Origin of the sequence: Empedobacter sp. UBA5528 (assembly GCF_002426075.1) — a bacterium.
In the GTDB taxonomy this organism is placed as follows: Bacteria; Bacteroidota; Bacteroidia; order Flavobacteriales; family Weeksellaceae; genus Empedobacter; species Empedobacter falsenii_B.
This window is the reverse complement of sequence record NZ_DINY01000047.1, coordinates 21,197-64,359: the sequence shown is the minus strand read 5'-3', so window position 1 is coordinate 64,359 and position 43,163 is coordinate 21,197. Positions and strand designations below refer to the sequence as shown.

51 protein-coding genes and 1 pseudogene are annotated in these 43,163 nt (G+C 30.9%); 25 read left to right on the top strand and 27 right to left on the bottom strand.

Going from position 1 to position 43,163, the window contains the following annotated elements:
• From B4L98_RS10930 to B4L98_RS10910, 5 genes are all read left to right on the top strand, one after another.
• Positions 1–1,294, top strand: a 1,294-nt coding sequence (locus B4L98_RS10930; protein ID WP_291047508.1) for a hypothetical protein, incomplete at its 5' end; no start/stop codon positions are given.
• Positions 1,287–3,125, top strand: coding sequence for a T9SS type B sorting domain-containing protein (locus B4L98_RS10925; protein ID WP_219035208.1), 1,839 nt, complete (start codon positions 1,287–1,289; stop codon positions 3,123–3,125). The genes B4L98_RS10930 and B4L98_RS10925, both read left to right, overlap by 8 nt.
• A 17-nt stretch (positions 3,126–3,142) precedes the next feature.
• Positions 3,143–3,907, top strand: a complete 765-nt coding sequence (locus tag B4L98_RS10920) for a PorP/SprF family type IX secretion system membrane protein (RefSeq protein ID WP_291078213.1) — start codon at positions 3,143–3,145, stop codon at positions 3,905–3,907.
• Positions 3,908–3,917: 10 nt separating this feature from the next.
• The gene (locus B4L98_RS10915) at positions 3,918–4,103 is read left to right on the top strand and encodes a hypothetical protein (protein WP_291078212.1); all 186 of its coding nucleotides are present in this window, start codon (positions 3,918–3,920) and stop codon (positions 4,101–4,103) included.
• A gap of 11 nt (positions 4,104–4,114) precedes the next feature.
• Positions 4,115–4,759: a hypothetical protein gene (locus B4L98_RS10910; protein ID WP_219035206.1), complete on the top strand. Its 645-nt coding sequence runs from the start codon at positions 4,115–4,117 to the stop codon at positions 4,757–4,759.
• Here B4L98_RS10910 and B4L98_RS10905 read toward each other — a convergent pair.
• The 3 genes from B4L98_RS10905 to B4L98_RS10895 all read right to left on the bottom strand — a co-directional run bounded on the left by B4L98_RS10905 (position 4,730) and on the right by B4L98_RS10895 (position 7,085).
• Positions 4,730–5,731: a PstS family phosphate ABC transporter substrate-binding protein gene (locus B4L98_RS10905; protein ID WP_291078211.1), complete on the bottom strand. Its 1,002-nt coding sequence runs from the start codon at positions 5,729–5,731 to the stop codon at positions 4,730–4,732. The genes B4L98_RS10910 and B4L98_RS10905 overlap by 30 nt on opposite strands.
• Positions 5,715–5,909 (bottom strand): C4-dicarboxylate ABC transporter, encoded by a 195-nt coding sequence (locus tag B4L98_RS10900; protein WP_135834486.1) that lies wholly within the window; start codon positions 5,907–5,909, stop codon positions 5,715–5,717. Before B4L98_RS10900 ends, B4L98_RS10905 begins: the two co-directional genes overlap by 17 nt.
• A 177-nt stretch (positions 5,910–6,086) precedes the next feature.
• Positions 6,087–7,085, bottom strand: a complete 999-nt coding sequence (locus tag B4L98_RS10895; RefSeq protein WP_291047510.1) for an energy transducer TonB — start codon at positions 7,083–7,085, stop codon at positions 6,087–6,089.
• A gap of 64 nt (positions 7,086–7,149) precedes the next feature.
• Here B4L98_RS10895 and B4L98_RS10890 point away from each other — a divergent pair, with 64 nt between their 5' ends.
• From B4L98_RS10890 to B4L98_RS10850, 9 genes are all read left to right on the top strand, one after another.
• Entirely contained in the window at positions 7,150–7,806 is a 657-nt protein-coding gene (locus tag B4L98_RS10890; protein ID WP_286495869.1) for a hypothetical protein, read from the top strand.
• Between the two features lie 111 nt (positions 7,807–7,917).
• Entirely contained in the window at positions 7,918–8,889 is a 972-nt protein-coding gene (gene trpS / locus B4L98_RS10885) for a tryptophan--tRNA ligase (RefSeq protein WP_286495867.1), read from the top strand.
• Positions 8,890–9,008: 119 nt separating this feature from the next.
• Positions 9,009–9,338 carry a HesB/IscA family protein gene (locus B4L98_RS10880; protein ID WP_180906272.1) on the top strand — a complete coding sequence of 110 codons (330 nt, stop codon included), beginning with the start codon at positions 9,009–9,011 and terminating at the stop codon, positions 9,336–9,338.
• Between the two features lies 1 nt (position 9,339).
• A complete protein-coding gene (locus B4L98_RS10875) occupies positions 9,340–10,194 on the top strand; it encodes a hypothetical protein (RefSeq protein WP_221854567.1) in 855 nt (284 codons plus the stop codon).
• A 4-nt stretch (positions 10,195–10,198) separates the two neighbouring features.
• Positions 10,199–11,656, top strand: coding sequence for a Fe-S cluster assembly protein SufB (gene sufB / locus B4L98_RS10870; RefSeq protein WP_114999857.1), 1,458 nt, complete (start codon positions 10,199–10,201; stop codon positions 11,654–11,656).
• A gap of 44 nt (positions 11,657–11,700) precedes the next feature.
• Positions 11,701–12,045, top strand: a complete 345-nt coding sequence (locus tag B4L98_RS10865) for a four helix bundle protein (protein ID WP_219035200.1) — start codon at positions 11,701–11,703, stop codon at positions 12,043–12,045.
• A 39-nt stretch (positions 12,046–12,084) separates the two neighbouring features.
• Positions 12,085–12,840, top strand: a complete 756-nt coding sequence (gene sufC, locus B4L98_RS10860) for a Fe-S cluster assembly ATPase SufC (protein ID WP_219035199.1) — start codon at positions 12,085–12,087, stop codon at positions 12,838–12,840.
• A 78-nt stretch (positions 12,841–12,918) separates the two neighbouring features.
• Positions 12,919–14,238: a Fe-S cluster assembly protein SufD gene (gene sufD, locus B4L98_RS10855; RefSeq protein WP_219035198.1), complete on the top strand. Its 1,320-nt coding sequence runs from the start codon at positions 12,919–12,921 to the stop codon at positions 14,236–14,238.
• 136 nt (positions 14,239–14,374) lie between these two features.
• On the top strand, positions 14,375–15,598 hold the full coding sequence (locus B4L98_RS10850) for an aminotransferase class V-fold PLP-dependent enzyme (protein ID WP_257468255.1): 1,224 nt from the start codon (positions 14,375–14,377) through the stop codon (positions 15,596–15,598).
• Between the two features lie 77 nt (positions 15,599–15,675).
• Here the strand turns inward: B4L98_RS10850 and B4L98_RS10845 are convergent, their stop codons facing one another.
• From B4L98_RS10845 to B4L98_RS10835, 3 genes are all read right to left on the bottom strand, one after another.
• Positions 15,676–16,002, bottom strand: coding sequence for a single-stranded DNA-binding protein (locus B4L98_RS10845; RefSeq protein ID WP_125349072.1), 327 nt, complete (start codon positions 16,000–16,002; stop codon positions 15,676–15,678).
• A gap of 80 nt (positions 16,003–16,082) precedes the next feature.
• On the bottom strand, positions 16,083–16,466 hold the full coding sequence (locus tag B4L98_RS10840; RefSeq protein WP_125349073.1) for a DUF3037 domain-containing protein: 384 nt from the start codon (positions 16,464–16,466) through the stop codon (positions 16,083–16,085).
• On the bottom strand, positions 16,444–17,235 hold the full coding sequence (locus tag B4L98_RS10835) for a HipA family kinase (protein ID WP_219035197.1): 792 nt from the start codon (positions 17,233–17,235) through the stop codon (positions 16,444–16,446). The genes B4L98_RS10840 and B4L98_RS10835 overlap by 23 nt, the downstream gene beginning before the upstream one ends.
• A 109-nt stretch (positions 17,236–17,344) precedes the next feature.
• Between B4L98_RS10835 and B4L98_RS10830 the strand changes: the two genes are divergently transcribed.
• Complete coding sequence (locus B4L98_RS10830; RefSeq protein ID WP_286495865.1) at positions 17,345–17,992, top strand: SanA/YdcF family protein; 648 nt, start codon at positions 17,345–17,347, stop codon at positions 17,990–17,992.
• Between the two features lie 38 nt (positions 17,993–18,030).
• Here B4L98_RS10830 and B4L98_RS10825 read toward each other — a convergent pair whose 3' ends face one another.
• The 3 genes from B4L98_RS10825 to B4L98_RS10815 form a co-directional block, all read right to left on the bottom strand.
• Positions 18,031–18,561 (bottom strand): adenine phosphoribosyltransferase, encoded by a 531-nt coding sequence (locus B4L98_RS10825; protein WP_219035195.1) that lies wholly within the window; start codon positions 18,559–18,561, stop codon positions 18,031–18,033.
• A gap of 93 nt (positions 18,562–18,654) precedes the next feature.
• Entirely contained in the window at positions 18,655–19,083 is a 429-nt protein-coding gene (locus tag B4L98_RS10820) for an acyl-CoA thioesterase (RefSeq protein WP_125349076.1), read from the bottom strand.
• Between the two features lie 84 nt (positions 19,084–19,167).
• Entirely contained in the window at positions 19,168–19,428 is a 261-nt protein-coding gene (locus B4L98_RS10815; RefSeq protein ID WP_038333588.1) for a hypothetical protein, read from the bottom strand.
• Between the two features lie 255 nt (positions 19,429–19,683).
• Between B4L98_RS10815 and dnaA the strand changes: the two genes are divergently transcribed.
• From dnaA to B4L98_RS10800, 3 genes are read left to right on the top strand one after another with little or no spacing between them, the layout of a single operon-like run.
• Complete coding sequence (gene dnaA, locus B4L98_RS10810) at positions 19,684–21,111, top strand: chromosomal replication initiator protein DnaA (RefSeq protein WP_286495871.1); 1,428 nt, start codon at positions 19,684–19,686, stop codon at positions 21,109–21,111.
• Between the two features lie 18 nt (positions 21,112–21,129).
• A complete protein-coding gene (locus tag B4L98_RS10805; protein WP_291060038.1) occupies positions 21,130–21,576 on the top strand; it encodes a low molecular weight protein-tyrosine-phosphatase in 447 nt (148 codons plus the stop codon).
• 9 nt (positions 21,577–21,585) lie between these two features.
• Complete coding sequence (locus tag B4L98_RS10800; protein WP_286495863.1) at positions 21,586–22,293, top strand: SAM-dependent methyltransferase; 708 nt, start codon at positions 21,586–21,588, stop codon at positions 22,291–22,293.
• Positions 22,294–22,438: 145 nt separating this feature from the next.
• Here the strand turns inward: B4L98_RS10800 and B4L98_RS10795 are convergent, their stop codons facing one another.
• The 3 genes from B4L98_RS10795 to B4L98_RS10785 all read right to left on the bottom strand — a co-directional run bounded on the left by B4L98_RS10795 (position 22,439) and on the right by B4L98_RS10785 (position 23,552).
• Complete coding sequence (locus B4L98_RS10795; RefSeq protein WP_219034672.1) at positions 22,439–22,738, bottom strand: type II toxin-antitoxin system RelE/ParE family toxin; 300 nt, start codon at positions 22,736–22,738, stop codon at positions 22,439–22,441.
• Positions 22,731–22,982 (bottom strand): type II toxin-antitoxin system ParD family antitoxin, encoded by a 252-nt coding sequence (locus B4L98_RS10790; RefSeq protein WP_219034673.1) that lies wholly within the window; start codon positions 22,980–22,982, stop codon positions 22,731–22,733. The genes B4L98_RS10795 and B4L98_RS10790 overlap by 8 nt, the downstream gene beginning before the upstream one ends.
• An 81-nt stretch (positions 22,983–23,063) precedes the next feature.
• The gene (locus B4L98_RS10785) at positions 23,064–23,552 is read right to left on the bottom strand and encodes a hypothetical protein (RefSeq protein ID WP_286495862.1); all 489 of its coding nucleotides are present in this window, start codon (positions 23,550–23,552) and stop codon (positions 23,064–23,066) included.
• 114 nt (positions 23,553–23,666) lie between these two features.
• Here B4L98_RS10785 and B4L98_RS10780 point away from each other — a divergent pair, with 114 nt between their 5' ends.
• The gene (locus B4L98_RS10780; protein ID WP_286495861.1) at positions 23,667–24,041 is read left to right on the top strand and encodes a DUF962 domain-containing protein; all 375 of its coding nucleotides are present in this window, start codon (positions 23,667–23,669) and stop codon (positions 24,039–24,041) included.
• A 100-nt stretch (positions 24,042–24,141) separates the two neighbouring features.
• Here B4L98_RS10780 and B4L98_RS10775 read toward each other — a convergent pair whose 3' ends face one another.
• The 5 genes and pseudogenes from B4L98_RS10775 to B4L98_RS10755 form a co-directional block, all read right to left on the bottom strand.
• Positions 24,142–24,780: an SGNH/GDSL hydrolase family protein gene (locus tag B4L98_RS10775; RefSeq protein ID WP_286495860.1), complete on the bottom strand. Its 639-nt coding sequence runs from the start codon at positions 24,778–24,780 to the stop codon at positions 24,142–24,144.
• Positions 24,781–25,208, bottom strand: a pseudogene (locus B4L98_RS10770) (SGNH/GDSL hydrolase N-terminal domain-containing protein); the annotation flags it as partial. It lies immediately after the preceding gene.
• A gap of 88 nt (positions 25,209–25,296) precedes the next feature.
• The gene (gene purB / locus B4L98_RS10765; protein ID WP_125349080.1) at positions 25,297–26,724 is read right to left on the bottom strand and encodes an adenylosuccinate lyase; all 1,428 of its coding nucleotides are present in this window, start codon (positions 26,722–26,724) and stop codon (positions 25,297–25,299) included.
• A gap of 21 nt (positions 26,725–26,745) precedes the next feature.
• Complete coding sequence (locus B4L98_RS10760; RefSeq protein WP_286495858.1) at positions 26,746–27,600, bottom strand: fructosamine kinase family protein; 855 nt, start codon at positions 27,598–27,600, stop codon at positions 26,746–26,748.
• A 56-nt stretch (positions 27,601–27,656) separates the two neighbouring features.
• Positions 27,657–28,946: an adenylosuccinate synthase gene (locus tag B4L98_RS10755; RefSeq protein ID WP_219034680.1), complete on the bottom strand. Its 1,290-nt coding sequence runs from the start codon at positions 28,944–28,946 to the stop codon at positions 27,657–27,659.
• A gap of 230 nt (positions 28,947–29,176) precedes the next feature.
• Between B4L98_RS10755 and B4L98_RS10750 the strand changes: the two genes are divergently transcribed.
• Both B4L98_RS10750 and B4L98_RS10745 read left to right on the top strand, forming a co-directional pair.
• Positions 29,177–29,866 carry a DsbA family oxidoreductase gene (locus B4L98_RS10750; protein ID WP_286495857.1) on the top strand — a complete coding sequence of 230 codons (690 nt, stop codon included), beginning with the start codon at positions 29,177–29,179 and terminating at the stop codon, positions 29,864–29,866.
• Between the two features lie 60 nt (positions 29,867–29,926).
• Complete coding sequence (locus tag B4L98_RS10745; RefSeq protein ID WP_185144102.1) at positions 29,927–30,280, top strand: TonB-dependent receptor domain-containing protein; 354 nt, start codon at positions 29,927–29,929, stop codon at positions 30,278–30,280.
• Positions 30,281–30,329: 49 nt separating this feature from the next.
• Here B4L98_RS10745 and B4L98_RS10740 read toward each other — a convergent pair whose 3' ends face one another.
• The 6 genes from B4L98_RS10740 to B4L98_RS10715 all read right to left on the bottom strand — a co-directional run bounded on the left by B4L98_RS10740 (position 30,330) and on the right by B4L98_RS10715 (position 36,225).
• Positions 30,330–30,947 carry an N-acetylmuramoyl-L-alanine amidase gene (locus B4L98_RS10740; RefSeq protein WP_125349084.1) on the bottom strand — a complete coding sequence of 206 codons (618 nt, stop codon included), beginning with the start codon at positions 30,945–30,947 and terminating at the stop codon, positions 30,330–30,332.
• Between the two features lie 78 nt (positions 30,948–31,025).
• Complete coding sequence (locus B4L98_RS10735) at positions 31,026–32,354, bottom strand: DUF58 domain-containing protein (RefSeq protein WP_219034682.1); 1,329 nt, start codon at positions 32,352–32,354, stop codon at positions 31,026–31,028.
• Positions 32,354–33,340 (bottom strand): AAA family ATPase, encoded by a 987-nt coding sequence (locus B4L98_RS10730; RefSeq protein WP_286495856.1) that lies wholly within the window; start codon positions 33,338–33,340, stop codon positions 32,354–32,356. The genes B4L98_RS10735 and B4L98_RS10730 overlap by 1 nt, the downstream gene beginning before the upstream one ends.
• Positions 33,340–34,584 carry a hypothetical protein gene (locus B4L98_RS10725; RefSeq protein WP_286495855.1) on the bottom strand — a complete coding sequence of 415 codons (1,245 nt, stop codon included), beginning with the start codon at positions 34,582–34,584 and terminating at the stop codon, positions 33,340–33,342. The genes B4L98_RS10730 and B4L98_RS10725 overlap by 1 nt, the downstream gene beginning before the upstream one ends.
• The gene (locus B4L98_RS10720; RefSeq protein ID WP_280036848.1) at positions 34,581–35,243 is read right to left on the bottom strand and encodes a hypothetical protein; all 663 of its coding nucleotides are present in this window, start codon (positions 35,241–35,243) and stop codon (positions 34,581–34,583) included. The genes B4L98_RS10725 and B4L98_RS10720 overlap by 4 nt, the downstream gene beginning before the upstream one ends.
• Positions 35,230–36,225, bottom strand: coding sequence for a stage II sporulation protein M (locus B4L98_RS10715; protein ID WP_219034685.1), 996 nt, complete (start codon positions 36,223–36,225; stop codon positions 35,230–35,232). The genes B4L98_RS10720 and B4L98_RS10715 overlap by 14 nt, the downstream gene beginning before the upstream one ends.
• Positions 36,226–36,254: 29 nt before the next feature.
• Here B4L98_RS10715 and B4L98_RS10710 point away from each other — a divergent pair, with 29 nt between their 5' ends.
• Together B4L98_RS10710 and B4L98_RS10705 are read left to right on the top strand one after the other, a co-directional pair.
• Entirely contained in the window at positions 36,255–36,977 is a 723-nt protein-coding gene (locus B4L98_RS10710; RefSeq protein ID WP_219034686.1) for an RDD family protein, read from the top strand.
• A gap of 30 nt (positions 36,978–37,007) precedes the next feature.
• Complete coding sequence (locus B4L98_RS10705; RefSeq protein WP_219034687.1) at positions 37,008–37,379, top strand: YchJ family protein; 372 nt, start codon at positions 37,008–37,010, stop codon at positions 37,377–37,379.
• A 377-nt stretch (positions 37,380–37,756) separates the two neighbouring features.
• Here the strand turns inward: B4L98_RS10705 and B4L98_RS10700 are convergent, their stop codons facing one another.
• Genes B4L98_RS10700 through B4L98_RS10690 form a run of 3 tightly spaced genes read right to left on the bottom strand, consistent with a single transcriptional unit; the run spans position 37,757 to position 39,903 of the window.
• A complete protein-coding gene (locus tag B4L98_RS10700; protein ID WP_291072402.1) occupies positions 37,757–38,470 on the bottom strand; it encodes a nucleotidyltransferase family protein in 714 nt (237 codons plus the stop codon).
• A gap of 1 nt (position 38,471) precedes the next feature.
• A complete protein-coding gene (locus B4L98_RS10695) occupies positions 38,472–38,894 on the bottom strand; it encodes a RapZ C-terminal domain-containing protein (RefSeq protein ID WP_291062258.1) in 423 nt (140 codons plus the stop codon).
• Complete coding sequence (locus B4L98_RS10690; protein ID WP_291078210.1) at positions 38,887–39,903, bottom strand: aminoglycoside phosphotransferase family protein; 1,017 nt, start codon at positions 39,901–39,903, stop codon at positions 38,887–38,889. Before B4L98_RS10690 ends, B4L98_RS10695 begins: the two co-directional genes overlap by 8 nt.
• Before the next feature lie 105 nt (positions 39,904–40,008).
• On the opposite strand from B4L98_RS10690, the gene B4L98_RS10685 reads away from it, so the two are divergent.
• Positions 40,009–40,473 carry a hypothetical protein gene (locus tag B4L98_RS10685; protein WP_291078208.1) on the top strand — a complete coding sequence of 155 codons (465 nt, stop codon included), beginning with the start codon at positions 40,009–40,011 and terminating at the stop codon, positions 40,471–40,473.
• A 76-nt stretch (positions 40,474–40,549) separates the two neighbouring features.
• On the top strand, positions 40,550–41,185 hold the full coding sequence (locus tag B4L98_RS10680) for an NAD(P)H-dependent oxidoreductase (protein WP_291062254.1): 636 nt from the start codon (positions 40,550–40,552) through the stop codon (positions 41,183–41,185).
• 48 nt (positions 41,186–41,233) lie between these two features.
• On the opposite strand, the gene B4L98_RS10675 is transcribed toward B4L98_RS10680, so the two are convergent.
• Complete coding sequence (locus B4L98_RS10675; RefSeq protein WP_125349098.1) at positions 41,234–42,880, bottom strand: dipeptidyl-peptidase 3 family protein; 1,647 nt, start codon at positions 42,878–42,880, stop codon at positions 41,234–41,236.
• Positions 42,881–43,163 lie beyond the last annotated feature (283 nt).

Genomic DNA, 43,163 nt, shown 5'->3' with positions numbered 1-43,163 from the left:
TTTTTTAGGGAAGATTACACATCCTTTAATAAATAAAATTAATGATATAGTAACTTCTGGAATAACATTACCTAACGAAAGTGTAAATTCTTTTGTTCCACGTTTAATGAATTGTGAGTTCCATACAACTGGCTATTATAATTTTTATTATTACGTAGCACCGAATGATATGGATTTTGAATTTACATTGAAAGGAAATATTGATAAATTCCATTTTATGTTATGGAGACTTTCGAAAAATTCGAATCCTAATGATATTTTTGTAAGAACAGGTTCAAGTTCTAATGAATATACAACTATAAATCCAATTAGAGCTGTTTATAGTAACATAACAAAAGAGAAGGGTTTAAAGGGTGGTAAATTAAATGATTGTATATCAAATTCTACAGATGGTTTTGTAAGTGCTTTTGAAAATGGAAGTAAGTTAAAAGAAGGAGAAATTATTGTAATAGCAATTTATGGTACAGATAATCCAATTTTAGAGTTAACAATTAGTGGAGCTAAAACAGTAGATAATCTTGTTTTTGATAACCATTGTTATACAGATGATTATTTATTATCAGATGTGAAGACCAAAATTATAAATGATATTAGAGTTTCAGACCCAAGTATAAATGTTGGGAATATAGAATTTTATAAACCAGATAATACATCTACAAATGATAATATCAGCTATATTAACGGAATAGAACAAATTTTGTATGCCAGAGTTTATGATAATTCTAATAAATTAGTTTATATCTATAAATCTATAAAATTCAAATTTATTCCAGAGTTGATTTATACAGTTCAAAACAAAACAGAACAATATTGTGCTACGTCAATAACTTTTTTAAAAGAGGATTTAATTAGTAGAATATCTCCATCTATTAATTCCTCTAAATATGCAGATTATGAAGTATATGTTGATGACGCAATTGTTAATGGAAATATTCCTTTAAATAATTCTAATAATTATAGAATCAAATTAAAATATATTGGTGCTGAGTTCTGTTCTATAGATTTATTTTCAAGAGAAGTTGAATTTAAGCTAATTAACTCAAATCCTATTTTACCTTCTGGAAAATTTGCAGAAGTTTGTAATACTGAAATTTTATCAGAAGCTGAAATTTTAACTGCTTTAGGAGTTGACTCAACTATTTATCGTTTAGTGAATATGCCAACAACACCTTATAATTTTATTGGGAATGAAGCTAAGTTTAATGTTCAGATTGAAGATCGTTCTGATGCATCTTGTACAAGTAATATTGTAGAGTTTACAGTTAAGAAAAAAAACAAATGTAGATTTGGATAATTTGACTTTAACTTTTTGCCGAAGTGATTTTTCTTTTTCTGAATTTGAATTAATCATCAATAATGTAAAAAAGAATGATAATTTAGTTACTATAAATTTGGTTTATAATGGTACAAGTTATATTGAATCACAACTTCAAAATTTGTATAATGAGATTTACAACAATAGAACACAAACAAGTTTTAATTTATCAATTACAGGAAATAAAGCTGGTTTTTGTGAATCTACAGCTCCGTTGAAAATTACGTTAAATGATTCTTCTATTCCTACAAAACCTTTTGAAGTTTTATTCAATCCTGTTTGTTTAGGTGTGACACAAAATTATACTTTTGATATAGATGAAATAAAAGAACATATTAAAGATAAATTTGGAATTTCAAACATTACAGATTTTGATATTTTTAATTTAGATGGAACACCATTTTTACCAGTTAATGTTAATGCAAATTCTAATCAAACATTAAGTTTTAAAATAAAAAAAGTTGGTGAAAGCTGTTTTTCAGAAGATATGTATTTAATTGTAAAAACAGTTAATCAACCAAATGTTGTATCTGCAACATTTTCAGGTGTGTTTTGCGAAGGAGAAACATTAACAATTGATGATGATTTATTAAAAAATAATTTCGGACTAAATGTTTTTGATTACAAAATATTTATTGATGGAACAGAATATATTCAAGGAAATTCTATCCAAAGAATATTGAATTTTGGAGGAAATACTTCTTTGAATATTCCAATTGAATTTAAAAATACATTAAGAGAGATTTGTTTAACAGCTGTAGAATTAACGGTCAATAAAAAACAAGATTTAATTGTTGATGTTCCTTCATTAGAAAGTTATACAAAAGCGAATCCAATTGTTTTTTGTGAAGGTGAAAACGATGATGCGAAAACTCAAATTCAAGCAATTTTAGATTACATTCAAACTAATTATTCTTTAACAAGTTCTAAAACAAAAGATCAAATTTTTGATCAATTTAATTCTAATCAAGGTTCAGTAGATGTTGATTTTTATAATTTGGACTATTGTGGTGTGATTACCTTAAAATTAAACTACAAGAAAAATTCTTTACCTAATATCGAGGTTGAAAATCCAGATCCATTGTGTACAGGAGAAAAATATAAGTTAGATTTTACAACTCAAACAGATTACGATAAGTATTATTATGAGGTAGAAAAAGAAGATGGAACTAGAATTTTAGGAACATATATTTTTGAGCTTGATGCAGGTAATTATAAAATTACAATTGAAGATAAATTATCGGGTTGTTCTATTGTTAAAACGTTAGTTGTTTCTCTTTCAGTATTGCCTACAATTGATAAAATTACAATCAACGAAAAAAGTATAATTGTTTCTGCAAAAGGAAATGGAAAGTTAGAATATGCGTTGTTTGATTCTGATGGAAAAGTAATTGTAGATTGGCAAACAAAGAATGAATTAATTATTCCAGATAATATCAAAAATAATAATTTTACAGTAAGAGTAAGATTGAATAATTGTGGAGTTTCGGAGCGTAAAAATGTTATTTACCTTGCTTTACCAAATGTTGTAACACCAAATAATGATGGTTTTAATGATATTTGGCAACCAATGACAAAAGATGGTAAAGTTACCGATACATCAAATTCGTACAAATTGATTATTTTTGACCGTTACGGAAAACAGATATTGACACAAGAAGGAACAGATATTATAAAATGGGACGGAACGCTAAATGGTAAACCTGTTGCAGATGGGACATATTGGTATTTGTTAGAATTCTCGAAGCAATCAGATGATTTGCAAGTTTTATATTCTGGTAGTATATTAGTTAAACGAAAAATCAATTAATTGATTGAAACATATTTATGAAAAAAATAACACTATTCATATTAACTCTATTCTCACTTTATAAAGTAGAAGCACAACAAGGGTTACCGTTTTATAATCACTATTTGGTGAGTGATAAAATGTTAATTAATCCTTCGTACGCAGGACAAGACCCGAATGTGATTTCTATAACAGGAACGCATCGCAATCAGTGGGACGATTTACCTGAAAGTCCAAGTACACAAACGGTAAGTGCTCACGGAATTATTGTAGATCGTTTGGCGTTGGGAATGCAATTTTTCAACGATAGAAATGGGGCAGTTAAAATGACTGGTTTCGGAATTAATGCAGCATATCACATTCCTATTGATGATAGAAGTTATGATGGAGATGAAATCAATGTTTTCTCTTTCGGTGTTGGTGCTTCTAATGTTTCGCAACGTTTTGATTATTCAAAAATTATCGCAGAAGATCCGAATGACCCTGCTTTACAAGAAGATAAATATTCTACATATTTTGCGAATTTGGGATTATCTTTCAAATATGCTGGTTTCTCCGCTGGAGTGTCGGTTTTGGATATTCCGTTAAGCCAAAATGTGTATTATGTGAACAATGTAGAGCCTTTGCCAACGTGGTATTATTTCAATGTTGGATATAAATGGAACGTTTCCGAAGGAATTGCGTTAGAACCTTCTTTGGTGTATAATTTGAACTCGAATTCGGAGCGTCATTTGGATATAAACTTGATGTCGCATATTGGTTTTGGAGACAATAATCAAGGCGTTGATATTGGAGTAGGGTAACAAGCAAGGAATGGATTCTAAAAATAGCAATCCGTTGTTTGTTTCACCAATCCTAAAGTTTAAAGTTGGTTCTTTAAAAGCTGGAATTTCCTACGATATTGGTTTATCAGATTATCAAGTTGATGGTCGCAAGAACGGAATGTTATTTAGTTTAGGTTTCGATTTGCAAAACCCTTGGGGAGCAAGATTTGATTAATATTATGAATAATGAATAAAATTTTACTTTTAGTCCTATTTATTGTTGGTTGTTCATCTTTTAGTTTTTGTAAGTCAAGTCCAGAAACTAATTTTTGGAATTGGTTTAAAAAAAATGAAAAATACATTTATGATAATATAGATAGCAAAGAATTACAATTAGAATTGTATGATAAGATTAGAAATGAATTAGTAAAGGTTGATTCAAATTTAGCTTTTAATTCAAGTCCAATATTAGAAAATGGGAAAAGAGAATTTACGATTTCGGCTGATGGTTTAAAAGAGAGTTTTGTATCAGTTGAAAAACTAGTTAAACAATCTCCGAAATTCAAAAATTGGAATATTATTGCTTTTCGCCAAAGAATTGGTAATGATAATTTAGGGATTCGTTACAATGATTATGAAATATCTTATGATGATTTGTATTATAAATCGTCTATAAATGAAGGTTTATATGGAATAGATTTATACATCAAGAATTTTGATGGTAGTGGACAAATGCAAAATACAATTTATATTTTACTTGATGCTTTGTTAGGAGAATATGACACAACAATGCGTATAGATTGGATTGAATGGTATAGTTTGAATGAAGAAGATCTGTCTAATTTCAAACATATAATAGAATTAAGAAAAGAGATAGATAATAGAAAATAACCAAAAAAAACCTTCCATTTCGGAAGGTTTTCTGTTTTTATTGTAAGGNNCGTTATTAATTTGAACTTCACGTTTATAAATATAATAAGGTTGAAGACTTTCGCGTGTTACAATTTTTTGTCCACGTTGCGAACCTGCAAACCTTGTGAAACCAGCTCCAATTCCGAAACCAACTTCATTTTTCAAAATATAAATTTGACGATAAAAAGGATAAACACCATATTTCAAATTCGGAATAGTTGGCAATGCTAAATTTCCTTTATCATCTGCAATTGATAATATTTTTACCTTTTTAAGATATTCTTCAACTTTCGGATTTCCTTTATCACTTAAAATATTCAATCCAATAATTCCGATTGCAGTTTTATCTTTTTGTACAAAATCAATCACTTTTTCTGCATCGCCCATAGCTGTTACTTTTGCGCCATTTTCTACAGATAATTTTAATTTATCATTTATTGTATTGTAATTGGCAGAGTTTGGATGATCGTAAACAAATGTTATTTTCGGATCATTTTTATACAAATTATCCTTAATATCATTCATCGAGATAGAGTTGATTGAATTATCAACAGAGGTAATAAAAACTGTTGCGTCTAATGCAATTACAGAAGAAATATATTTTGTTGTTGTTTTATTGAATAAATGTTGTTGTTGAGCTTTTGTTAAAGGCTTACTTACCATCAAAATAGGAATCTTCCCTTCATAAAAATCTTTGATAGCTTTTTCTTCAATCTCTTCGTTAATCGTAATTTTTACATCTGGATAATCAACCATATACATATTTGCTAACGATTGCGCCAAATTCTTAAAGCTTGGATCTACCGTCATTGCCAAATCTCCGTATTCGTGTAAAGCGCGTTTTACAGCAGTTTTTTGTTCAGCTTTTGTCTGTTTTTCTTTGTCTTTACAACTAAAAGTGGAAAAAATAAGAAAGGCCGAAAGTGAAAGTAAACTAATTTTTTTGATCATTTTTATAAGATTTTATACCGCGATAAACACGAAAAGCGCCATAAACAATAAATAAAATACCCAATAACATCGCTTTTATTTCATCTAATTTGATGATGAAAAACTGATATTTCCAAGTAAAAATTCCGATCAAAAAATAACCGAAACCAATCAATCCGTAAACAATATTCTTATTCATAATTCGCAACGAAGTTACAATTTTATTGTGTTAAGATTGACTTAAAACTTAAATTTTATGCGACAAATATACATTTAAAAGAACTTTTTCTGAATAGATATTCAATTTCTTAAACAATAGAAACCATCACACTCAAAAAAATGAATGCAATGGTTTCAGAAAGAAAAGTATTATTAATTATTCGTTTGTTTGAAATCTAACAGGAATTGAAAAGATTAAATTTGCATCCGAACCATCTTCTAATTTTGCAGGCGTTATTTTTTTACCTTTTCTTAGAATTTGTTTATTGATACGCTCCAACGCAGATTTAGCTTCTTTGCCTAAATCTTGATTACTTCCACTTAACGGTTTTACTTGTGAAATTTCTCCATTTTTGTTTACAATAAATTGCATTTTTGCAACCGCTGAACCAATATTATTTCGAGAAGCAGTTTCGGCAAAATCACTTAATTCTCCACCTAACTCTTTCGAGATTTTATCACTCATACATTTTGTTAAAGCTGCATTTCCTTTTTTGCTCTCACTTTCACAACCAGGATAAATTGCCATTACTGCAGCATTTTTCGCTGAAATTGCAACATCAGGTTTTTTAGGTTCTGGAGTTTTTGGACCTTCTGGAATGTCCGTATTTTGTTTACCTACTTTATTTCCTTCGTCACTTACTTCTCCACCACCAACTTGTCCATTAGATTTATCACCATTTCTATTAAAAACGCCTAAATCTTTTCCTTTTAGTTCGTCAACAGATTTTATAGTTTCTTCAACTTTTGGACTTTCTGTTGGAGTTGGAATAATATGTTTCGCCTGATCTGTTTTTAATTGAATTGTTTTTTCTTCCATCGGTGGATCTTCTTTTGGAGGAGTTACTTCTTCTATTTTTTTATCAGGAGGAGTCACATTATCTAAAATAACAATTACACCATCATCTTTTTTTGTTATTTCATTATTCATTGTTTTATTATTTGCATAAATAGTTCCACCAGTAATTAATGCAACAATACCAATCCCAACAAAAAGAGATTTCATCAAATCGTGGTTTGCAACTTGTCTTAGTTGGTACGCACCATATTCTTTGTTTCGGTTTTCGAAAAGAATGTCTAAAAAAGCTTTGTTACTCATATCAATATAATTTAAGGTTAATGAATCTTTTTTCTTTATAGATTCATCTTTTTGCAAAAAGGTTGGTTGAGGTTTGAAAAATTTTCGAAAAAAGTTTAATTTTATTGAAAAGTAGATTTTTATGCAGCTACAAATTGATAAAAAATGCAATCAGAATTGGAACGAAATGAAGGATGCGGAGTCACAACAAAAGTTTTGTGATGTTTGTTCTAAATGTGTTCACAATTTGGACCATTATTCGTTCAAAGAATTAAAAACTTTTCTGAATGATAATCCTACCGCTTGTGTAAAAATTAAAACCAGAAATTTAGAACAATTTAATTCATACGAAGCTTCAAAATCTATTTCTAATCAATCCAAAAGATGGTTACAACTTTCTTCTTTAGTTGGATTTTTAAGCTTTTCAACTATCACAAAAGCACAAACAGAAAATGATTCGATTGTAGTGCAAGGAATTATTAATGATGGTAATGGTTTTCCAGAATATGATATTCCAGTAAATCTTAAAAATTCGAAAAATATTGTATATACAAATGAAAATGGTGAGTTTAAAATAAAGGTTCCGATTAATCAAGATTTTTATACTTTAGAATATGATAGCTATGGAATTAAAGAATTCACTTTTACAAATTCTTCTATATGTCAGAATATAAAAACTGAAACAGGAGATATTGTTTTAGGTGCTGCAGTTGTAAGTTATTATAAATCTCCAACTATTTTAAGAAAATTAAGTCGCACAATTTCTTGGCCATTTCGACAAATTGGAAAGCTTTTTTAGTGCATCCATATGTTTTTCGTCATTCTTGTCAATTAATTCAAATAAACTTCTCGTTACAATTGGTGCATTTCGTTGATTAAGTTTATCTTTGCTTCTTAAATTTTAAAACAAATGCCAAGAATACTTACAGGAGTTCAAGCTACTGGAACTCCGCACTTAGGAAATATTTTAGGAGCAATTTCTCCAGCAATCGAATTAACGGAGAAAGAAGGAAATGACTCTTTCATTTTTATTGCTGATTTACACGCTTTAACGCAAATTAAAGATGCGGAAGTGTTAAAACAAAATACGTACGAAGTGGCTGCAACTTGGCTGGCATTAGGTTTAGATCCTTCGAAAGTAGTTTTTTACCGTCAATCTGATGTGACTGAAACAACAGAATTAACATGGTATTTATTGAACTTCTTTCCATTTCAACGTCTTACTTTAGCGCATTCTTTCAAAGATAAAGCAGATTATTTAGCAGATGTAAATGCAGGATTATTTACGTATCCAATTTTGATGGCTGCGGATATTTTATTGTATGATGCTGAAGTTGTACCTGTTGGGAAAGATCAATTGCAACATTTAGAAATTACACGTAGTGTTGCCGAAAAATTCAATCACCAAATGGGAGAAACTTTTGTTTTACCACAAGCTGCAATTGATGAAAATATTATGTTGATTCCAGGAACTGATGGAAACAAAATGTCTAAATCAAGAAATAATTTTATCAATATTTTCTTACCAGAGAAACAATTGCGCAAGCAAGTAATGTCGATTGAAACGGATTCAACTCCATTAGAAGATCCTAAAAATCCAGATACAGACAATGTTTTTGCTTTATACAAATTATTGGCAACGCCAGAACAAGTAGAGGAAATGCGTCAAAATTATTTGAATGGAGGTTACGGATATGGTCATGCAAAACAGACTTTATACGAATTAATTTTAGAGAAATATGCTGATGCGCGTACTAAATTTGATGAGTTGATGAATGATAAAGTGACTTTGGATGCATTTTTAGAAAATGGTGCATTGAAAGCAAGAGATGTTGCACAAAAAGTATTGAAACGTACGCGAAACAAATTGGGATTGAAGTAATTTGATCAAATTGTAAGTTGGCGATAAATAATATAACTTAAGCGATTGTTAATATTTATATCGTTCATTATTTGAAGTCATTTTAAATAAGTATCTTTGCAATATAAAATTAGAATCAAATGATTAAGGTTTCAGAATCAGCAAAAAATAAAATAATATCACTTTTACAAGAAGAAGGAACTTCTATCGAAGAATCTTTTGTTCGTGTAGGAGTTACGAGTGGAGGATGTTCAGGTTTAAACTATAATTTAGAGTTTACGAAAGAACAAAGTGCAGATGACAAATTGTTTGACGACAATGGCGTAAGAATTTTGGTTGACAAAAAATCATTTTTATACCTTGTTGGAATGACATTAGAATATTCAGGAGGATTGAATGGAAAAGGTTTCGTATTCAATAATCCAAATGCATCGCGCACGTGCGGTTGTGGAGAAAGTTTTGCTGTTTAAGATGAAAAAAATAGCTTTATTCGTTACGTTTTTGATTGGTTTTGTTGCTTTTGGACAAAATACAATTGTAGAAAAAGATTTGATGGTTTTTCAACCAACCGAATCTTCAAAAAAATTGAATAAAGCTTATTCAGAACAACTATTTTTCGGTTTGTTTAATGTAAAACCTTTTATAAAAGCGTTGGATTTAGACGAATCAAAAATCAAAACAATCACCATTACCAATGCATCAAACAAAAAAGTTGCGTACAAAGCAAATTATGATGCGACAGGAAATCTTCTTGATTTTGAATTGACAGATGAGGTTGCAACACCAACTAAAGTAAGTTATACGTACAAAGATGGTGTAATTTCTGCCGAAACAATAGCAAGAAAAGGAAGTGAAGTAAAAACAAATCAATTCTTTTATGACCAAGAAAATATGTATGTCAAAAACGGAAATAAACTTTTTGATATCATTTGGTTAGAAGGAGATGTGATGTTGAAGAAAACCTATATGGAGCAGAAAATTGGTTTCGAAGATCGATTAATGCACGATTGTAGAATTACAAAATCATTAGGTCAAGACATTAATAAGATTTGTTATAGCAATTCGACATTTCAGGTGCCATTCAAAATAAAAGAATATACACCAGATGTTGCGCAAAAAACAGAAAAAATTAATTTGGTAGAAGGACCTTGGTCAGAAATTAAATTAATTGCTCAAAATAAATATCAGATTTCGAAAAATAATCAACCACAATTTGAGGTGATTTTAGATCAAAATCAACGATTAAAAGAATTCAAATTTTTAGGAAATAAAGCTGATAAACAGCAACCTTTACAGTTTAATTTTACCTATACATTTTATAAATAATAAGATGAGTAACACAAAATATACAGAAGACGATCTACGTGAAGATCTTGCTAGCCAAAAGCAATATGAGTTTGGTTGGACGACTGAAATGGAATATGAAGAATTCCCAGTTGGATTGAATGAAGATATCGTGCGTGCTATTTCAGCCAAAAAAGAGGAGCCTGAGTGGATGACGGAATGGCGTTTGGAAGCTTACCGCGCTTGGGTTAAAATGGAAGAACCAGAATGGGCAAACGTAACTTACGAAAAGCCAGATTTTCAGGCTATTCAGTATTATGCAGCTCCAAAACCAAAGAAAGAATTAGCAAGTTTAGACGAAGTTGATCCTGAATTATTAAAAACTTTCGAGAAATTAGGAATTTCTTTAGATGAACAAAAACGTTTGTCTGGAGTTGCGATTGATGTGGTTTTTGATTCAGTTTCAGTAAAAACAACTTTCCGCGAAACATTAGCAGAAAAAGGAATTATTTTTATGTCAATTTCGGAAGCAATTAAAGAACATCCAGAATTGGTGAAAAAATACATTGGTAAAGTAGTTCCGCCAACAGATAACTTTTATGCAGCTTTAAACTCGGCAGTTTTCTCGGACGGATCATTCTGTTATATTCCAAAAGGTGTTCGTTGTCCAATGGAATTATCAACGTATTTCCGTATCAACTCTGCAGGAACAGGACAGTTTGAGCGTACTTTATTAATTGCGGACGAAGGTGCTTATGTTTCGTATTTAGAAGGTTGTACAGCGCCAATGCGTGATGAAAACCAATTACACGCTGCTGTGGTTGAGTTAATCATTATGGATGATGCTGAGATCAAATATTCTACTGTACAAAACTGGTATCCTGGTGATGATAAAGGAAAAGGTGGAGTTTTCAACTTTGTAACAAAACGTGCAGTTTGCGAGAAAAATGCAAAAGTATCGTGGACGCAAGTTGAAACAGGTTCTGCGGTAACATGGAAATATCCATCTTGTATCTTAAAAGGAGATAATTCGGTAGGTGAGTTTTACTCAATTGCGGTAACAAATAATTATCAACAAGCGGATACAGGAACAAAAATGATTCACATCGGTAAGAATACGAAATCGACAATTATTTCGAAAGGTATTTCTGCTGGTAAATCTCAAAACTCTTACCGTGGTTTGGTGAAAGTGATGAAAAACGCTGAAGGAGCACGTAACTTCTCTCAATGTGATTCATTGTTGATGGGTAACGAGTGTGGTGCGCATACTTTCCCTTACATCGAAATCGAAAATAAATCGGCTCAATTAGAACACGAAGCAACAACTTCTAAAATTGGTGAAGATCAATTGTTCTATTGTAATCAACGTGGTATCGATACTGAAAAAGCGATTGCATTAATCGTAAACGGATTTAGCCGCGAAGTATTAGACAAATTACCAATGGAGTTTGCCGTTGAAGCGAAAAAATTATTAGAAATCTCATTAGAAGGTTCTGTAGGATAGTTATTAATAATGAGTTGATGTGATAATTTGTTAATGAGTTAATGATGGAAAAAGATAATATCATTTTAAAATTAACTTTAGAATTTTCACTATTAATTATAGAATATTGTGAAGAACTTGAATTGGATAAGAAATTTGTTATTTCAAATCAATTATTAAAATCAGGAACTTCAATAGGAGCAAATATTAGAGAAGCTCAAAACGCTGAAAGCTTGAATGATTTTATTCACAAGTTTAAGATTGCAGCAAAAGAAATTGATGAAACCAAGTATTGGTTAGAATTATGTCAATTATCTAAAAATTATCCAAATACAGAAAGTTTATCTGATAAATTGGTAAACATTTCTAAAATTGTGAATAAAATTATAAGTACATCAAAATCAAGATAATTAAAGAATTATCACATTAACTAATTTACAAATTAGATTATGTTATTAAATATAAAAGACTTACATGCTCGTATCGAAGAGCGCGAAATTTTAAAAGGTTTAAACCTTCAAATTAATCCAGGTGAAGTTCACGCGATTATGGGACCTAATGGTGCAGGAAAATCAACTTTATCTAACGTTATTACAGGTAAAGAAGATTACGAAGTAACCGATGGTGATATCGAGTTTGATAATGAATCAATCTTAGAATTAGCACCAGAAGAAAGAGCACAAAAAGGAATTTTTATGTCTTTCCAATATCCAATCGAAATTCCTGGAGTTTCTGTAACAAACTTCATCAAAACTTCTATCAACGAAACGCGTAAAGCGCAAGGTTTAGAAGAAATGGGAGCTTCTGAAATGTTGAAAGAAATTCGTGCAAAAGCTGAATTATTAGGAATCAAAAAAGATTTCTTATCTCGTTCGCTTAACGAAGGTTTCTCTGGAGGTGAGAAAAAACGTAACGAAATTTTCCAAATGTTAATGTTAAACCCAAAATTAGCCATCTTAGATGAAACTGATTCTGGTTTAGATATTGATGCTTTACGTATTGTTGCGGATGGTGTAAACGAATTCAAAAATGAAAACAATGGAGTGTTAGTAATTACACACTACCAACGTTTATTAGACTATATCGTTCCTGATTTTGTACACGTTTTAGCAGACGGAAAAATCATTAAATCTGGTGGTAAAGAATTAGCTTTAGAATTAGAAGCAAAAGGTTACGACTGGGTAAAAGAAGAAGCAGGAATCTAAACATTTTGTAAAATGTAAAATGTATTAAGTCCAAAGTACTTTTTACTTCTTACATAATACATTAATACAATATCTAAAATGATTGATTTAAAAGAAAATTTAGTTTCTCGTCATTTAGTGTTCAACGAAAAAAACAAAGTGAATAAAGAAATCGAAGGTTTACGTCAAGAAGCCATCGAAATCTTTAATCAAAAAGGTTTTCCGACACGTAAAGACGAAGAATGGAAATATACAAATCTTGCTCCTTTGTTGAAGGTGGATTACAAATTGTTCCCAGAAGACGAAGTTGCAATTGAGTACAAAGACATCAAGAAATATTTGATTAATGATATCGATACGTACACAATCGTATTCATTAATGGAAAATATTCTTCGTTTTTGTCAAATACAACACATGATGAAGCTGATATTTGTGTCTTGTCAAGCGCAATGCATAAAACAACTCATCAAGCTGTAATTGAGAATTATTACGGAAAAATTGCGAAAAAAGGTGAAAGTTTAGTTGCTTTAAATACAGCTTTTGCAAAAGATGGAGCTTACATTTATGTTCCAAATAATGTAATTTTATCTAAGCCAATTCAGATTGTTTATTTCTCAACAGGAGCTTCTCAAGAAGCGATGTATCAACCACGTAATTTGGTTGTAGTTGGAGATAATGCGCAAGTTCAAATTATCGAAAGACATCAAACATTAGACGAAAAAGCAAACTTAACAAATGTTGTTTCGGAGGTGAATGTTGGACGTAATTCTGAGATTCATTGGTACAAATTCCAAAATGATTCTAACGATGCTTCTTTAGTTGATAATACATACATCAATCAAGAAAGAGATTCTCGTGCCAATGTATTTACGTTTGCTTTTGGAGGAAAAATTGTACGTAACAATTTGAATTTCTTCCAAAATGGAGAAAATTGTAACTCTGTAATGGACGGAATTACGGTGATTGATGGAAAACAACATATCGATCATCATACATTTGTGGAGCATAATTTCCCGAATTGTGAGTCGCACGAATTGTACAAAGGAATTTATGATGAGAAAGCGCAAGGAGTTTTCAATGGTAAAATCTATGTTCACAAAGAAGCGCAAAAATTGAATGCATTCCAACAAAATAATAATGTTTTATTATCTGATGGAGCTTCAATTAATACAAAACCTCAATTAGAGATTTTTGCTGATGATGTAAAATGTTCGCACGGATGTACAGTTGGACAATTAGAAGAAGAATCTTTGTTCTATATGCAACAACGTGGTATTCCAAAGAAAGAAGCGAAAGCAATGTTATTGTATGCCTTTGCTGCAGACGCTTTGCGACATGTACAAATTCCACAAATCTCAAATCGAGTTAACTCTATAATTGCAAAAAAATTAGGAGTTAGTTTAGATTTCGAATTATAAAATATAGTTCTGAGTTATAAGTAATAAGTTTTAAGTTGAACTTATTTTGAAATATAAAGTAAGTATTTGAAACTATTTTGAATACTTACTTTTTTATTACACATCACTCATAACTCATTACTCAAAACTTAAAAAAATGTCAATAGATATTCAACAAATAAGAAGTCAATTTCCAATTTTAAATAGAGAAGTCAACGGAAAACCATTGGTTTATTTAGATAATGGTGCAACTTCTCAAAAACCGAAAGTTGTTTTAGATGTTTTGGACGAATATTACGAAAAGTACAATGCAAATGTACATCGTGGAATTCATACATTAAGTCAAGAAGCAACAGATTTGATGGAAGAATCGCGTCGTAAGATTCAGAAATTTATCAATGCGAAACACGATTACGAAATTATTTTTACGCGTGGAACGACGGAAGGAATTAATTTAGTTTCTAATTCACTTCGTAATGTTTTATCAGCCGATGATGAAATTATTATTACCGAAATCGAGCATCATTCTAATATCGTTCCTTGGCAATTGTTGTGTCAGCGAACTGGTGCTAAACTAAAATATATTCCGTTAACTGCAGAAGGTATTTTGGATATTGAGAAGTTGGATGATTTATTGACAGATAAAACCAAATTAGTTTGTGTTAATCAAGTTTCAAATGCATTAGGTGTTGTAAATCCGATCAAAACAATTATCGAAAAAGCGCATGCAAAAGGTGCTTGGGTTTTGATTGATGCGGCACAATCTGCTCCACATACTGCAATTGATGTTCAAGCAATGGATTGTGATTTCTTGGTTTTTTCTGGTCATAAAATGTACGGTCCAACTGGAATCGGTATTTTGTATGGAAAAGAAGATATTTTGAATGAATTACCACCTTTCCACGGAGGAGGAGAGATGATAAAAGATGTAACAATGGAGGTTTCAACATACGCTTGTTTACCTTTCAAATTCGAAGCTGGTACACCAGATATTGCAGGAATTATCGGACTTGGAGCTGCGGTAGATTTTATCAATTCTATTGGAATGCAAACGATTCACGATTACGAAAAAGAATTGGTAGATTATACAATTCAACGTCTATCAGAATTTGATGAAGTGGAGATTTATGCAAAAGATGCAGAACATTCTGGCGCAGTTTCTTTCAACTTAAAATTTGACGGCGTTCATTCATCTGATGTCGGAATGATTTTGGATAAAAAAGGAATTGCTGTTCGTACTGGTCATCATTGTGCACAACCAATTATGCAGCATTTCAATATTCCGGGAACGGTACGAGCTTCATTCGCTGTTTATAATACAAAAGAAGAAATAGATACATTTATTGAAGGTCTAAAAACCGCGATTCGAATGTTAGGATAATTCATATTCCAAATTTATTTTGGAATCTTATAAAATAATAAAAGGGAAACATCACTGTTTCCCTTTTATTTTAAACGCTAAAGAAGTACAATTTCATCAATTATAATTTCTGTAATCGTTTTTTGTTGACCATCTTTATCTTGATAATCTCGGTAAGTCAATTTGCCTTCTATAGCAAGTTGCTTCCCTTTTTCTACATGTTTTTCGATCACATTTACAATTGGTCCGTAAGCAACTAAATTGTGCCACGTCGTTTGCTGAACTTTCTCACCTTTGCTATTTGTGTAGCTTTCGTTCGTTGCTAGACTAAATTTTGTAAACTTCTTTTCGTTTTCTAATGTTTTAACATCAGGATTGCTACCAACATTCCCAATTAGCTGAACTTTGTTTCTTAATGTACTCATGGCGATAAATAATTTAAAATTAATGTATGACCAAATTTAAGAAAATATTTTTAAAACATTCGTTTTTAAGCGTTTAACTTTTATAAAACATGTTCTTTATATAATTGATCCAAGGTTTTATCAAGGTTTGTTGTTTTACCAGGATGCGGACGAGAACTTTGGATAGACGAACTTCTGACAGCTGTTAACCAACGAAAACGTTCAGGGGTTTCGAAATTAGATACAGCAGATTCGGGATGAATTCCTTCGGCAATTTTAGACAAAGCATTCAAATTACTGTCAATAAAATCAAGATCTAATTCGTGGCAAAAAGCATTGATTCTACTATCATTAATAAAATATTTTACTTTCAAATAATCTTCTTTTTTCGAAAATAAAATTACTCCAACATTGATAAACTCTTCGCGTTCAACTTTAGGAACCAAACGAAGAATTGCATACTCATATAAGATTTTTTCTGGCATTATTCGCTTCGTTTATAAAAAGTTCGGAATGTTGTAATCGTGTTTTGATAAATGTTTTGTAAACCGTTCTCATTTCTTCGTGAGTAGCATGTGTAACTTCTGTTTCTAACCATTCATCAGGAATCAAATCGACAATTTTATCAATGATTTCATCATTCAAAATCGCTTTAAATTCTGTATCAACTTCTTCAAGTTTTGTAGCATTTTTCAATAGAACATGGTCTTTAATTGGCGTAAAGGGTGCAAGAGCTGCTTTTTCCCAATTGTCCCACGAATGATGAAAATAATAGGAAGCACCATGATCAATCAACCACAATTCTTTGTGCCACATTAACATATTTGTATTGCGAAAAGTACGATCAACATTCGTCAAAAAAGCATCTAACCAAACAATTTGAGAAGATAATTTATCATCAATTTTCATTACAGCAGGATCATAATTGATTGCACCAGATAAATAATGCAAAGCCAAATTAGTTCCTTCGCTAAATTTTAACAAATCCTGAATTTCTTCATCAGCTTCGGATTGACCAAAATATTCGTCCAAATTTGCAAAAACTAATTCAGGAACTTTAAATCCTAAAACACGTGCAATTTCTCCTCCTAATAATTCAGAAATCAGCATGCGAGGACCATGACCAGCACCTTTAAATTTTAAAACATATTTAAAACCGTCATCTGCATCAGCTAGTGCAGGCAAAGAACCACCTTCGCGCAAAGGTTGCAAATAGCGTTCAACGGTAACTGTTCTTAACTCAATCTCATTCATTCTCTAAAATTACGATGAAAAATTTAAAATAATTTTCACATTTATAATTTTTAAATATCACTAAACTTATAGACTGTTGAATGTTAAAATTTTTTAAAACAAAAGATAGTTGAGTAAACTTGTAAAAATAGGAAGATTTGTAATGCGTAAAAGTATGTTTATCGCTGGATTAATAGCGGTTTTTACTTTGATCGTTGCATTGATTATTCAAGTTTTTACTTCGTATTACATTTACAATTATCAAGGAAATATTCCGTCAGATTATCGTGTGGCAGTTGTTTTTGGTGCAAAAGTGCAAGCTAATGGACAACCAACTCGTTTTTTGAAAGATCGTTTGGATGCTGCAATTCGACTTTACAAAGAGGATCAAGTGGATGTAATTTTACTTTCTGGAGAAAAACTTCACGAGAATTTTAATGAAATTGATGTGATGGAAAAATACTTGTTGGATAGAGGTGTCAAAATTGAAGATACTTATCTAGATGGAGCAGGTTTGGATACATATAGCACAATCTACAGAACCAAAAATATTTATCAATTTGATAAAGTGATTTTAATTTCTCAATCTTATCATCTCAAAAGAGCGCTTTTCTTAGGAAAAGTTTTCGGATTGGATTGTATTGGATATAATGCGGATAGCGGACCTTATAAAACGGAAGGTAAACAGAGTTTTAGAGAAATTTTAGCGAATATAAAAGCTTTGTTGGATATTGGTAATGAAAGAGCGCCAGAAGTGATTATAGCGCCTAAAAAATAAAAAAAACTCCGCTCAAAATTTTGAGCGGAGTTTTTAGTTTAATATTCTGTTAAAGTAACAATATCAGTTGTAAAAGATGTTAATTTATCTTTACCATGTAGGAAAGTTAAATCAACAATAAAAGAAAACTGTGTTGTTTTTCCACCACATTTTTCTACCAATTTAGCACAAGCTTCGGCAGTTCCACCAGTTGCTAAAACATCGTCGTGAATTAGAACTCGCGCACCATCTTTGATGTAATTCGAATTTACTTCGATAGTTGCTTGTCCATATTCCAAATCATAAGATTGACTAATTGTTGGAGGAGGTAATTTACCAGCTTTACGAATTAATACAAAAGGAACTTTTAATTTTTGTGCAATCTGAATTCCGTACAAAAATCCACGGCTTTCAATTCCACAAACAATATCCACTTTACCTTTTGCTTTTTCTACAAAAGCGTCTACAATTTCATTCGAAAGTTCAGAATTTAAGAACAATGGAGTAATGTCTTTGTAGACAATTCCTTCTTTTGGAAAATCGATAACGTCTACAATCGTTTGATTGATTTTTTCTTGAAGTGTTGACATTCGTTTTTAATCATGTTTTGTTAAGGAACAAATTTAATGAGAAATCATTTGCAAGAATTTGTTTTAACGAATAATTAATGATTCTAAATAATATTATAAACCTAAACTTGTCCAAATACGTTCTGGAATACGAACAGGACGACGAGTTTCGGCATCAATACAACATAAAATAGTGTATCCTTGATTAATTATTTTTCCCACTTCATTATATATATTGTAATCAAATCGAATGCGAACACCTTTGTCACGCTCATGAACTGTTGTTTCAATTTCGATTAATTCATCGTACAAAGCGCTACCAATATATTTTGTATGCATTTCAATAATTGGCATCTGAATTCCCATTGCTTCCAATTCAGCATAAGGAAAACCACGTTTGCGCATCAATTCTACACGACCAATTTCATAAAACTCAGGATAATTTCCATAATAAACCACTTTCATTTGATCGGTGTGTTTATATAGAATACGAGTTTTGGTGCGAAAAACATTTAATTGTTCGGTTTCTTCTATCTTCTCCATAATTTTCTAAAACATCATTTTAATCTTCAAAAGTAGAGAACAAAAAAAAGACTTTATCATTAATTATATAAAAAATGAAAAAGTCTATTCAGTAATTTTTTTGTAATCCATCCAACTAAAAGAAGTTTGCGAAGAATCTTTTTGCTCTTCTTTTAAGAAATCATATTGAATTTGAATAATTGTTTTGAAAGTAGGATTTGCTATTTCATAATAAAAAGTCCTTACATTTTTTTCTTCACCTTGTTCAATTCGTAAAAGAGAAAAATTATTTTTGATGCCCAAATCATTTAAATGATTTTCTACTTTGATAATTGCGAAGTCAATTTTTTCTTGTGTAATTTCCATAGTGATACAAAAATAAGAATTAATAGTTTTATAAGCCAAAATATGTCCGAAAAGATTATCTTTGCAGTATTTTTATTTTATCTAAAACTACTTATTGATTATTTTTAATTATACAAAGTATTTTTTAATATATCAATACCTAAATCATTTTTTTTATTCAAAATTTGTTCACAATTTTGTAGAGAAGGGTTGATGAAAATTTAACATTGACTTTCAGTATTTTACATTAAAACTTAAGCACTTTTGGACAATATTATGACGATAACTGCAAATTCTGTGTGGGAAAAATGCTTGTCTTTTATAAAAGACAACATTGCAGAAGATGCCTTCAATACTTGGTTTGTACCGATACGTCCGGGCAAACTAAATAATAATGTTTTAACAATACAAGTACCAAGTAAATTTTTTTACGAATGGTTAGAGGAGCATTATATCAAAATTTTAAAAAGTGCCTTACAAAAAGAATTAGGTTCTGATGCAAAATTGGTATACAGTATTTTGATGGATCAAAAGTCGCAAGGACGTGAGCCATTCACGGTACGTATTCCAAGTTCGAACAAAGAAAAACCTCGCCCACAAGAGGTAGAAGCGCCAATTAATTTGCAAGCTGGTAAAATGATGAATCCTTTCGTTATTCCAGGATTGCAAAAATTAAAAATTGATTCGCAATTAAATCATAATTATACATTCAATAATTTTATCGAAGGAGAATCAAACCGATTAGCACGTGCGGCTGGTCGTGCGATTGCCAAACGCCCAGGAGGAACTTCGTTCAATCCACTATTCATCTATGGTGGAGTAGGGTTAGGAAAAACTCATTTGGTGCATGCGATAGGTTTAGAAGTAAAAGATTTACACCCAGAGAAAACTGTTTTGTATGTTTCAACTGAGAAATTTACACAACAATTTATTGAAGCTGTAAAAAATAATAATCAAAATGATTTCATTCACTTTTATCAAATGATTGATGTTTTGATTATGGATGATATTCAGTTTTTATCTGGAAAAGCAAAAACGCAAGAAGTTTTTTTCCATATATTTAACCATTTACATCAAAGAGGAAATCAGATTATTTTGACTTCGGATAAATCTCCAGCAGATATTCAAGATATGGAAGATCGATTAATTTCTCGTTTCAAATGGGGATTATCAGCCGATTTGCAAAACCCTGATTACAATACACGTCTTTCAATTTTGAAACAAAAATTAGAAAACGATGGTATCGAATTTCCTGATGAAGTAATGGATTATATCGCACAAAATATTGATACAAATGTGCGTGAATTAGAAGGTTCATTAAACTCAATCATTGCGCAAGCAACGTTGAATAAACGTGAAATTACCTTAGATTTAACATCACGTACGTTATCTAAATTAGTACAAACAGCTCGCAAAGAAATCTCGATTGATTACATTCAGAAAACAGTTTGTGAATACTTTAAAGTGAAGATTGAAGATATTCAGTCAAAAACACGTAAACGTGATGTCGTACAAGCGCGTCAATTAGCAATGTATTTTGCAAAACAATATACAAAAGCGTCTTTGGCAAGTATTGGAACACAAATCGGTAAACGTGATCACGCAACAGTTTTACACGCTTGTAAAACAGTGAAAAATTTACAAGAAACGGACAAGCAATTTCGTGGTTATATTGAAGATATTTCACGTAAAATTTCAGATTAATCTATAAATATTTTTTCAATGAAAATTTTGATGGTTTGTTTAGGTAATATTTGTCGTTCTCCGTTGGCAGAAGGAATTTTACAATCAAAGGTTGGCGACAATCATTTGGTAGATTCTGCTGGTACGGGTGATTGGCATGTTGGTGAACAACCAGATAGACGCTCGGTTGCGGTTGCTAAAAAATATGGTGTTGATATTTCTGATCAACGTGCAATGCTTTTCAATCCAATTTTTTTCGATGAGTTTGATTTAATCTTTGCAATGGATAAACAAAATTTAATTAATTTGCAACAATTAGCTCGAAGCGAAGAGGAGCAAAGTAAAATCAAATTGATCTTGAAAGATGGAATAGGGCAAACGCAAAATGTTCCTGATCCTTACTACGATGGAGAAGATGCTTTCGAGCATGTTTATCAATTATTAGATGAAGCCACAGACGGAATCATCAAAAAATATAATCTTTAAAATTATACAATGAAAACGGCTAAAGTTTATTTGATTCCTTCACTTTTAGGTGAAAGCGAACACAGTAGAGTATTGCCTTTATACAATCTTGACATTATTCGAGCAATTGATACGTTTGTGGTAGAAAACGAAAAATCTGCACGTAAATTTATCAAACAAGTTTGCCCCGAAAAAGTTCAAGCCGATTTAGATATTTACATTCTAAACAAAGATACAGAGCCAGAAGAAATGTTAGATTTGATCAAATTATTTGATCAAAACAAAACGATCGGAATTATTTCCGAAGCTGGTTTGCCTGCGGTTGCAGATCCGGGTGCGCAGTTGGTAAAAGTTGCGCAACAGAAACGCATCCAGGTAGTTCCTTTGGTTGGTCCATCGTCGATTTTGTTGGCGTTAATGGCTTCTGGAATGAATGGTCAAAACTTTGCTTTTCACGGTTATTTACCAATCGATAAAACAGAACGTAAAAAGAAATTAGCGCATTTGGAAGCTGAAAGCGCGAAAACGGGAATTGCTCAAATTTTTATGGAAACGCCTTATCGTAACAATCAAATGGTAGACGATTTAACGAAGATTCTTCGTGCCGAAACCAAGATTTGTGTCGCGTGCCACATTACATTAGAGGACGAAGATATCCGCACGTTATCGATCAAAGAGTGGAAAAATGAAAAGTATGATTTTCATAAACGTCCTGCTATTTTTGTGATGCAAGCTTAAAATTTTATAATATAGATCAACACTTCGTGTTGCTTTTCACGAGTCGTTTATCCAAAGTAAATAAAATAGCCAACTTGAAAAAGTTGGCTTTCTCGTATAATCGTTTTTTGCGGTGAAAATAGTTGAAGTGAGAAAATTAAAAAGTTTATTCTTTTATACGATTCTTCAAATCCATTTCCGCACCGAGAATTCTTGTTATTTCAATTTCATCTTTAGTTAGAATTCTATAAAAGATAATGTGTTGATTGGCTAAAAATCCGTAAAGTTCAGAATTAATCTCACTATAATTTCTTCCAATCATGGGGTTTTCGGCTAATAACTGACAAAAATTGATTAGTTCTTCATAATATTTATCCGCTTGATTCTGTGACCACAATTCAAACGTATATTCATATATTTTCGAAAGATCTTCAACAGCTTTATTTGTCAAGAAATACTTAGCCATTATTTTTTATTTTGGCTTTCAAAGTTTCGAGGTGTTTTTTTGCATCAAAATCCTCTGCAATTCCACTATCTATACCTTCTTGTATCGAATTTTTCAATAACTGAATTTTATCTTCTTCTTCTTCCAAAAGTCTCAAACCAGCTCTAATAACCTCACTTGCATTTTTGTATCTTCCTTGAGAGACTTTTGTATCAACAAATTCTTCAAAATAATTTCCCAAAGAAACAGATGTATTTCGTCCCATAACGTCTTATTTAGTTTAATAAAATAAAGTTACCAAATTTTGGTAACTATTGCTAATGTTTTAATATTGAATTTGTTTTATTTAGAAAATAGGTGGTATAGGATTCTCAATTTTATTTCTTTTTATATAATAAACTGTCATTAAAATGATACATAATGTAGCGATTGTAGTTATTCCGGTTAAAAAATAGTAGGTGGTTTTGTGCGTATTATAACTTAATAAAATTTTATTTTCTTTCTCTATTTGAACTATATCCAAGTTATTTTTATTAGAATTTGAAGGTGAAAAATATACTTTTACTTTGTCACCGTGACTAATATTATTATCAAGCTCTGAATAATTTTTAGTCATTTTGTATACTGCGAGATTTTGAGGATAATTAGAAAGTTTTAAAAAGAATATTTTAGAATTTTTGTTTGAATTTATAATACCTTTATTTGTTATTATACCTTCAACTTGCGAATATTTAGATAAATCTTTAGAAGCTTGATTATAAAAAATATAAGTTAGTAGGGTAAAGAGTGTGATACCAAATAGTATTGCAAATACATTTATAATTTTTGTAAACATTAATTGGATTTTGTAAGATATTTCAAGTTATATTCAAATTTACAACTATAATTTTGGTTTTAAAGTTTAATAATCAAACAAATTCAACCTATATTTAAGTTAAAATCATCCAATATGAGAAAAATAGAACAACTTTTTAGTGAATATGGAGAAAGTCATCAAAATGGAACAAACAAAACTATTCATTGGATTTGTGTTCCTTTAATCTTTTGGACGATTCTTGGTTTTATATCCTACATTCCAGCGCCGCATTTGTATGTTCAGAACTTTGGTTATATCAGTATAGCTTCAATCATTGCATTGGTTATTGTTTCAATATTTTATTTTAGATTATCGGTTGTCGTTGGTTTCATTATGATTTTTCTAATGTTGATTATGGAATATTTTATTTCGTTGTGCAATGTGCAATTCGGTACAAAATCTTGGTTAGTTTATTTGGTAGTATTTATTATCACGTGGATTTTACAATTCGTTGGACACAAAATATAAGGGAAGAAGCCAAGTTTTCTCAAAGATTTACAATTTTTGTTGGTTGGTCCTATTTGGTTGTTAGGTTTTATTTTGAGAAAAGTTGGTATAAAGTATTAATCTATTTCTTACTCAAAATTTCATTTACTTTTTTCTCAATGGCCTCTGATAATCTGCTAAAACCTAAATCATTTGGATGAATTCCGTCTGTAGAACCTTCGTTATCCGAACCAATTAAATTATCACCTTTCAATAAATACAAATCTTTTATGCCTTCTTTTATCAACGCATCGTATTGGGCTCGATAGGTTTGATTTTGTCTTGTCATATCTTCGTGAGCGATTAAATCAAATTTACTCATTGGTCGAATCAAGCTTTCTACCATCAAGATTGGTGTTTTTGGATGATATTTTCGGAGTAATTTGACGAACGGAATTGTTCTACTTTTGATCTCTTCGGGTGAACTATTTGGAACACAATCCAAGATAAACAAATCAACCCCTTGAATATCTTTGATCATTTCAGCCAATTCAATTTCAATTTTTGCACTTCCACTCAAATCAAGATTAATGAATTCATAGCCTGTTTTTCGTGTTAAAATAGAAGGATAATTCATTCCAGGACGACTTGCCGAAGCACCTTGCACAATGCTTGAACCATAAACCACGATTTTCTTTTTATACGCAATCGGTTGATTGATAAAATTAGCGGAAGCATCAATTCCTATTTTTAAATCTGTAATTTCGTTCCAAAGTGGCAAATAAAGTATGAATTCCTTTTCTGTCTTTGATAAATTCTTGACGATATCAATTCACTTTTGATATTTTGCTGATTTGGTAAAGCCGCACCTGCAAAAATCCACTTTCCGTTTTCTTTGATATACAAATCAAACCCACGCGCCATAATTCCAGTTGTATTCGCGCCCAAATAAGTAGAACGAGTTGTCCAATCCAGTTTTATTTGTGAAGTATTCGATTTGAATATAACATATAATCCAGCGGGAGCAGTAAATAAACCTTTTACTTTTTCAGGAAGATTTGCGTATTTGTTGGTATCGATTCTATGGTAAAAAGGTGTATTATCAAAGGCTTTTCCTTGTACAGTAAATTCTTTGTTCGTGATATATTTGATTTGTCCAACTACGTGAAAAGAACAAATAAGTGCAAAAAACAGAAAGAATTTTCTCATTGGTTATAATTGATTAAAGGTTAAAATTAAAAAAAGACTTCCAATTTGGAAGTCTTTTTTTTGTTTCATGTGTTTGTCTTAAGCGTGTTTACACTTTAAGGTCTGTATGAGCGCCTAAAAGTGTTTTATTTTCTTCGATAATTGGATCAACCAAATCTTTTAAGAATTCTTCTGTTTGTTCAGAAGCAAATCCTGTAAAGTTTTTCGGATCTAATAATTCGACTAATTTCTCTTTGTCAATTTTTACATTTTCATCGGCAATGATACGTTCAATTAAATCGTTAGATTTTCCTTCCATTTTCACTTGTTTTGCAGCTTCCATAGAATGTGTACGGATAATTTCGTGTAATTCTTGACGATCTCCACCATTTTTAACACCTTCCATAATGATATATTCGGTTGCCATAAATGGTAATTCTTCCGCGATATGCTTCTCGATGATTTTAGGATAAACGACTAAACCATCTAAAATATTGTTCCAAATGATTAAAATTGCATCAATCGCTAAAAATGCTTGAGGTACTGCTAAGCGTTTGTTAGCCGAATCGTCCAACGTTCTTTCGAACCATTGAGTTGAAGCAACCATTGCAGGAGAAGTTGCTAAGGACATCACGTATTTCGCTAAAGAGGCGATACGCTCTGAACGCATAGGATTGCGTTTGTATGCCATTGCAGAAGATCCAATTTGATTTTTTTCGAAAGGTTCTTCAATCTCTTTTAAATTTTGTAATAAACGCAAGTCGTTTGTAAATTTATGTGCAGATTGTGCAATGTTTGATAATAATTCTAATGCTTGAGCATCAATTTTACGATCGTAAGTTTGTCCTGAAACTGCAAAAACATTTTTGAATCCGAAACGTTCAGATAATTTTTTGTCTAATGTTTTTACTTTTTGGTAATCTCCATCAAATAATTCTTTGAAAGAAGCCGCTGTTCCAGTTGTTCCTTTTACACCGCGAAAACGTAACGTATCTATTCTGAATTCTAATTCTTCTAAATCTAATAAAACAGATTGTAACCAAAGTGTTGCACGTTTTCCAACGGTTGTTAATTGTGCTGGTTGGAAATGCGTAAATCCTAAAGTTGGTAAATCTTTGTATTGACGCGCAAATTTTGCTAAACCATCAATCACATTGATTAATTGTCCTTTTACATGTTGAAATCCATCACGAATCTGAATCAAATCTGTGTTATCGCCAACAAAAGCCGAAGTAGCGCCTAAATGAATAATTGCTTTTGCGCTTGGTGCAACATCTCCGTACGTATGCACGTGAGCCATTACATCGTGACGAAATTTCTTTTCGTAAGCCGCAGCAACATCATAATCAATATTAGTTGCATTATTTTTTAATTCTTGAATTTGTTCGTCTGTAATATCTAATCCAAGTTCCTTTTCAATTTCTGCCAAAGCAATCCAAAGCTGTCTCCATGTTGTAAATTTTTTCTCAGGAGAAAAGATATATAGCATTTCGTCGCTACAATATCTCGATTCTAAAGGATTTTGATACTTGTTCATTGTATTTGTTTGTTTTGTTTTTTAAAATTTTTTCAAAATGGTTTGCACATCTTTCACATAATAACCTTCGAAAAGGTAAGCGTGTATCAGCAATGGAAATAATTGTGCAATTGGTAAACGCTCTTCGAAATTTGGTGCTAAAGGATTATTTTCGTGATAGGCATCAAAAAATACATCATCAAATCCTCCAAAAAGCTTTGCAATAGCCAAATCCATTTCGCGATGACCATAATAAATTGCAGGATCTATAACCGAGAATTCGCCTTTTTTGTTGGCTAAAATATTTCCATTCCAAAAATCTCCATGCAATAAAGCAGGTTTTTCTTCTGGAAATATCGAATTCAATTGTTTACATAAACTCTCTGCAGATTTTATTTGTTTTGAATTGATTAATTGTTTGTTTTGCAATAGTTTCATCATTGGCATGATGCGATTTTTTGCATAAAATTCGCTCCAAGAATCTGTTAAACTATTCGGCTGAACGACAATTGCAATGTAATTATCTTCTGACCAACCAAATTGTTTACTTGTATTTTGATGAAGTTTTGCTAAATTTTTTCCTAAGTTTTCCCAATTTACAACAGTTGGAGTAGAGGTTTCCATCCATTCTAATAATAAATATTGAAAATCTTTTCCAGCTTCGCCAACATTTACCACTTTCGGAACCGAAAATGTTTTGGTCTTTTTGATGGCTTCTAAAGCACGTGCTTCTTTCTTGAAAAGATGAGGAAAGTTGTTTGCGGAATTTACCTTTAAAAAATATTTTTTATCAAACGATTCTAATCGAAAAGCATCGTTAATATCACCACCTTTCATCGGGACGATAGAATCTATACCTAAATTCAATTGTTTTAATCGTACTAAAATTTCGTTCATAAAAATATCTCATAAAGTTATAGCCCAACAAAAGTCAGGCTATACTATTTAATTTATTAAAATAAAGTTGTTCTAATAATGTTTTGAGAACGCTCTGGTCCAACCGAAACTAAATAAACTTCGATTCCTAAGTATTTCTCAATGTAGTGAATGTAATCTTGCGCTGTTTGCGGTAACTCATCAAAAGATTTTACGTTTGTAATATCTTCTTTCCATCCTGGTAATTCGTCGTATTGCGCTTCGTAATCAGCTAATTTAGTTGTAGAAGAAGTGAAATAATCAATGATTTTTCCGTCTTCTGTTTTGTAACCTGTACAAACTTTTACTGTATCAATATTCGACATTACATCTAATTTAGTAATTACTAAATGTGTAATTCCATTAATCATACAAGCGTGTTTCAATGCAACTAAATCTAACCAACCTGTGCGGCGTGGACGACCTGTCGACGCTCCGAATTCGTGACCAACTTGACGAATTTGTTCTCCTAATTCGTTGTCCAATTCTGTTGGGAAAGGACCGTTACCAACGCGTGTACAATATGCTTTCGAAACTCCAATCAAATTTTTCAATTTTGTAGGAGGAACTCCAGCACCAACACAAACTCCACCTGTTGTTGGAGAAGATGATGTAACGAATGGATATGTACCAAAATCGATGTCTAACATTAATGCTTGAGCACCTTCGAATAATACATTTTTACCTTCGTCAATTGCGTGGTTAATTTCTAACTCAGAATCTAAGATACGTTCTTTCAAACGCTCACCATAAGCTAAATATTTTTCGTAAATGTCTTCGAATTTTAATGGTTCTTTATTGAATAATTTTTCGAATAAAGCATTTTTAACCACTAAATTTTCTTTGATTTTTTCTGCTAAAACTTCAGGATTTAATAAATCAATTGCACGAATACCAACGCGCGCTACTTTATCCTCATAACAAGGACCAATTCCGCGTTTTGTTGTACCAATTTGACTATCTTTTCCTGCAAATTCTTCACGATATTCGTCTAACAAAATGTGATAAGGCATGATGATATGCGCTCTTCTCGAGATAAAAACGTGATCTGTAGATAAACCTTTTGCTTCTAATTGTTCAGTTTCTGCAAAAAAAGCTTCAGGATTTACTACGACACCATTCGCAATAATACATTTTCCTTTGCATTGTAAAACTCCAGAAGGTAATAAGTGTAAGACAAATTTATCATCGCCTACATATACCGTATGACCAGCGTTGTTACCACCTTGGTAGCGTACAACATAATCCGATTTTTCGGCTAATACATCTGTAATTTTTCCTTTTCCCTCGTCACCCCATTGAAGACCGACTACTACGTGTGTTGACATATTGTTTGTTCGTTATTTGATTTGGAATAAAAATGAAACTAATCATCTTTTCTTGGTTCACTGCAAAGGTAATTTAAACCTTGTCTTAAACAAATTTAAAACTCAATTTAGCACGATTATTTTTCAAGATTTTGTTAATAATTTTTCAAGATAAAATTAACCGAAAAATAACCGAATCCATTCAAATAAAAAGCGTATTTTTACAAACTTTTACACCAAAAATTTCTATAATGAAAATTGAAATCTGGTCGGATGTAATGTGTCCGTTCTGTTATATCGGAAAAAAACATTTTGAACAAGCTTTAACGCAAATTCCTTATCAAGATAAAATACAGGTTGAATGGAAAAGTTTTCAGTTAAATCCTGATTTATCAAAAACTGAAATTACTTCTGTCAATGATTATTTAATCAAAACAAAAGGAATTTCGGAAGAACAAGTTTCGGCAATGAATAATCAATTGGCTGAAATGGGAAAAGTTGTTGGAATTGATTTTCAACAACAAAATTCTAAAGTTGTCAATACGGGTGATGCTCACCGATTGATTCATTTTGCGCAAGCGAATGGAAAAGGTTCGGAAGCAGAAGAAAGACTTTTTAAAGCGTATTTTACAGAAGGTAAAAATGTAGCTGATTATGAAGTTTTGGCTGAATTGGGAGAAGAAATTGGTTTGAACAAAACCGAAGTTCTTGAAATGCTAAATTCTGATGCAAATGTTTTTGAAGTTGCTTCGGATATTTTAGATGCGCGTAATATTGGTGTTTCTGGCGTTCCGTTTTTCGTAATTGACCGTAAATATGCACTTTCTGGTGCTCAACCAGTCGAGTATTTCGTTTCTGCTTTGACACAAGCTTACGAAAAAGATCATTTGGACCAACCACAAAATGGTGCTTCTTGTGATGTAGACGGAAATTGTGATTAATACAATTTGCAAATAAATATAGAAAAGGACTTTAATTGAAGTCCTTTTTTTCGTTTTATATTGATTGATAATTTTCTAAAAATTGTACAATTTTTTCTGCTAATTGATTTTTATGAAAAGAGCTTTTCAAAGTTTTATATTCAATATCAGTCAACAGAAGATCATTCGTTCAATTTTAATTTTGGGCGAAGAATTCAACGACCAGCTTTTTGGGAATTAAATCCAAATAAATGGTATAGTAATCCTATTTCTTACACAGAAGGAAATCCTTTTATGCAACCAGCTTTTGTGTATAATTTCGAGTTAAGTTATGGATTCAAAGATTATTTACAAGCAAAAGTTTATTATCAAAATATACAAGATGATTTTGGTCAAATTGCCTTTCATCAAGAACAAGAATTGGATGGAAAATAGAGAAAAAACAAAAAATCTCAGAGCAAAATACTCTGAGATTTTTTTATGTCTAATTCTTCAATGCTTCAAAAATTTTATCTGCTATTTTAGGGTAATTACTTTCGTTTGTTAATATTTTTCGGTCATCGTCATTTGTCAAATAACCGATTTCAATCATAATAATTGGAACTTGTGAATCTCGTAATATTTTCGAATTTGTTTCAACAATTCCTAAGTTTTCAAAACCTAAAGAACTTATACTTGTTCCAATTTTTTCGCCAAGTATTTTACATTCTTCGAAAGTAGGATTCAATGGAGAAAGGTGAATTTCTGTTCCTTTTTTCGAATCTTTTACATTATAATTTGCGTGAATTGATAAAACCAAATCAGGTTTTATTTCATTAATCATTTTCGCACGACTTGTATTGATAATTTGTTCGTCACCTTTTCTCAATAATACAAAATCAATATCTGTAAAAGGATTTTTTTCTTGAATAATTTCTGCAATTTTCAGCGCAATATCTTTTTCCTGAAATTCATCTTTTTTTACGCCAGTATCTGTTCCTCCATGTCCAGCGTCCAAAAGGATTACGCGCTTTGTAGAAAGTGTTTTATTTTCGATAAAATTTGTTTGTGCAAAAAGACTTGTTGTTAAAATTAAACAAAAGATCTGTAATAGTTTTTTCATGGTTGTTCAGATTAAATTGACCAACTTTAAGCAATAATTGTGCTTATTTTTCTAAAAAAATGGTTAAAAAAACTTTTTTTAAAACAAACCTCGCGCTTTTATCTCTAAATATTTATTGATTAAGTTAATAGACAATTCTTGTGGTTCGCAGTAAATCGTTAAAATCCCGAATTGATGCAAACGATTTATGATTAATTCTTTGTCGTAATTAAACTTTTCGGCAATTGTTTGATCGTAAATATCAGTAGTAGTCTTTGCTTTCTGATGATTAAGTTTTTTCAATTCCGAATTTTTAAATAGAATCAAAACGACAACATGCGATTTTTTAATCAATTTCAGATATGGTAATTGACGTTCCAAACCATCAATTGTTTCAAAATTGGTATAAATAAATAAAAGCGATCGTTGCGTTAATTTTCGTTTGATATAGGCATACAATTGTCCAAAATCACTTTCCAAAAAATCAGTTTGTACATTGTATAATTTCTCCAAAATCAATTGCATTTGATGATTTTTTCTATCCGCAACAACGTGATCTTGAATTCTTTTATTAAATGTTATTAAACCTGCTTTTTCATTTTTTTGAAGTGAAATATTTGCGACAACTAAGCTAGAATTGATTGAATAATCCAACAATTTTAAACCATCAAAAGGCATTCGCATCGTTCTCCCTAAGTCAATTAACGAATAAACAGGCTGCGATTTTTCTTCCTGAAATTGATTGACCATCAGTCGATTTGCTTTTGCCGTTGCTTTCCAATTGATTAAACGATATTCGTCACCAATCGTATAATTTTTTATATTTTCAAATTCTGTATTTGTTCCAATTTTTCGAATCCTTTTCATTCCAAATTGATTCTGTAACTGAGCGGTAGAATATAATTGAAACTGTTTTAATTGCAAATAAGAAGGATAACAAGCAATCGAAATTGGTTCGTTTATTTTGATCTTTTTCTCAATCAATCCAAAAACAGAAATAAATACATTTGTTAATCCAAATTTATATGAACCTCGTTCTGTTGGTCGAATTTTGAAATCAAATTTAGTATTTTGACTACTTTTAAATCGTTTTCTAAACTGAAAATCTCTTAATTGTAATTGAACAGGAAACTCTTCTATAATCCTTACATTTAGAGGGAATTGATAATGATTTGTTACGAAAAGTTCCAATTCATTTTCATCACCATTTGAAAGTCGTTCTGGATAATTTCGAAGAACTTCAATGGAAGTTTTAGGAATATAAACCAAAAATATTTCGACAATAACACTGACGATAAAGACAAGTGTCAAAATCTTTGCAATAATGTAAATAGGAGATAGAAAAAATGCAATCACATAACAAAATGCAATGAATAATCCCGCATAAAAAAAGCGATTGGTAAGAAATAAGCTTCTGAAAAATTTCATTAACGAGGAATTTCTACGCGATCAATAATTTGCTGAATAATATGTTGTGTTGTAAAACCTTCCATCTCTTTTTCAGGAACCATCACAACGCGGTGTCCCAAAATTGTATGCGCAATTTGCTTGATATCTTCTGGAATCACAAAATCGCGTCCATTCACCGCTGCATTTGATTTTGCAGCATCTAAAATCGCGATAGAAGCACGTGGCGATGCACCCATATACAAGGTTTGATCGATTCTGGTTTGATGAACAATTGTCGCAATATACGTAATCAACGCTTCGTGTACGAAAACTGATTTTATGCGATCTTGGAACTCAATAATTTCATTTCCTGAAATTACTTTTTCTACCAACGTTTCTTTGTCAATATTTTTGCGTTCTTGTTGTTCTTTCAATAATTCAATTTCACTTTCTAACGAAGGATATTTGACATAAATCTTAAACATAAAACGATCCAATTGTGCTTCTGGTAAGCGATACGTTCCTTCTTGCTCGATTGGATTTTGAGTTGCAAAAACTAGAAAAGGAGCTTGTAAAGGATAAGTTGTTCCATCAACCGTCACTTGTTTTTCTGACATCGATTCGAATAAAGCCGCTTGAGTTTTTGCAGGCGAACGGTTAATCTCATCAATTAAAATAATATTCGAAAAAATTGGTCCTTTTTTGAACTCAAATTCATTGATTTTAGAATTTAAAATAGACGTTCCAATCACATCAGAAGGCATTAAATCTGGCGTAAACTGAATTCTACTAAAACCAGAATCTATCGTTTTTGCCAACAATTTTGCCATCATTGTTTTGGCAACTCCAGGCAAACCTTCTATCAGAGAATGTCCGTTAGAAAGCAAAGCCAAAATTAATTGATCGATAATATCATCTTGTCCGACAATTACCTTTTTCAATTCATTTTTTACAGTTTGCATTTTATGTTGTACATCCGAAAAATCGACTCTATTTTCGAATGGTTGATATGTATTTTCGCTCATTAGATATTTGCTTTTTGTTTATAGTTTTCGATGATTTGATACACAATTTTCAAATCGTGTTCATTTGGTTGATTTTTTTGATAAATATTTTTCAGAATCGTGAATTTTTCAAGACATTCTTCTTGGCTCAAATTTGCTTTTTGTGCAACAATTTCAATGAATTGTTTGTTTGTAATATCGTCTGTTTCGATTAAAAATGTTTTTCTCAATTTGTATAAAAAATAATCGATTTTCTTTGAAACAATGTCTTTTACTTCGCCATTTTCTTGGTATAAAGAGGAAATTGTCTTAGCAAATTCGACGGTATGATTTTCTTCTTTGGTATAAATTGGAATGATGCGTTGTTCGCGTTTGCTTCTAAAAATTAAAAAGAAGAAAAGTAAAACCAATAACGTAATCCAAGCAGCTTTTAGAGCTGGTTCGCTCATTATGAAACGCATCATTGATGAACTTCCTGCATAAGTTTTCGAGGTATTGTACCAAAAAATAGTTTTCCCTTTCAGTGGTTCTAAAACTGATTTAGCATAGAAATAACTGTCCTCATTTAACAAATAATAATTGGTAAAATAAAGCGGTTCTGCGTGATATAAATAATAACCTTTATAATTTTTTGGTTTGATTTTTAAATAATTTGGGTAAGCCTTATCTTTATAAGTAATTGTTCCAAAAATTTCAGAATCATTTGTGATATCGCTAAAATAGTGATGTTCGATTTCTTTTTTCTTCTTTATTTTGAACAATTTATTTGTTCTAAGTTCAAAATTATCATTAATATTTATTGTCTGATTGTACAAGATATTCTCTTCAGATTCCGTAGAATCAGTTGTTGGCGTATCTGTAGAATACGTTTCTTCGTTAATATCTTCTTTTCCATTTGTGTCATCACCAAAATTGTCATAATAATCTGCAATCATCACAATTCCACCATTTTCGGCAATTTTGCTCAATAAATTTTTAGAAACTGTATCAAAATAAATTTCAGAACCGAGCACAACAACTGCATAATCTTTTGCTTTTTTAGGATCAATTTTTAATTCAGAAAGTTTTTCCAAATCTTTCATTTTCCCATTAGATAACTTCCCAAGTTCTTCGTGCATAATAAATAATCCGTACGGATCTTTACTATTTTGATAAAGGCTTACATTCCATGATTTAGGAAGCTTATAACGAAGTTTTGAGAAAGAAAATATAAAAATTCCGATCAATAAAATAGCGCCTAATAGAATACCTAATTTCTTTTTCATGAGGCTAAATATTGGTTAAACTGATTGAAATTTGTCTTGAATTCGTGGTATTTATTTTCATCAATTTTAAATTCTCCAAACCAAACTTGATTGAAAATTTTAGTATTTTGATTGAATAAAATCTTTGATTTTTCGTCTTTTATTTGATTGATAAATTGTTGATTTGTTTTCTTCGGATCCCATTCAATCCAACCTTTTTTATCTAAATTTTGTAGATTTTGATAATGCAAATAACGAATTGCTAAAGCAAAATTTTGTTCTGTTTCTGCTTTATTGATTAATGAATTCAAATTAACTTCGGCTAAATTTTCTTCGATAAAATCAAAATCAGATTCGTCATATAATTTTTTCGAATTTCGTTTAAGAATTCCACCATTTTTGTAAATACGTGTGGCAAGAAAAATTAAGAATAATCCAATTACAAAATAGAAAATGATTTCCCAAGGTAAATAAGAGAGAAATCTAAAAATACCTTCGATTATTTTTGAGAAAAAGCCAGGTTCGAATTCTTTTTTAGGTTTTGGAACATCATTATAATCAAATTCTTTTCCAGCATATTTTTCTTTGAATGCTTTAAATTCTGCTGTTTTTTCTTGTGCAAAAACAACGAATTGAATTAATAATAATGTAAATGTAAAAAATAGTCTAAATTGTTTCATTCGATTCTAAAGTTTGATTGAACGAAAAAGTTTTTTGTCTATTTTTTTGAATCGGATAAATGATGTAATACCAAATAATTAAGATTAATGAAAGGATTATTACCAATAAACTCAATACAATATTAACATCATATAAACGCGTAATAAAACCTTCGATAAATCCAGCTATAATAAACATTGGAACAGTGCTTAATAAAATCATTACCGCTTCTTTTGCTTTGATTGTGAGTGATTTTTTTCGCGATAAAGTTTTTGGAAACATAAAGCCATTTCCAAGCATTAATCCGCAAGCTCCAGCAATAATAATCACCGAAATTTCGATTGTTCCATGCATCCAAATTGCTGACATTGCCTTTCCCAAAACGCCTTCTTTGAAAAACATATAATGAAATGCACCTAACATAATTCCGTTCGAAAATAGAATATATCCTGATCCAATACTGAAAAATAATCCTAATGTAAAAGCAAAAAAAGCAACACGAATATTGTTGATGGTTATAGCTAATGTAGAGCCAGTCTGACTTCCTGATTTGTAAATTGCTGCAGGATCACCTTTTTTGATGTTCATTAACGTTTCGTCTACATATTGATTTCCTAAAATTAATCGTGTAAAATCTGGATCGAAATGCGATGATAAAACGCCAATTAAAACCGCTAAGGCAAAAATTAAGAATGAATACAACAACATTTTGTGATTTTTGTAGACTACATTTGGCACATCTTCTTTGAAAAATTGCACAAATTGATTCCCAGAAGTTCGTTGATCTTTGTAAATTGACTGATGCGCAAATAAAGCTAACTCGTTCAAATAATCTTTTGTCTTACTTTTTGGGTAATAAGTTTGAGCAAACGCCAAATCATTTGTAATTTCGATGTAGTTTTTTGCTAAAATATCTGGATGAACATCAATTTTATTTTTCAAATTATGTTCAATATCAGACCATTTAGACTTATTTTTATCAATAAAATGCGCTTCTCTCATTGTAGAGTAGTTGTTAGTGAACCAAATATATGAATAAACTTTTAGTCAATACACCTCAAAACGTGCAAATTGCTTATAATATTGCACCACTTGGAAAACGTTTGCTTGCGTATATCATCGATATGATTATCCGAATCATATTAGTCTACGGTATGTATTATTTCTCTGAGTTTATTCCGAATAGAGACGAATGGTTTCGTATGGGAATTTATAGTATAATAGGTTTTATATTTTTACTTTATCCGTTGGTTCTCGAGATTTTAATGAAAGGGCAAACAATTGGAAAATGGATTATGAAAATTCGTGTAATACGAATGGACGGAAATCGTGCCAATAATTTTGATTATTTCTTGCGTTGGGTAATTGGAAGTGTCGAATTGTTTTTATTTACTGGACTTATCGCGTTGATAACGATGATTATAAATAAAAATGGTCAACGTTTAGGTGATATTGTTGCGAATACATGTTTGATTGATTTGAATCCGAAATTAGCTTTATCACAAACTATTTTCGCTGAAGTTTCTGAAACCTATAAAATTCGTTTTCCCGAAGTTTATCGCCTGTCTGATCGTGATATTAATATTGTAAAAGAAAATTTTACGTCTGCATTAAACAATAATAATTATGATATTTTATTAAAATTAACGCGAAAACTGGAGGAAATAATGGAGGTGAAAAGTGATGGTTTAGGAAATATTGATTTTATTCAAGTGGTGATTCAGGATCATTATCATTACCACAAAGACAAGTAAACAGTATCTTTGCAAAAAATAAAGAATAAAATGAATTGTCCTTGTTGTTCTGGAAAAGTATATGCAACTTGTTGCGAACCTTTTCATTTGAATATTGAATTGCCAAAAACTCCCGAAGAGTTGATGCGTTCTCGTTACGCTGCTTTTGCAATGGTTTTGCCTGAATATTTAGTTGATACAACACATTCTTCTACGCAAAAAGATAATGATTTTAGTGATATCGAAGATTGGGCAAAATCGAATAAATGGTTAAAGTTAGAAATTGTTTTTGCTAAAGATAATAAAGTTCGATTTAGAGCTTATTACCAAGACAAACAAGGTGAAATCTACGAACATGATGAACTTTCTAGGTTTGTGCAAGAGAATGGCAAATGGTTTTATGTAGATGGCGAGTTTTATTGATTTTTAAAAATAAATTCAGAAAATATTATTTCAAGCGAAGTCTAGAAATTAAAAAAAATGGATATTTTTTTTGAGCAATTACTTTTACAATTCCTTCAATTTATCCTGAATTTCTGTATCATAAATTTCTAAAAAACGTTCGTCATAAGGATAAGTATCTTTGAATCCTTTCTTAATCAAAACTAAGCTTTTATTGTAATTTATTTTTGCAGAATCTTTCCAACTTTATTTTTGAAAGAAAAGTAAAGTATTGAAGCGAGAATTATCACTACAACAATAGTTAAATAGATAAAATAATTAATGTATTTCATTCTGTCTAAGATATGTAAACTTTTTGCATAAAAAAACTCAATCCATTGAATTGAGTTTTTTGTTTTCTATTTAAAATATTGTTCTGCTTCTAACACGCTTTCTGGTCGACCAACATCGATTAAAATTCCGCCAGAATGATCAAAACCAATGATAGATTCAGTTTGCATTAAATCCATATAGACTTTCATAATAGAAAATTTACCTTTCTCCGTAATTTTATAAAATAAAGTAGGAGAAATAACATGAATTCCACTAAAAGCTAAATCTTTGCAATTGTCTAAAGAATCTACAGCTTTTATTTCTTCTTCCGTTTTCAGATTTCGCCAACCTTTTAACTCATTTTGTTCATTGAAAAATAGTTTACGAGACGAATTTCGATTAGAAACTGCTAACGTTACTAACGCTTTGTTTTCTTGATGTGCTTTGATAAATTTATCAAGATTTAGATCTGTTAAAATGTCCACATTCATCACCAAAAAATCTTCCTCGAAATTAGCTTTTGCTTTAACCAAACCACCACCAGTTTCAAGAACTTGATCCGTTTCATCTGAAATAGTAATTTCAATTCCGAAATAATTATTATCTTCTAAAAACTCAATGATTTGATCTGCAAAATGATGCACGTTAATCACGATTTCATTAATTCCGAAAGATTTCAAATATTCGATATTTCGTTGCAAAAGAGGTTTTCCATTTACAACTGCTAAAGCTTTGGGATGATTGTTAGTAAATGGTTTTAAACGAGTCCCAAGACCCGCTGCAAAAATCATTGCTTTCATATTAATATGCCTCGTTTATCCAATTTTTTTCTTCTTGCACAACATGATGTAACGTAACTTGTGCTTCTGGAAATTTCTCTTGAATATGTTTTGCAGTCGCATCAGCAGAATAAACTGATCGATGTTGTCCACCTGTACAACCAAAATTAATTTCTAAATTCTCGAAACCACGCTGCAAATAATCTTCGATCGAAATGTCAATAATTTGAAAAACACCTTCTAAAAAAACTGCAATTTTAGTTTCTGTTTCCAAGTATTTTTTAATCTCTTCGTCGCGTCCTGTTTGTGTTTTATACGCTTGAATTCGACCTGGATTTAGAATTCCACGACAATCAAAAACGAAACCACCACCATTTCCAGTTGGATCGGTTGGAATTCCTTTTTTGTACGAAAAACTACGAACGTTGATATTTAATTTAGCCATTTATTTTATGATTTATGCGTTCTAACGTTTCTGGAAGAACAAGGATTTTTATAATATGTTTTAATTCTGGATAATTTTGTAATATAGGATAATCGATTATTGATTCCAAGTTTTTAATCCCAAACGAAATACTTTCTAAAAAGTGTTTTTTTCGTTCAATAATTCCTCTCAAACCATATGTTCCTAAAACTTGTAAAAGTCGAGCAACTACACAATATTCGTACGATTGACGAAAATCTATCGGAACCAAAGTCGGAATTTGTTTGGTTAATTCTTGGTAATAAAATTCATACAAATCCTTCTTAAATTCAAATGGTAAATTGGCTTTTGCTTGCCAAATTAACGAAACCAAATCATAGACAACAGGTCCATACAAACCGCCTTGATAATCGATAAAATAAGGTTCGTTTTGATGAATCATAATGTTGCGCGTTTGGAAATCTCTGAACACAAAACCTTGTGGCGAAAGTTTATCAAATTGAGACGCAAAACGATCAAAATCTTTGATTAATTTTCCTGCATTGTAATCAATTGCTAAGACATCTAAAAAGTAAAAATTAAACTGAAATAAATCTCTTAAAATTAATGTTTTATCTAATTTTGGATATGAAAAAGTGTGATTAAAATCGATTTTAGTTACACCTTGAATTTGAGCAATTGCTAATTTTTCTAAAGTCTTAAAATAATAAGGTTTTGCTTTTTCGAAATTATTCAAGACAACATTCATCAATGTTTCGTTGCCTAAATCTGTTTGAACATAGGTCGTGAAATCTTCTGAAACTGAAACAATTTCTGGAATATTATTGATAACTTTTTTTAAATCTAATGAAAACTGAATAAACACTTTATTTTCTTCGATATTAGAGCTTTCAGCCAAAATATACGGCTGATTTTGATCAAAAAATCTCGAATAAACTCGAGACGAACCTCCTCCTGAAAGTTGAGTTAAACTTTCAATTGCTTTTTGAGTAAAGTTTTCTTGCAAAAATTGAGTTGTAGTATCGTTCATCAGAATATTTTGCGAAAGTTACGCATATCAAAAATGATTTAAAAATATTTGTTTGTTGTAACTTTTTTCAAAATGCTGCATCTATTTAGTAAAAGAAAAACTAATATGAAAAAAATAGCATTTATTATTGCAATGATTTCGTTACAATCATGTATAACAGTAAAAGTTAATGCAGATGTAGATTCGAATAATTTTTATAGAAAAGTGGATAACCCAAATATCAAATCTCAAGGAACTTTTTTTGACAAAGGAGTAGGAGATTCGAAATGGTCGAATTCGAATGGCGATAATTGGACAAAAGCGAAGTTTGAAGATGCTTCTGGAACGAGTTATATCAAGTTAAACATTTCGAAAAGCTTAACTGTTAATTTTCATTCGAATATCAAATTAGAAGGCGAAATGAATTTTGAAATTGTCGATCAAAATAATGAAGTTGTGTTTAATCGTCAACTTACAAATTCGAAAGAAGAAAATTTTACAGTTGATTTGACAAAAGGTGATTATCAAGTTCGTTGGAATTCTATGAATGCAACAGGAAGTTATTTTTTGGAATGGAAACAAGATAAATAACATAAATTTTAGCATATTTTTTGGTTGGTCGATTACTTTTTTGATGTATTTTTAGAAAGATTTTAAATAAGTAATTATGTCTTTAATAGATGATTTGAAATGGCGTTACGCCACAAAAAAATATGATCCGTCTTTAATTGTTGAAGAAGAAGACGTTAAAAAAATTGTTGAAGCAGCTCGTTTAGCACCAACTTCATCAGGTTTGCAACAGTTCAGAATTTTGGTTATTAAGAACAAAGAATTGCAACAAAAAATTGTTCCGATTGCTTATGATCAGCAAGCAATTCTAGACTGTTCACACTTATTGGTTTTTGTAGCTTGGGATCGTTATACAGAAGATCGTATAGATGCAATTTACGATTATACAACGGATGAGAGAGATTTGCCAAGAGGTCGTTTTGGTTCATATACAGATAAATTGAAAGGAATTTATTTGCCTCAAACTTCTGAAGAAAATTTTGCACATACTGCTCGTCAAGCATACATTGGATTAGGTTTTGCTCTTGCTCAAGCTGCAGAATTGAAAATTGATAGTACGCCTATGGAAGGTTTTGATAATGCTGAATTGGATGATTTACTTGATTTGAAAGAAAAAGGAATGCGAAGCGTTTTAATGCTTCCTTTGGGATACAGAGACAGTGAAGATTGGCTAGCGCCAATGAAAAAAGTTAGAAATCCGATGAAGGATTTTGCTACGAAATTATATGAATAACAAAAAAGCTTTCTCAATTTTGAGAAAGCTTTTTTATTGAATCTATTTTTACAATCCCAACATTTTTGGACCTTGTTCAAAAACAACATCAACTGGAATGTTTTTTGTTTTCAAGACATCTAAATCTTTTTGTAAATCGTCGTGAATAATTCCTTTATCAGCATATAATTTTTTTACACCATCATAATCTCCATTTCCTTGAAGTGTCAAAATTAATTCTGATAAACCATTCATTGCTTTTTCCATTTTAGCTACATTTACTCTGTAACGTCCATTTGTAGTTTTTTCGAAAGCTCCATTTTCAGCAAAATAGTTAAACGCAATCATGTTTGCTTGTCCGTGTGCAGAACTTGCTCCAAAACGAACTGAACGTAAGATTCCAGCCAAGAAAGTCACAAAATAATCTTCTTGTGTTCCTGTCAATTCACCTTTTTTCAACAATTGATTCACCATATACAAACCAAGAATATCAGCTTTTCCTTCTTCTAAAGCTGAATTAGCTTCTTTTAAAGCATCGCGGACAGAACCTTTTTCATTTACTGTATTTTTGATTCCTAAACCATGCGCCACTTCGTGAAACATCACATTAGAAAAGAATGCATCAAATTTGATGTTTTTCTGTTGGCTTTCATCAATCAAAGCAGTTGCAATTGGGGCAAGAATTTTATCAAATTTCGCTTTCATAGCATTTTTTAATTGCAAACGGCGCGTTCCTTTTTCTAGTTGAACTTTTTCATCATTTGGTAAATTAATCGCAATTGTTTTTCCAGCAGCGTTACAATCTCCCGCATAATACACCACATCATACGCATTAAGATCCGAATCAGTTCCAGGAATTTCTTTTTTGTAATTTGCAGAAACAGGTAAATTCTTCTGTAATTCTGGTAAATATTGAACGAATTTTGCCAATTTTTTCGACCATTCAATATCTTTTACTAAAATATATGCAGAATATGAAGTTTTATATCCAAACAATTGATCTTCGTAATTTTCAATCGGACCAACCACCATATCAATATTTGCATTTTTCATATCCATCCAAGCCAAATCACTTGCATAAAAATCATCGCTTATCAAAGCTGCAGCACGTAATTTTAAATATTTTTTAAGCCCAGCATCTTCTGCTAATTCTGATGCTTTTGTTAAATATTCAGCGGCTTTTGATAATTGATTTTTGAAATTTTCGTGGTATGGAATCGAATATAATTTTCCTTCACGATTACGACGAATAATTGAGTAAGGAGATTTACCATCTTTGATATTTGCTTGTTCAAATTCCTCTTTCGTCATATCAATTGGATAGAAAGTTGCACCAGCAGGTTTTGCTCCAATACCGTTTATAAAAGGCGTTTCGTTATTCAATCTATCCCAAGGACCGTAGTTTATTTTTGCATATTCTTTGGCTTCACCTTTCGTTTCGTCCATCAAATCTATTTTAGCACCATAAGCTTGTTGCCAAAATAAATCGTCCATAATATCTGCCGTTTTGAACATCAAACGTAAAATCTCTTTTTCGTTTTTTGTTAAATGCGAAATATCTGTTGTTAATGGAACTTGAGCATAATATTGAAAAGCGTAATCTTTTGTCATTTCTATTGAGGTTTGAGTTGATTCTGCTGCTGTTTTTTGAGTTGAACAAGAGCTTAAAACTCCAGCAAAAGCAATCATTCCTAAGAATATTGATGATTTTTTCATTTTGAATGTTTTGGTAAATTTACAACGAAGAATCAAACTAAAAATCATTCTTATTTTTTTTATCCATAAAAATATAATTTAAAATAACCAAGAATCCTGACTCCTAATCCAAAAATTAAAAAGCTTTAGAATGCAATTGTAAGAAGTTAGAGATAGAGCTTTTTTCTTATTCAGATTATCACAAATTTTTGCATTGCTCCCAAGTTTTGATATTAATTCAATTAAAAAATCTCAACTTCTATTGAAATTGAGATTTAATATGGGTGAATGATGGGTCTCGAAC

Bases quoted from the DNA above. Each gene is read 5' to 3' on its own strand.
- B4L98_RS10920 (WP_291078213.1), top strand. From the start codon at position 3,143: ATGAAAAAAATAACACTATTCATATTAACTCTATTCTCACTTTATAAA.
- B4L98_RS10915 (WP_291078212.1), top strand. From the start codon at position 3,918: ATGGATTCTAAAAATAGCAATCCGTTGTTTGTTTCACCAATCCTAAAG.
- B4L98_RS10910 (WP_219035206.1), top strand. From the start codon at position 4,115: ATGAATAAAATTTTACTTTTAGTCCTATTTATTGTTGGTTGTTCATCT.
- B4L98_RS10900 (WP_135834486.1), bottom strand. From the start codon at position 5,909: ATGAATAAGAATATTGTTTACGGATTGATTGGTTTCGGTTATTTTTTG.
- B4L98_RS10890 (WP_286495869.1), top strand. From the start codon at position 7,150: ATGCAGCTACAAATTGATAAAAAATGCAATCAGAATTGGAACGAAATG.
- trpS (WP_286495867.1), top strand. From the start codon at position 7,918: ATGCCAAGAATACTTACAGGAGTTCAAGCTACTGGAACTCCGCACTTA.
- B4L98_RS10880 (WP_180906272.1), top strand. From the start codon at position 9,009: ATGATTAAGGTTTCAGAATCAGCAAAAAATAAAATAATATCACTTTTA.
- B4L98_RS10875 (WP_221854567.1), top strand. From the start codon at position 9,340: ATGAAAAAAATAGCTTTATTCGTTACGTTTTTGATTGGTTTTGTTGCT.
- sufB (WP_114999857.1), top strand. From the start codon at position 10,199: ATGAGTAACACAAAATATACAGAAGACGATCTACGTGAAGATCTTGCT.
- B4L98_RS10865 (WP_219035200.1), top strand. From the start codon at position 11,701: ATGGAAAAAGATAATATCATTTTAAAATTAACTTTAGAATTTTCACTA.
- sufC (WP_219035199.1), top strand. From the start codon at position 12,085: ATGTTATTAAATATAAAAGACTTACATGCTCGTATCGAAGAGCGCGAA.
- sufD (WP_219035198.1), top strand. From the start codon at position 12,919: ATGATTGATTTAAAAGAAAATTTAGTTTCTCGTCATTTAGTGTTCAAC.
- B4L98_RS10850 (WP_257468255.1), top strand. From the start codon at position 14,375: ATGTCAATAGATATTCAACAAATAAGAAGTCAATTTCCAATTTTAAAT.
- B4L98_RS10845 (WP_125349072.1), bottom strand. From the start codon at position 16,002: ATGAGTACATTAAGAAACAAAGTTCAGCTAATTGGGAATGTTGGTAGC.
- B4L98_RS10840 (WP_125349073.1), bottom strand. From the start codon at position 16,466: ATGCCAGAAAAAATCTTATATGAGTATGCAATTCTTCGTTTGGTTCCT.
- B4L98_RS10835 (WP_219035197.1), bottom strand. From the start codon at position 17,235: ATGAATGAGATTGAGTTAAGAACAGTTACCGTTGAACGCTATTTGCAA.
- B4L98_RS10825 (WP_219035195.1), bottom strand. From the start codon at position 18,561: ATGTCAACACTTCAAGAAAAAATCAATCAAACGATTGTAGACGTTATC.
- B4L98_RS10820 (WP_125349076.1), bottom strand. From the start codon at position 19,083: ATGGAGAAGATAGAAGAAACCGAACAATTAAATGTTTTTCGCACCAAA.
- B4L98_RS10815 (WP_038333588.1), bottom strand. From the start codon at position 19,428: ATGGAAATTACACAAGAAAAAATTGACTTCGCAATTATCAAAGTAGAA.
- dnaA (WP_286495871.1), top strand. From the start codon at position 19,684: ATGACGATAACTGCAAATTCTGTGTGGGAAAAATGCTTGTCTTTTATA.
- B4L98_RS10805 (WP_291060038.1), top strand. From the start codon at position 21,130: ATGAAAATTTTGATGGTTTGTTTAGGTAATATTTGTCGTTCTCCGTTG.
- B4L98_RS10800 (WP_286495863.1), top strand. From the start codon at position 21,586: ATGAAAACGGCTAAAGTTTATTTGATTCCTTCACTTTTAGGTGAAAGC.
- B4L98_RS10795 (WP_219034672.1), bottom strand. From the start codon at position 22,738: ATGGCTAAGTATTTCTTGACAAATAAAGCTGTTGAAGATCTTTCGAAA.
- B4L98_RS10790 (WP_219034673.1), bottom strand. From the start codon at position 22,982: ATGGGACGAAATACATCTGTTTCTTTGGGAAATTATTTTGAAGAATTT.
- B4L98_RS10785 (WP_286495862.1), bottom strand. From the start codon at position 23,552: ATGTTTACAAAAATTATAAATGTATTTGCAATACTATTTGGTATCACA.
- B4L98_RS10780 (WP_286495861.1), top strand. From the start codon at position 23,667: ATGAGAAAAATAGAACAACTTTTTAGTGAATATGGAGAAAGTCATCAA.
- purB (WP_125349080.1), bottom strand. From the start codon at position 26,724: ATGAACAAGTATCAAAATCCTTTAGAATCGAGATATTGTAGCGACGAA.
- B4L98_RS10760 (WP_286495858.1), bottom strand. From the start codon at position 27,600: ATGAACGAAATTTTAGTACGATTAAAACAATTGAATTTAGGTATAGAT.
- B4L98_RS10755 (WP_219034680.1), bottom strand. From the start codon at position 28,946: ATGTCAACACACGTAGTAGTCGGTCTTCAATGGGGTGACGAGGGAAAA.
- B4L98_RS10750 (WP_286495857.1), top strand. From the start codon at position 29,177: ATGAAAATTGAAATCTGGTCGGATGTAATGTGTCCGTTCTGTTATATC.
- B4L98_RS10740 (WP_125349084.1), bottom strand. From the start codon at position 30,947: ATGAAAAAACTATTACAGATCTTTTGTTTAATTTTAACAACAAGTCTT.
- B4L98_RS10735 (WP_219034682.1), bottom strand. From the start codon at position 32,354: ATGAAATTTTTCAGAAGCTTATTTCTTACCAATCGCTTTTTTTATGCG.
- B4L98_RS10730 (WP_286495856.1), bottom strand. From the start codon at position 33,340: ATGAGCGAAAATACATATCAACCATTCGAAAATAGAGTCGATTTTTCG.
- B4L98_RS10725 (WP_286495855.1), bottom strand. From the start codon at position 34,584: ATGAAAAAGAAATTAGGTATTCTATTAGGCGCTATTTTATTGATCGGA.
- B4L98_RS10720 (WP_280036848.1), bottom strand. From the start codon at position 35,243: ATGAAACAATTTAGACTATTTTTTACATTTACATTATTATTAATTCAA.
- B4L98_RS10715 (WP_219034685.1), bottom strand. From the start codon at position 36,225: ATGAGAGAAGCGCATTTTATTGATAAAAATAAGTCTAAATGGTCTGAT.
- B4L98_RS10710 (WP_219034686.1), top strand. From the start codon at position 36,255: ATGAATAAACTTTTAGTCAATACACCTCAAAACGTGCAAATTGCTTAT.
- B4L98_RS10705 (WP_219034687.1), top strand. From the start codon at position 37,008: ATGAATTGTCCTTGTTGTTCTGGAAAAGTATATGCAACTTGTTGCGAA.
- B4L98_RS10700 (WP_291072402.1), bottom strand. From the start codon at position 38,470: ATGAAAGCAATGATTTTTGCAGCGGGTCTTGGGACTCGTTTAAAACCA.
- B4L98_RS10695 (WP_291062258.1), bottom strand. From the start codon at position 38,894: ATGGCTAAATTAAATATCAACGTTCGTAGTTTTTCGTACAAAAAAGGA.
- B4L98_RS10690 (WP_291078210.1), bottom strand. From the start codon at position 39,903: ATGAACGATACTACAACTCAATTTTTGCAAGAAAACTTTACTCAAAAA.
- B4L98_RS10685 (WP_291078208.1), top strand. From the start codon at position 40,009: ATGAAAAAAATAGCATTTATTATTGCAATGATTTCGTTACAATCATGT.
- B4L98_RS10680 (WP_291062254.1), top strand. From the start codon at position 40,550: ATGTCTTTAATAGATGATTTGAAATGGCGTTACGCCACAAAAAAATAT.
- B4L98_RS10675 (WP_125349098.1), bottom strand. From the start codon at position 42,880: ATGAAAAAATCATCAATATTCTTAGGAATGATTGCTTTTGCTGGAGTT.